General features: G+C 67.2%; 53 protein-coding genes, 1 tRNA gene and 1 pseudogene (1 of these 55 only partly in view). 23 read left to right on the forward strand and 32 right to left on the reverse strand.

Going from position 1 to position 56,571, the window contains the following annotated elements:
- Positions 1-336 (forward strand): transposase (locus tag OUA97_RS13600; protein ID WP_267232455.1); only part of this gene is annotated, 336 nt, incomplete at its 5' end.
- 8 nt (positions 337-344) lie between these two features.
- Here OUA97_RS13600 and OUA97_RS13605 read toward each other — a convergent pair.
- Positions 345-419: transfer RNA gene (locus tag OUA97_RS13605), tRNA-Lys, on the reverse strand.
- A 113-nt stretch (positions 420-532) separates the two neighbouring features.
- Here OUA97_RS13605 and OUA97_RS13610 point away from each other — a divergent pair.
- Positions 533-1,117, forward strand: a complete 585-nt coding sequence (locus tag OUA97_RS13610; protein WP_267232456.1) for a hypothetical protein — start codon at positions 533-535, stop codon at positions 1,115-1,117.
- Here the strand turns inward: OUA97_RS13610 and tgt are convergent.
- Positions 1,102-2,217 (reverse strand): tRNA guanosine(34) transglycosylase Tgt, encoded by a 1,116-nt coding sequence (tgt, locus tag OUA97_RS13615; RefSeq protein ID WP_267232458.1) that lies wholly within the window; start codon positions 2,215-2,217, stop codon positions 1,102-1,104. The genes OUA97_RS13610 and tgt overlap by 16 nt on opposite strands.
- Complete coding sequence (queA, locus tag OUA97_RS13620; protein WP_267232460.1) at positions 2,217-3,293, reverse strand: tRNA preQ1(34) S-adenosylmethionine ribosyltransferase-isomerase QueA; 1,077 nt, start codon at positions 3,291-3,293, stop codon at positions 2,217-2,219. Before queA ends, tgt begins: the two co-directional genes overlap by 1 nt.
- A gap of 63 nt (positions 3,294-3,356) precedes the next feature.
- Here queA and OUA97_RS13625 point away from each other — a divergent pair, with 63 nt between their 5' ends.
- Both OUA97_RS13625 and OUA97_RS13630 read left to right on the forward strand, forming a co-directional pair.
- On the forward strand, positions 3,357-4,298 hold the full coding sequence (locus OUA97_RS13625) for an endonuclease/exonuclease/phosphatase family protein (protein WP_267232462.1): 942 nt from the start codon (positions 3,357-3,359) through the stop codon (positions 4,296-4,298).
- Positions 4,299-4,301: 3 nt separating this feature from the next.
- Entirely contained in the window at positions 4,302-5,264 is a 963-nt protein-coding gene (locus tag OUA97_RS13630; protein ID WP_267232463.1) for an endonuclease/exonuclease/phosphatase family protein, read from the forward strand.
- On the opposite strand, the gene OUA97_RS13635 is transcribed toward OUA97_RS13630, so the two are convergent.
- From OUA97_RS13635 to gyrA, 6 genes are all read right to left on the reverse strand, one after another.
- Positions 5,256-5,738: a hypothetical protein gene (locus OUA97_RS13635; RefSeq protein ID WP_267232464.1), complete on the reverse strand. Its 483-nt coding sequence runs from the start codon at positions 5,736-5,738 to the stop codon at positions 5,256-5,258. The two genes, OUA97_RS13630 and OUA97_RS13635, sit on opposite strands and share 9 nt — an antisense overlap.
- A gap of 11 nt (positions 5,739-5,749) precedes the next feature.
- Positions 5,750-6,307 (reverse strand): phosphohydrolase, encoded by a 558-nt coding sequence (locus OUA97_RS13640; protein WP_267232465.1) that lies wholly within the window; start codon positions 6,305-6,307, stop codon positions 5,750-5,752.
- Entirely contained in the window at positions 6,304-6,768 is a 465-nt protein-coding gene (locus OUA97_RS13645) for a peptidylprolyl isomerase (RefSeq protein WP_267232467.1), read from the reverse strand. Before OUA97_RS13645 ends, OUA97_RS13640 begins: the two co-directional genes overlap by 4 nt.
- Entirely contained in the window at positions 6,768-7,628 is an 861-nt protein-coding gene (locus OUA97_RS13650; protein WP_267232469.1) for a peptidylprolyl isomerase, read from the reverse strand. Before OUA97_RS13650 ends, OUA97_RS13645 begins: the two co-directional genes overlap by 1 nt.
- 54 nt (positions 7,629-7,682) lie before the next feature.
- Positions 7,683-8,177 (reverse strand): pantetheine-phosphate adenylyltransferase, encoded by a 495-nt coding sequence (gene coaD, locus OUA97_RS13655; RefSeq protein ID WP_267232470.1) that lies wholly within the window; start codon positions 8,175-8,177, stop codon positions 7,683-7,685.
- Between the two features lie 125 nt (positions 8,178-8,302).
- A complete protein-coding gene (gene gyrA / locus OUA97_RS13660; protein WP_267232471.1) occupies positions 8,303-11,056 on the reverse strand; it encodes a DNA gyrase subunit A in 2,754 nt (917 codons plus the stop codon).
- 111 nt (positions 11,057-11,167) lie between these two features.
- Between gyrA and OUA97_RS13665 the strand changes: the two genes are divergently transcribed.
- Together OUA97_RS13665 and OUA97_RS13670 are read left to right on the forward strand one after the other, a co-directional pair.
- A complete protein-coding gene (locus tag OUA97_RS13665) occupies positions 11,168-11,695 on the forward strand; it encodes a superoxide dismutase family protein (protein ID WP_323690814.1) in 528 nt (175 codons plus the stop codon).
- A gap of 71 nt (positions 11,696-11,766) precedes the next feature.
- The gene (locus OUA97_RS13670; protein WP_267232472.1) at positions 11,767-13,584 is read left to right on the forward strand and encodes a DUF885 domain-containing protein; all 1,818 of its coding nucleotides are present in this window, start codon (positions 11,767-11,769) and stop codon (positions 13,582-13,584) included.
- Positions 13,585-13,651: 67 nt separating this feature from the next.
- On the opposite strand, the gene OUA97_RS13675 is transcribed toward OUA97_RS13670, so the two are convergent.
- The 9 genes from OUA97_RS13675 to flbT all read right to left on the reverse strand — a co-directional run bounded on the left by OUA97_RS13675 (position 13,652) and on the right by flbT (position 21,775).
- Positions 13,652-14,179, reverse strand: coding sequence for a single-stranded DNA-binding protein (locus OUA97_RS13675; RefSeq protein ID WP_267232473.1), 528 nt, complete (start codon positions 14,177-14,179; stop codon positions 13,652-13,654).
- A gap of 149 nt (positions 14,180-14,328) precedes the next feature.
- Positions 14,329-14,718 carry a hypothetical protein gene (locus OUA97_RS13680; protein ID WP_267232474.1) on the reverse strand — a complete coding sequence of 130 codons (390 nt, stop codon included), beginning with the start codon at positions 14,716-14,718 and terminating at the stop codon, positions 14,329-14,331.
- A 45-nt stretch (positions 14,719-14,763) separates the two neighbouring features.
- Positions 14,764-15,444, reverse strand: coding sequence for a hypothetical protein (locus tag OUA97_RS13685; protein ID WP_267232475.1), 681 nt, complete (start codon positions 15,442-15,444; stop codon positions 14,764-14,766).
- 48 nt (positions 15,445-15,492) lie between these two features.
- Entirely contained in the window at positions 15,493-18,306 is a 2,814-nt protein-coding gene (locus OUA97_RS13690; RefSeq protein ID WP_267232476.1) for a hypothetical protein, read from the reverse strand.
- 144 nt (positions 18,307-18,450) lie between these two features.
- Positions 18,451-19,284 carry a flagellin gene (locus tag OUA97_RS13695; protein ID WP_267232478.1) on the reverse strand — a complete coding sequence of 278 codons (834 nt, stop codon included), beginning with the start codon at positions 19,282-19,284 and terminating at the stop codon, positions 18,451-18,453.
- Between the two features lie 193 nt (positions 19,285-19,477).
- Entirely contained in the window at positions 19,478-19,753 is a 276-nt protein-coding gene (locus OUA97_RS13700) for a hypothetical protein (RefSeq protein ID WP_267232479.1), read from the reverse strand.
- A gap of 117 nt (positions 19,754-19,870) precedes the next feature.
- The gene (locus tag OUA97_RS13705) at positions 19,871-20,704 is read right to left on the reverse strand and encodes a flagellin (RefSeq protein ID WP_267232480.1); all 834 of its coding nucleotides are present in this window, start codon (positions 20,702-20,704) and stop codon (positions 19,871-19,873) included.
- 314 nt (positions 20,705-21,018) lie between these two features.
- Entirely contained in the window at positions 21,019-21,390 is a 372-nt protein-coding gene (gene flaF / locus OUA97_RS13710; protein WP_267232482.1) for a flagellar biosynthesis regulator FlaF, read from the reverse strand.
- The gene (gene flbT / locus OUA97_RS13715) at positions 21,350-21,775 is read right to left on the reverse strand and encodes a flagellar biosynthesis repressor FlbT (RefSeq protein ID WP_267232483.1); all 426 of its coding nucleotides are present in this window, start codon (positions 21,773-21,775) and stop codon (positions 21,350-21,352) included. The genes flaF and flbT overlap by 41 nt, the downstream gene beginning before the upstream one ends.
- A gap of 178 nt (positions 21,776-21,953) precedes the next feature.
- On the opposite strand from flbT, the gene OUA97_RS13720 reads away from it, so the two are divergent.
- The 5 genes from OUA97_RS13720 (at position 21,954) to OUA97_RS13740 (ending at position 27,963) form a co-directional block, all read left to right on the forward strand.
- The gene (locus OUA97_RS13720) at positions 21,954-23,744 is read left to right on the forward strand and encodes a tetratricopeptide repeat protein (RefSeq protein WP_267232484.1); all 1,791 of its coding nucleotides are present in this window, start codon (positions 21,954-21,956) and stop codon (positions 23,742-23,744) included.
- 8 nt (positions 23,745-23,752) lie between these two features.
- Positions 23,753-25,495, forward strand: coding sequence for a tetratricopeptide repeat protein (locus OUA97_RS13725; protein WP_267232523.1), 1,743 nt, complete (start codon positions 23,753-23,755; stop codon positions 25,493-25,495).
- A gap of 48 nt (positions 25,496-25,543) precedes the next feature.
- A complete protein-coding gene (locus OUA97_RS13730) occupies positions 25,544-26,086 on the forward strand; it encodes a hypothetical protein (RefSeq protein ID WP_267232485.1) in 543 nt (180 codons plus the stop codon).
- Between the two features lie 143 nt (positions 26,087-26,229).
- Positions 26,230-27,102, forward strand: a complete 873-nt coding sequence (locus OUA97_RS13735) for an AAA family ATPase (RefSeq protein WP_183769737.1) — start codon at positions 26,230-26,232, stop codon at positions 27,100-27,102.
- A 75-nt stretch (positions 27,103-27,177) separates the two neighbouring features.
- On the forward strand, positions 27,178-27,963 hold the full coding sequence (locus tag OUA97_RS13740; protein WP_267232486.1) for a hypothetical protein: 786 nt from the start codon (positions 27,178-27,180) through the stop codon (positions 27,961-27,963).
- Here the strand turns inward: OUA97_RS13740 and OUA97_RS13745 are convergent.
- The gene (locus OUA97_RS13745; RefSeq protein WP_267232487.1) at positions 27,960-28,334 is read right to left on the reverse strand and encodes a hypothetical protein; all 375 of its coding nucleotides are present in this window, start codon (positions 28,332-28,334) and stop codon (positions 27,960-27,962) included. The genes OUA97_RS13740 and OUA97_RS13745 overlap by 4 nt on opposite strands.
- A gap of 17 nt (positions 28,335-28,351) precedes the next feature.
- Positions 28,352-29,164, reverse strand: coding sequence for a universal stress protein (locus OUA97_RS13750; protein WP_267232489.1), 813 nt, complete (start codon positions 29,162-29,164; stop codon positions 28,352-28,354).
- Between the two features lie 118 nt (positions 29,165-29,282).
- Between OUA97_RS13750 and OUA97_RS13755 the strand changes: the two genes are divergently transcribed.
- The 4 genes from OUA97_RS13755 (at position 29,283) to OUA97_RS13770 (ending at position 32,815) form a co-directional block, all read left to right on the forward strand.
- Positions 29,283-29,933 carry a YfbR-like 5'-deoxynucleotidase gene (locus OUA97_RS13755; protein ID WP_416362430.1) on the forward strand — a complete coding sequence of 217 codons (651 nt, stop codon included), beginning with the start codon at positions 29,283-29,285 and terminating at the stop codon, positions 29,931-29,933.
- 4 nt (positions 29,934-29,937) lie between these two features.
- The gene (locus tag OUA97_RS13760; RefSeq protein WP_267232490.1) at positions 29,938-30,450 is read left to right on the forward strand and encodes a tyrosine phosphatase family protein; all 513 of its coding nucleotides are present in this window, start codon (positions 29,938-29,940) and stop codon (positions 30,448-30,450) included.
- Entirely contained in the window at positions 30,450-31,406 is a 957-nt protein-coding gene (locus tag OUA97_RS13765; protein WP_267232491.1) for an NUDIX hydrolase, read from the forward strand. The genes OUA97_RS13760 and OUA97_RS13765 overlap by 1 nt, the downstream gene beginning before the upstream one ends.
- 197 nt (positions 31,407-31,603) lie before the next feature.
- Positions 31,604-32,815 (forward strand): cytochrome P450, encoded by a 1,212-nt coding sequence (locus tag OUA97_RS13770; protein ID WP_267232492.1) that lies wholly within the window; start codon positions 31,604-31,606, stop codon positions 32,813-32,815.
- Between the two features lie 424 nt (positions 32,816-33,239).
- On the opposite strand, the gene OUA97_RS13775 is transcribed toward OUA97_RS13770, so the two are convergent.
- From OUA97_RS13775 to OUA97_RS13785, 3 genes are all read right to left on the reverse strand, one after another.
- Positions 33,240-35,675, reverse strand: a complete 2,436-nt coding sequence (locus OUA97_RS13775; RefSeq protein WP_267232493.1) for an SIR2 family protein — start codon at positions 35,673-35,675, stop codon at positions 33,240-33,242.
- 533 nt (positions 35,676-36,208) lie between these two features.
- Entirely contained in the window at positions 36,209-36,973 is a 765-nt protein-coding gene (locus OUA97_RS13780; RefSeq protein WP_267232494.1) for a LytR/AlgR family response regulator transcription factor, read from the reverse strand.
- Positions 36,961-38,073, reverse strand: a complete 1,113-nt coding sequence (locus tag OUA97_RS13785) for a sensor histidine kinase (RefSeq protein ID WP_267232495.1) — start codon at positions 38,071-38,073, stop codon at positions 36,961-36,963. The genes OUA97_RS13780 and OUA97_RS13785 overlap by 13 nt, the downstream gene beginning before the upstream one ends.
- 211 nt (positions 38,074-38,284) lie before the next feature.
- Between OUA97_RS13785 and OUA97_RS13790 the strand changes: the two genes are divergently transcribed.
- Positions 38,285-38,797 carry a DUF3617 domain-containing protein gene (locus OUA97_RS13790; RefSeq protein WP_267232497.1) on the forward strand — a complete coding sequence of 171 codons (513 nt, stop codon included), beginning with the start codon at positions 38,285-38,287 and terminating at the stop codon, positions 38,795-38,797.
- The gene (locus OUA97_RS13795) at positions 38,797-39,201 is read left to right on the forward strand and encodes a hypothetical protein (protein ID WP_267232498.1); all 405 of its coding nucleotides are present in this window, start codon (positions 38,797-38,799) and stop codon (positions 39,199-39,201) included. The genes OUA97_RS13790 and OUA97_RS13795 overlap by 1 nt, the downstream gene beginning before the upstream one ends.
- 181 nt (positions 39,202-39,382) lie before the next feature.
- Here OUA97_RS13795 and OUA97_RS23455 read toward each other — a convergent pair.
- Both OUA97_RS23455 and OUA97_RS13805 read right to left on the reverse strand, forming a co-directional pair.
- Positions 39,383-39,505 (reverse strand): annotated as a pseudogene (locus tag OUA97_RS23455) (PEPxxWA-CTERM sorting domain-containing protein); the annotation flags it as partial.
- A gap of 842 nt (positions 39,506-40,347) precedes the next feature.
- Complete coding sequence (locus OUA97_RS13805) at positions 40,348-41,856, reverse strand: arylsulfatase (RefSeq protein WP_267232500.1); 1,509 nt, start codon at positions 41,854-41,856, stop codon at positions 40,348-40,350.
- A gap of 388 nt (positions 41,857-42,244) precedes the next feature.
- Here OUA97_RS13805 and OUA97_RS13810 point away from each other — a divergent pair, with 388 nt between their 5' ends.
- Complete coding sequence (locus OUA97_RS13810) at positions 42,245-42,826, forward strand: hypothetical protein (RefSeq protein WP_267232501.1); 582 nt, start codon at positions 42,245-42,247, stop codon at positions 42,824-42,826.
- A gap of 296 nt (positions 42,827-43,122) precedes the next feature.
- On the opposite strand, the gene OUA97_RS13815 is transcribed toward OUA97_RS13810, so the two are convergent.
- Positions 43,123-43,596, reverse strand: a complete 474-nt coding sequence (locus OUA97_RS13815) for a GatB/YqeY domain-containing protein (RefSeq protein WP_267232503.1) — start codon at positions 43,594-43,596, stop codon at positions 43,123-43,125.
- 338 nt (positions 43,597-43,934) lie between these two features.
- Here OUA97_RS13815 and OUA97_RS13820 point away from each other — a divergent pair, with 338 nt between their 5' ends.
- Positions 43,935-46,262 (forward strand): Ig-like domain-containing protein, encoded by a 2,328-nt coding sequence (locus OUA97_RS13820; protein WP_267232504.1) that lies wholly within the window; start codon positions 43,935-43,937, stop codon positions 46,260-46,262.
- Positions 46,263-46,533: 271 nt separating this feature from the next.
- On the forward strand, positions 46,534-46,932 hold the full coding sequence (locus OUA97_RS13825) for an MAPEG family protein (RefSeq protein WP_267232505.1): 399 nt from the start codon (positions 46,534-46,536) through the stop codon (positions 46,930-46,932).
- Positions 46,933-47,103: 171 nt separating this feature from the next.
- Here the strand turns inward: OUA97_RS13825 and OUA97_RS13830 are convergent, their stop codons facing one another.
- A complete protein-coding gene (locus tag OUA97_RS13830; RefSeq protein WP_267232506.1) occupies positions 47,104-48,615 on the reverse strand; it encodes a pentapeptide repeat-containing protein in 1,512 nt (503 codons plus the stop codon).
- Between the two features lie 226 nt (positions 48,616-48,841).
- Here OUA97_RS13830 and OUA97_RS13835 point away from each other — a divergent pair, with 226 nt between their 5' ends.
- Positions 48,842-50,101: a glycosyltransferase family 87 protein gene (locus OUA97_RS13835; protein ID WP_267232507.1), complete on the forward strand. Its 1,260-nt coding sequence runs from the start codon at positions 48,842-48,844 to the stop codon at positions 50,099-50,101.
- A gap of 19 nt (positions 50,102-50,120) precedes the next feature.
- Here the strand turns inward: OUA97_RS13835 and OUA97_RS13840 are convergent, their stop codons facing one another.
- Positions 50,121-51,647, reverse strand: coding sequence for an AMP-binding protein (locus OUA97_RS13840; protein WP_267232508.1), 1,527 nt, complete (start codon positions 51,645-51,647; stop codon positions 50,121-50,123).
- 37 nt (positions 51,648-51,684) lie between these two features.
- Complete coding sequence (locus OUA97_RS13845; protein ID WP_267232509.1) at positions 51,685-52,662, reverse strand: NAD(P)H-dependent flavin oxidoreductase; 978 nt, start codon at positions 52,660-52,662, stop codon at positions 51,685-51,687.
- Between the two features lie 120 nt (positions 52,663-52,782).
- On the opposite strand from OUA97_RS13845, the gene OUA97_RS13850 reads away from it, so the two are divergent.
- The gene (locus OUA97_RS13850; RefSeq protein ID WP_267232510.1) at positions 52,783-53,655 is read left to right on the forward strand and encodes a LysR family transcriptional regulator; all 873 of its coding nucleotides are present in this window, start codon (positions 52,783-52,785) and stop codon (positions 53,653-53,655) included.
- Here the strand turns inward: OUA97_RS13850 and OUA97_RS13855 are convergent.
- Both OUA97_RS13855 and OUA97_RS13860 read right to left on the reverse strand, forming a co-directional pair.
- Complete coding sequence (locus OUA97_RS13855; protein ID WP_267232511.1) at positions 53,652-54,866, reverse strand: MFS transporter; 1,215 nt, start codon at positions 54,864-54,866, stop codon at positions 53,652-53,654. The genes OUA97_RS13850 and OUA97_RS13855 overlap by 4 nt on opposite strands.
- Positions 54,867-54,941: 75 nt before the next feature.
- Positions 54,942-55,583: a dihydrofolate reductase family protein gene (locus OUA97_RS13860; RefSeq protein WP_267232512.1), complete on the reverse strand. Its 642-nt coding sequence runs from the start codon at positions 55,581-55,583 to the stop codon at positions 54,942-54,944.
- Between the two features lie 101 nt (positions 55,584-55,684).
- On the opposite strand from OUA97_RS13860, the gene pncA reads away from it, so the two are divergent.
- Complete coding sequence (gene pncA / locus OUA97_RS13865; RefSeq protein WP_267232513.1) at positions 55,685-56,314, forward strand: bifunctional nicotinamidase/pyrazinamidase; 630 nt, start codon at positions 55,685-55,687, stop codon at positions 56,312-56,314.
- Positions 56,315-56,318: 4 nt separating this feature from the next.
- Here pncA and OUA97_RS13870 read toward each other — a convergent pair whose 3' ends face one another.
- On the reverse strand, positions 56,319-56,571 hold the final stretch of the coding sequence (locus OUA97_RS13870; protein WP_267232514.1) for an oxygenase MpaB family protein. Its footprint extends 644 nt past the window's final position; only the last 253 of its 897 coding nucleotides appear in the window; its start codon lies off the right edge, out of view; the stop codon is at positions 56,319-56,321.

Genomic DNA, 56,571 nt, shown 5'->3' on the forward strand with positions numbered 1-56,571 from the left:
GCCTCGGACAAGGCCGCCGTGGAGGCGCTGATCGACGGTCTGCCGCCGGCTCAGGACCTCGTCGCCGATCGGGGCTACGACGCCCAAGCCGTCATCGATCTGGTGCGCGCCCGCGGCGGAGAGGCTCACATCCCCACCCAGCGAGACCGCAAGGTCCAACGCTCCGTCGATCCGGCGATCTACCGACAGCGCAACCAGGTCGAGCGCTTCTTCTGCAAGCTCAAGCACTTCAGGCGGATCGCAACCCGCTTCGACAAGCTCGCCAGGAACTTCCTCGCTGCCGTCCTGCTCGCCTCAACCCGACTGTGGCTCAGAGCTTATGAGTCCACGACCTAGACAATGATTGGTAGGCCGGGTGAGGTTCGAACTCACGACCATTCGATTAAAAGTCGAATGCTCTACCACTGAGCTACCGGCCCACGTCGCCGCGGGCGGCGGCGAAGAGGCGCGGACCATATGCGGGCGGCCTGTCGGGAGCAAGAGCGCTGCAGCAGCTTTCCAACAGGTTCCACCGCCCCTAAGCATCGGGGCCATGCGCAACATCGTTTTCGCCCTGATTCCGACCCTGCTGCTTTGCGGCTGCGTCACGGCGCCGGCCGACGGATCGGACAAAATCCAGACCACGTCCGAGGCCAAACGCGAGAGTGTGCAGGGTGCGGTCTCGGCGCCCCTGCGCGACGTGAATCTGCTGCAGACCAAGATCCCAACGGTGCTGCTGGAAGCGATGGCCGATCCATATCAACGACCGCACGCCGCCACGTGTGAGGCTATCGCCGCGGCGATCCTGCCGCTGAACGGCGCCTTGGGGGCCGATCTCGACGAGCCCGCCGTCGACGAGGATGACCTGATGGATCGCGGCAAGGGCGCGGCCCTGGGCGCGGTCGCCGGCCTGGCCTCCGACGTGATTCCCTTCCGCGGGTGGGTACGTAAGCTCTCGGGGGCCGAGCAGCACGACAGCCTGGTGACCGCCGCCATCACCGCCGGCGGCGTGCGCCGCGCCTACCTGAAGGGCCTGGGCGAGGCGCGCGGCTGCCCGCCGCCAGCCACCCCGTCGCATATCCTGACCGGCACTCCGGTCAAGTCCCAGGAGCTGAAGCCTCGCTATCCCGTGCGCTGACGGGCCTTGAAATCGCGCCGGAACTGCTCGAACCGGCCTTCGGCGATCGCCGCCCGCATCGCCGCGGTCAGCGCTTGGAAGTGAGCGATGTTGTGCCAGGAGAGCAGCACCTGGCCGAGGATCTCCTCGGCCTTCACCAGGTGGTGCAGATAGGCCTTCGAGTAGTGTGACGAGGCCGGGCAATCGCTGGTCTCGTCCAGCGGCGTATCATCCTCGGCGAAGCGGGCGTTCTTGAGGTTCACCGGCCCTTCCCAGGTCCAGGCCTGTCCGTGCCGCCCCGAGCGAGTCGGCAGCACGCAGTCAAACATGTCGACCCCGCGGGCGACGGCCTCGACCAGGTCGATCGGCTTGCCAACGCCCATGAGGTAGCGCGGTCGGTCCGCCGGCAGCATGGCCGGCGCGTAGTCGAGCACCTCGCACATGGCTTCATGCCCCTCGCCGACCGCCAGTCCCCCCAGCGCGTAGCCGTCAAAGCCCGTCTCGATCAGGCGTTCAGCTGATTCCTTCCGAAGGTGCTCGAACGTCGAGCCCTGCTGGATGCCGAACAGCGCCTGCGCGTCGCGCGCCCCGAAGGCGTCTTTCGAGCGTTTACCCCAACGGGCCGAGAGCTGCATCGCCTGTCGCGCCCGACCCTCCTCCGCCGGCCAGGCCACGCACTCGTCGAGCTGCATGACGATGTCAGAGCCGAGCAAGTCCGCCTGAATCTCGATGGATCGCTCCGGGGTCAGGACGTGCTTGGAGCCGTCGATGTGGCTCTGAAAGGCCACGGACTCTTCGGTGACCTTGGCGATCTTCGACAGCGACATGACCTGAAAGCCGCCGGAGTCCGTGAGGATCGGCCGATCCCAGCGCATGAACCTGTGCAGGCCGCCCAGCCGCGCGATGCGTTCGGCCGTCGGCCGCAGCATCAGGTGGTAGGTGTTGCCCAGGATGATGTCAGCGCCGGTCGCGCGCACCTGATCGACGGTCAGAGCCTTCACCGTCGCGGCGGTGCCGACCGGCATGAAAGCCGGCGTACGGATGTCGCCGCGCGGCGTCTTGAGCACGCCGGTGCGCGCCGCACCGTCGGTCGCGGCGATCTCGAAGGGGAATGCGGCCACTAGTTGGCTCTCCAGAGCAGGCTGGCGTCGCCATAGGAGTAGAACCTGTAGCCGCTGGCGATCGCGTGGGCGTAGGCGCCGCGCATGGCGTCCAGCCCGGCAAAGGCGCTGACCAGCATGAACAGGGTCGACTTCGGCAGATGAAAGTTGGTCATCAAGCCGTCGGCGGCGCGGAAACGATAGCCGGGCGTGATGAAGATCGCGGTCTCGTCGGCGAAGGGGCGCACGATCCCGTCTTCGCCGGTCGCGCTCTCCACCAGACGCAGCGAAGTCGTACCGACGCAGACGACGCGGCCGCCTGCGGCCTTGGCGGCGTTCAGCGCGTCGGCGGTCCCCGCATCGACCTCGCCATACTCCGCGTGCATGCGGTGTTCCGACAGGTTTTCGGTCTTCACCGGCAGGAACGTGCCGGCGCCGACGTGAAGGGTCACGAACTGCAAGGTGACGCCCATCGCCTTCAGCGCGTCCAGCAGGCGCGGCGTGAAGTGAAGGCCCGCGGTCGGCGCGGCGACCGAGCCTTCTTCATCGGCGTAGACGGTCTGGTAGTCGGCCCTGTCCTGGGCGTCCTCGCCGCGTTTGGCGGCGATGTAGGGCGGCAGGGGCATGGCGCCGCGCTCGGCGATCGCCGCATCGAGGTCCGGCCCGGCCAGATCGAAGGCGAGGATCACCTCGCCCCCCTCGCCCTTCTCGATCACGGTGGCGTCGAGCACGCCCAGCAGGCAGGCCCGGTCGTCGGTGGAACCGAAGCGCACCCGATCGCCCGGCGCCAGTTTTTTGCCCGGCTTCATGAACGCCGCCCAACGCGACGGCGACAGGCGCTTATGCAGGGTCGCCTCGACTGCGACGTTCGAACCCTCGCGCACCCGCCGCCCCTTCAGCCGGGCCGGAATCACCCGCGTGTCGTTGAGCACCAGCACGTCGCCGGCGCGCAGCTGGCCCGGCAGGTCGGCGACGCTCAGGTCGCGCAGCGGCGCCCCGGGCGAAACCAGGAGCATGCGCGCGGCGTCGCGCGGGTTCGCCGGCCTGAGGGCGATGCGGTCGTCGGGAAGGTCGAAATCGAAGTCGGAAAGTTGCATGGACGCGCTTGAAGCGCACGGGCGGGCGCCCCCGTCAAGCGTCGCCGCGTGTAAGCTCGACACATGAGCTTTGTGCGATTCGTCCTCCGCGGCGTCGTCCTCCCGCTGGGCGCGGTTTCCGCCGCAGCCGCCATCGTCGCGCAAGGCGGGCGCCTCAGCGCTCACCTCGATGTCCTTACCCATTTCGCGCCGGTCTATCTGGCCGGCGGCGCCGTCACGCTCGTGGCGGCGATCTTCGCTCACCGGCGGCTGCTTCCAGCCCTGCTCGGCGCGACTGCGGTGATCGCCAGCCTGGCGTTGATGCTGCCTGAGTTCCTGCGCCCCCAGACTGCTGCGATCGCACCCGGCGCGCCCGGCCAGATCAAACTCATTCAGTTCAACATCGCCCGTGACAGCCAGGGCCTGGAACAGCGGCTCGCCTGGCTGGCGGCCGAGGATCCCGACGTCCTGGTCGTCGAGGATTCCCGCGCCATCTTCCAGACCGCGGTCACCCAGCGCCTCGGCCGGCAGATGGCCTGTGGCAAGACCTGCGAAGTTGCGATTTTCACGCGCACGCCAGCCACACGCATCGAGGCCCCTCGGCGCGGCCGCAAAGGCATGGGCCCGGCCATCACCATCGCGCACCTGGCCGGACCGCAGGGCGATTTTCCCGTCGTCGGCGTTCACTACGGCTGGCCGACGGACGTGGAAGGACACGCCGAGAACAGCGCCCGCATGTTGCAGCTGATGAAAGACCAGCCGCGTGAGCGCGCGATCCTGGTCGGCGACTTCAACTCCACGCCCTGGTCGTTTTCCAGACGGCGCGAAGACGCCGCATTGGGGATGGAGCGGCGCACCCACGCCCTGCCCACCTGGCCGGCTAACGGGCTGTTCGGCCTGGCGTTTCTGCCGATCGACCATGTCTACGCCGGATCGGCCTGGGCTACGGTATCGATCACCAGGGGCCCGCGGCTGGGCTCCGACCACTATCCCGTCGTGGCCGTGCTGGCCCCCAGGGCGAACTAGCCGATGCGTTCCCTTCGCCTGTTTTTCACCAGCCTGATGGCGCTGATCGCGCTCGCCTGCGCGGGATGGGCCCTGGCGGCTCAGGGGGGACGCTGGAGCGTCCGGCTGGATATCCTGACCCATTTCGCGCCGATGCTGCTGGCGCCTTCGCTGCTCCCAGCGATCTACGGTCTGCTGTTCGAACGCCACGGCGCGCGGTGGCTGCTGGCCGGTCTATCGGGCGTGGCGATCGCCGCAAGCGCTCTGCTGATCGCGCCGGAATACCTGCGCCCCGCCAGCTCGCCGGCGCCCGAGGGCGCGCCAGGCCAGATCAAGTTGATCCAGTTCAACGCCTTGGAACGCAACGATCGGCCGGGCGAAAGCATCCAGTGGCTGAAGGCCCAGAACCCCGACATCCTCGTGGTCGAGGAAGCCAGCCTGATCGCCCCTGCCCTGAAGCGCGCCTTCCGTGGCTATCATGTCAGCTGCGGCGACTGCAGCGTGATCATTCTCTCCAAGGCCAGGCCAGTGGCCCGGGACGTCCCGGTTCCCCCGTCCGCCGATGAGCTTCCGCCGCCGATCGCCGGAGCCACCTTCCGCGACACCCATGGCGAATTCAGCGTCTTCGGAACGCACTACGCGTGGCCGATCTACGGCGGCTGGCAGCAGGCGCAGGGCCGCCTGATCGCCGGCCTGCTGAACCGCTTCCCGAAGGAGCGGCTGATCCTGGTAGGCGACTTCAACTCCACGCCCTGGTCGTTCAGTCGCCGGCGCGAAGACACGATGTTCGGACTGGAACGAAGGACCCGGGCGCTGTTTTCCTGGCCCGCCGACCGCGGCCCCGCCGGCATAGGCCTGCCGTTCGCCCTGCTGCCGATCGATCATGTCTATGCCGGGCCCGGCTGGCGCACCGTCCGCGCCGAACGCGGGCCCCGGCTCGGCTCGGACCACTATCCGGTGATCGTCACTCTGGCGCCGTCATTTTAGCGCCAGCCGCGCCTTGCGCAGCGCCTCGCGAAGCTCGCTCCGGCGGCTCAGGAACATTCTCTCGCTTTCGTCACGGCGCAGTTCCAGCGCCCGCTTCTCCGCGCTGATCTCAGCCAGCTCGGCTGCATGGCGTGCGGCGGCGGCCTCCAGCTCGGCCTCGAGATCGGCCACCCGGCGCAGTTGCGCCGGCGTCGGTCCGCGAGGCTTTTTCGGCGGCGCGGGCTTCGGCGACGGCCTGGGCGCAACCGAGCGCTTGGGTATGAGCGGCGTCACCTTCGACGGCCGACGCAGCACCTGTCCCGGCTGCGCGCTGGCGGCCGTCACCAGTTCGGGATCGTCCGTCTCGCGCGCGCCGCCGGTCTGAAACAGGTCCTGGTGCGCGCCCCAGGCCGCCAGCGCCTTGGCCCGCGAGGTGGCGGCCACGACATAGTCCGTAAAGCCATCCGAGGTGACGAAGACCTTCAACCGCGCCACCGAAGCCTCCCTTAGCTCAGCGACGCGAGCTCCCGGGTCAGATTGTCCCGCGCCTGGGCGTCCAGCCATTCGGCGAAGGCCGGATCGGGGAAGATAACCTGTGCGTCGAGAAAGCGTTGCAGCACGCCGGCGCGGCCCTTTCGCCAGAGGTCGTCCGGCACGTGAGCGTACTCCTCCCGGACCGCCAGCGCGTAGGCGTCGTAACGGTCGGGCGGCGCACCGAGGATCGCCAGGTCGATGGAAACCAGCAGTTCGCCGAGGCGGTCTTCTTCTTCGACCTCATGACCGGCGGTCAGCATGATCAGCCGCGCGACTTCCTCGCGGGCGTGGATCGAGACGTCAAAGTCGCGCAGGTCCGCCTTGGCCATCTGCGCGCTCCTGGCCTCGTTGTCGGAGGCGGTCGGGTCATAGACGGCGTCATGCCACCAGATCGCATAGGTCAGTATCTGGCGCTCGGTGTCGGTCAGGTCGGGAACCTGATCGAGCAGCGCCAGGCACTGCTCGATATGGGCCCGAGTGTGGTAGCGGCGGTGCGGCTCCGCATACGCCGCTTCCAGATTCGGCGTCACGCGACGTCGGCGGCGACGCGCGAGGACACGATCTTGCCGGGCGCACGCGGCGGCTCGCCCTTCGGCAGCGCGTCGACCGCGTCCATGCCTTCGACCACTTCGCCCCAGACCGTGTACTGGCCGTCGAGGAAGGTGGCGTCGTCCAGGCAGATGAAGAACTGGCTGTTGGCCGAGTGCGGCGCCGAGGTCCGAGCCATCGAGCAGACGCCGCGGACGTGCGGCTCGCGCGAGAATTCAGCCTTCAGGTTCGGCTTGTCCGAGCCCGAGGTGCCGGTGCCGGTCGGGTCGCCGCCCTGGGCCATGAAGCCGTCGATGACGCGGTGGAAGACCACGCCGTCATAGAAGCCCTCGCGCGACAGTTCCTTGATGCGCTCGACGTGGCCCGGCGCCAGGTCGGGTCGGAGCTTGATCGTCACCGTGCCCGTGTCCAGGGTCAGGATAAGGGTGTTTTCCGCGTCCATCACTTCACCTCCGATGGGACTTTGATCTCGCAAACCGAGAAATTCTCACCCATTCGGGCGCGAACGCTTTCGATCTCGGCCTTGAACCAGGCGCTGTTGGGATCGATCACGCGCACCTTGGGGCGTTCAGACGCGGGGATATCGGCCAGGATGCGGACCTTGTCCATCTTGTCCTGAGGCGGAGCCACGGGCTCGCCGACCTTGATGGCGCGCACGACGTCCAGGCCCGCCACCACCCGGCCCCAGCCGGTGTAGCGCCGTTCCAGCGACGGATAGGTGTGACGCATCAGGAAGAACTGGCTGTTGGCGCTGTCCTCGCCCTGACCGCGCGCCATCGCCGCGACGCCCGGGCAATAGAGCGGCCAGGCCGAAATCTTCCCGTCTGCGGTCATCGCCATGAGCATCGGGCTCTGGCTCTTCACCGGCAGCGACTTGATGAAGCCGACCTGGGCGACGTTCTGATCGGCGGCCTGCACGAAGCCGGCGTCGGCCCCCAGGCGGAACAGGAATTCCTGCGTCAGATCGGGCTTGTCGCTGCCGCCGGTCCCGCGGTCCTCCGGGTCGCCGGTCTGGGCCATGAACTCGTCGATGACCCGGAAAAAGGTGCGGCCGTCATAGAACCCGGCCCGCGCCAGTTCCTTGACCCGTTGGACATGCGCCGGCGCGACCTCCGGCAGCATCTCGACGATGATCCGGCCCTTGTTGGTGTCGATGACCAGGAGGTCGTCAGGATTAGGCGTGCGCCAATCGCCGGCCGACGGGGCGGCGGGCGCAGCGGGAGACTTGGCGGCGGGCGCCTGGGCGGCGGCAGGCGCCGCCATCGCCAGGACGGCGGCGGTGAGCAACAGGGTTCGGATCATGGGGCCACTCGTAGCGGGCAAAGGATGAGATCGCCAGCCCGTCGGCGGATGAACTCAGCCGCGGCCGACCTTGGCCAACAGCGCGTCCTTGATGGTCGGGCTGACGAACTTGCTGATGTCGCCGCCCAACACCGCGATCTCCTTGACCAGCTTGGACGAGATCGCCTGGTGGCGCGGATCGGCCATCAGGAACACCGTCTCGACCTCGCGATCGAGCTGCTGGTTCATCGCGGTCATCTGGAATTCGTATTCGAAGTCGGCGACCGCGCGCAGGCCGCGGACGATCACTTGCGCCCCGATCTCGCGGGCGTAGTGCATCAGCAGACCTTCGAAGGGCCGGACGATGATCTCGGCCCGGTCATTGAGGTGCTGAGTGGCTTCCTTCAGGATCGCGACGCGTTCCTCGAGCTCGAAGAGGGGTCCCTTGCCAGCGTTGATCGCCACGCCGATGACGAGCTTGTCGACCAGCTTCACAGCCCGACCGATGATGTCGGTGTGGCCGTTGTGGATCGGGTCGAAGGTCCCCGGATAGAGCCCCACACGCGTCATTCGACGTCTCCCCCTATTGCGGTGCAGCAGGATTTCACCGGCGCGGGCGACGAAAGCAAGCCCAAATCTCGCCCGCAACCGCCAGCTGAACCGGCGGTTGCGGGCAAAGAAATCACACGGCCGACCTATTCCGCCACGTCATCTTCGGTCTCGGCATCGTCGCCGCCGCCTTGATCGGCCAGGCGTTCGACGGACACCACGTGCTCGTCCTTGCTGGTCCGGAAGATCGTCACGCCTGACGTATTGCGCCCGACCATGCGGACCTGGTTGACCGGCGTACGGATCAACTGGCCCTGGTCGGTGACCAGCAGGATCTCGTCGTCCTCTTCGACCGGGAAGGAGGCCGTCAGGCGGCCGCCCTTCTTGGTCAGGTCCTGCGCCAGCAGCCCCTGACCGCCGCGTCCGGTGCGGCGGAACTCGTAGGCCGAGGTGCGCTTGCCGAAGCCTTCGGTCGAGACCGTGAGGATCACTTCCTCGGCCGCGCCCAGTTCGACGAACCGCTCTTGGGGCAGATCGACGTCACCGCCCTCCGCCCCTTCGTCGTCAGCCGCAGGGCCCGCGTCCTCGACGTCCTCGCCGGTCGCCCGACGCAACGCATTGGCCTGTTTCACATAGGCCGCACGTTCAGCCGGGGTCGCCTCGACCGAGCGCAGGATCGCCATCGAGATGACGCTGTCGCTGTCGGCCAAGCGAATGCCGCGCACGCCGGTCGAATCGCGGCCGGCGAACACGCGCACCTCCTCGGTGGCGAAGCGGATGCAGCGGCCAAGCGCCGTGGTCAGCAGGATGTCGTTCTGCTGGGCGTTGCAAAGCCCGACGCCGATGATCGCATCGCCGTCATCCAGCTTCATGGCGATCTTGCCGTTGCGCTTGATACCCTGGAAGTCGCTGAGCTTGTTGCGGCGGACGTTCCCGGAGCGGGTCGCGAACATCACGTCGTACTGATCCCAGGCGGCCTCGTCCTCGGGCAGCGGCAGAATCGAAGTGATGCTCTCGCCCGGCTCGATCGGCAGCAGGTTCACAAAGGCCTTGCCGCGCGAGTTCGGATTGCCGACGGGCAAGCGCCAGACCTTGAGCTGATAGACCTTGCCGCCGGAAGAGAAGAACAGCATCGGCGTGTGGGTGCCGGCCGAGAACACGCGCGTGACCGCATCCTCGTCCTTGGTCGCCATCCCCGAGCGGCCCTTCCCGCCCCGATGCTGGGTACGATAGGTCGCCAGGGGCGTGCGTTTCACATAGCCGCCGTGAGTCACGGTGATGACCATGTCCTCACGGGCGATCAGGTCCTCGTCCTCGACGTCGGCGTCGCCGTCGACGATCTCGGTGCGGCGCGGCACGGCGAAGGCGGTCTTCACCTCGACCAGCTCGTCGCGGACGATGCCCATGACGTTGGCGCGGTCCGACAGGATGGTCAGATGGCCTTGGATGGTGTCGGCCAGTTCCCGCGCCTCGCCGAAGATCTCGTCGCGGCCGAGACCGGTCAGGCGCGAAAGGGTCAGGGCCAGGATGGCGCGGGCCTGCTCCTCGGTCAGGTGGATCTTGGAGCCCTCGATCACGACCGTGCGCGGATCGGCGATCAGCTCGACCAGGGGCATCATGTCGCCGGTCGGCCAGTCGCGAGCCACCAGGCGCTCGCGCGCCTCGGCCGGATCCTTGGACGAGCGGATGATGTGGATGAACTCGTCGATATTGGCCACGGCGATGGCCAAGCCGACCAGGACGTGGCCGCGGTCGCGCGCCTTGCCCAGCTCGAACTTCACCCGCCGGACGACCACTTCCTCACGGAAGTCGACGAAGGCGACGACCAGGTCGCGCAGATTCATTTCACGCGGGCGGCCACGGTCCAGGGCCAGCATGTTGACCGCGAACGAGGACTGCAGCGGCGTATAGCGATAGAGCTGGTTGAGGACGACGTCGGGCGAGGCCTCGCGCTTCATCTCGATGACGACGCGCATGCCGTCGCGGTCGGACTCGTCGCGGAGGTCGGCGATGCCCTCGATCTTCTTCTCGCGCACCAGTTCGGCGATGCGCTCCACCATCGCAGCCTTGTTCACCTGATACGGGATCTCGGTGACGACTATGGCCTCGCGATCCTTGCGGATCTCCTGGATGTCGGCCTTGCCGCGCACCACGACCGACCCGCGGCCGGTCATCAGCGCGTTTCGCGCGCCCGAACGGCCGATGATCTCGCCGCCGGTGGGGAAGTCCGGCCCCGGCACGATGTCCAGCAGCGTCTCCAGCGAGACCTCCGGATCGTCGACATAGGACAGGCAAGCGTCGATCACTTCGCCCAGGTTGTGCGGCGGGATGTTGGTCGCCATGCCGACGGCGATGCCGCCAGCGCCGTTCACCAGCAGGTTCGGGATCCGCGACGGCAGGACCACCGGCTCCTGCTCGGTGCCGTCGTAGTTCTCCTTGAAGTCGACGGTGTCCTTGTCGAGGTCGGCGACGACCGACATCGCCGCCTTGCTCATGCGGCTCTCAGTGTAGCGCATGGCCGCAGGCGGGTCGTTGTCGACCGAACCGAAGTTCCCCTGGCCGTCGATCAGCAGCAGGCCCATCGAGAACGGCTGCGCCATCCGGACCATGGTGAAGTAGATCGAGGCGTCGCCGTGCGGGTGATACTTACCCATCACGTCCCCGACCACCCGGGCCGACTTCACGTACGAACGGTCGGGCGTATGGCCCTGCTCGTTCATCGAGAACAGGATCCGGCGATGGACGGGCTTGAGGCCGTCGCGCGCGTCCGGCAGGGCGCGGGAGACGATCACGCTCATCGCGTAGTCGAGATAAGAGCGCTTCAGCTCGTCTTCGATGGCGATAGGGGCGATGCCCCCACGCCGATCACCGTCCGGCGGGGTATGGGTTTCGTCGGTCAAGGAGAGGATTTAGCCGTTTAGAATCGGACACAAAGCTAGGTTCTGTTGTTACCATCCCGGAGGCCGTAAGGCCAAATGTCCGTAGAGTTTCGAACCCAGGTGCTAGATCCCATGAAATATGCTCTCGCAGCCCTCGCCGCCACCCTTTTCGCCGGGACGGCGATCGCCGCAGACGCGCCGGCCAACCAACGGATCGAACTGAAGAATTCCACCGGCGCTTCGGTCGGCTCGGCTGTCCTGAGCAACGCCCCCAAAGGCGTCCTGATGCGCATCGAGCTCAAGGGCGTGGCTCCGGGCTGGCACGGACTCCACTTCCACGAGAAGGGCGACTGCTCGAAGTCCGACTTCACCTCGGCCGGCGGCCACGTTCACGGCGGCCCCACTATGGTGCACGGACTGCTGAACCCCGACGCCAACGAGGCCGGCGACCTGCCGAACGTCTTCGTAGCCGCCGACGGCACGGCGAACGCCGAGATATTCACGACCTTTGTTTCGCTGGGCGGCGTGGATGGGCGCGAGGACCTGACCGACAAGGACGGCTCGGCGATCGTCGTCCACGCCAACGCCGACGACCACAAGACCCAGCCAATCGGCGGCGCCGGCGCGCGCATCGCCTGCGGCGTGATCGCCGGCGGCTGACCGCCCGCCAAGCCTCGACTGCGCCGCCGCGGGCCGGGCCTGCGGCGGCTCTCTTTTCCGGATCATCGCCGATGCTGAACCGCCGCGACCTTTTGCTGGCGGGCGCCGCCGCCCTCGCCGCCTCCCCCGCCGCCGGGCAACCGGCGGACGGCCCGCGCCTGACCGCCCTGATGGACAAGGCGATGCAGGACGCGCTGAGCGCCTCGCCGCAGCTGATGACCCTGACCGGGCTGGACACCGGCGGCAATGCGCCCGCCAAGCACCGCCTCGATGACCGCTCGGTCGCCGGTCCGGCGAAGATGAAGGCGCTGTTCGCCCAGATGGCCGCCGATCTGCGTCAGTTCGATCCGGCGTCGCTGCGCGGCGGCGACCTGCTCAACTATCGCACGGCGGCGTACCTGGCCGACGTCACCCTACAGGGATACGACTTCCCCTATGGCGACCCGGGCGTCGGCGGCGCGGTCCCGTACATCGTCTCGCAGCTCAGCGGTAACTACCGCAGCATCCCGGGCTTCCTCGGCACGCAGCACACCATCTCCAGCGACGACGACGCCGAGGCCTATCTGGACCGGCTGGCGGCCTTCGGCCCCTCGCTCGACCAGGAATCAGAGCGCGTCCGCGCCGACTTCGCGCGCGGCGCGGCGCCGCCGGACTTCATCCTTCGCACTACGTCCGGGCAGATCGCCGCCATGCTCGCGCCGGCGCCCGATCGTTCCGAACTGGTGACGAACCTCACGCGCCGCACGACCGAGAAGGGTCTGGCCGGCGACTGGCAGGCGCGCGCGGCCAAGATCGTCGAGACCGCGGTCTACCCCGCCCTGCGCCGCCAGTTGGACCTGCAGCAGCAAGCCCTGCCGACCGCCTCGCATGACGCCGGATGCTGGCGCCTGCCGCAGGGCGAGGCGTACTACCGCTTCGCGGTCCGCTCGTTCACGACTACGGACATGAGCGGCGACGACATCCATCGCCTGGGACTGGAACGGGTCGCGGAGCTGACCGCACAGGCCGACGAGATCCTCAAGGCGCAGGGTCTGAGCCAGGGCTCCGTCGGCCAGCGCATCTCGGCCCTGCGGCGACGGCCGGACCAGCTCTACCCGAACACCGAGGCCGGCCGCGCCCGGTTGCTGGCCGACATGAACGGCATGGCCGAGACAATGCGCAAGCGGTTGCCGCAGTACTTCGGGGCCCTGCCCCAGGCGCCGGTCGAGATCGCCCGCGTCCCGACCACAATCGAAGCCGGGGCGCCGGGCGGATCCTATCAGCCGGGCTCGGTGGACGGCTCGCGGCCGGGGATCTTCTACATCAACCTGCGCGACACGGCCGAACAGCCGCGGTTGGATCTGCCGACTCTGGTCCACCATGAGGTGCTGCCAGGCCATCACCTGCAGATCGCGCTGGCCATGGAGGCTAAGGGTCTGCCGCTCATGCGGCGCATGCCGCTGTTCTCCGGCTATTCGGAAGGCTGGGCGCTCTACGCCGAACAGCTCTCCGACGAGATGGGCGCCTTCGACAACGATCCGCTGGGGCGGCTCGGTTACCTCGCCTCGCTGCTGTTCCGCGCAGCTCGACTGGTCGTGGACTCTGGTCTGCACCACAAGCGCTGGAGCCGCGAGCAGGCGATCGCCTACATGGTCGACACCCTCGGCGACAAGGAGACCAGCGTCACCCGCGAGGTCGAACGCTACTGCGTCCAGCCAGGCCAGGCGTCGAGCTACATGCTTGGCCACCAGGTCTGGGTGGAGGCGCGCGAAGCGGCAAAGGCCCGCATGGGCGGCGCCTTCGACATCCGCGCCTTCCACGACGCAGGCCTGCTCTACGGGGCGGTTCCGCTCTCGGTGCTGAGCGCCCACCTAGACGGCTGGGCCCGTAAAGGCGGACGCATCGCCTGAAGCCCCGTCGCCCGGAATCAAAAAGGGCCGGCCAAGCGGCCGGCCCTCTGATCTCTCGGCGTGACGCCTAGAAGGGGATTTCGTCGTCCAGGTCGGCCGAGAAGTCTTCCCGCGGCCCCGAGCTTTGGTTGCGCGAGCCGCCGCCGAAGCCGCCGCCGCCACCGCCGTAGCCGCCGCCGCTTCCGCCGCTTCCGCCGCCATAGTCGCCGCCGTAGTCCCCGCCGCCGCTGCGCTCGCCGTCACCACGTCCGTCCAGCATCGTCAGTTCGCCGCGGAACTTCTGCAGGACGATCTCGGTCGAGTACTTTTCCTGGCCCGACTGATCGGTCCACTTGCGGGTCTGGATCGCCCCCTCGATGTAGACCTTCGAACCCTTGCGCAGGTACTGCTCGGCCACCTTCACGAGGTTGTCGTTGAAGATCACCACGCGGTGCCACTCGGTCTTTTCCTTGCGCTCGCCGGAGCTGCGGTCGCGCCAGGTTTCCGAGGTCGCAATGCGCAGGTTGGCGACCCGATCGCCCGAATTCAGGCTGCGGATTTCGGGGTCGGCGCCGAGATTGCCGACCAGAATGACCTTGTTGACGCTGCCCGCCATGAGCTTGTCCCTTGCTTTCCGTGCTTGCGGGCTCTCGCCCAAGCGCGGGACGCTAGACGACGCCGCCGCACGGATCAATGTCGATGTTCGCTATACGTTCACGACGTTAACGCATAGTCCACAGCGTTTTCGTCGCGCCTCGCGCCGACTTAAGGAGCGGGCTGCTGCGGCATCGCACCCGGGATCGCCAGGCGTCCGTCGCCCGTCCGCACCAGCGCCAGGTAGGGATGCTCTTCCATGGAAGGCGCGGTGAAGATTCCGCGCCGCTCGACGAAGATGAAGCTGCCCTTGTAGGCGCCGGTCACCTCGCGGGCCGAACCGCCCATCCGCAGGAATCGGATGCGCATGCTTTCGAGCTCAGCCGCACAGTGCTCCAGGGTCGGAACGTCGGTCTTCAGCTTGTGGTACTTCAGCTCGCCATCGGAGGTCCTGGTAACGTTCCAACAGATCCCCTCGCCGCCGGGCGGCAAGGTGCGCTTGGAGCAGGCGGCCAGCGCGACCACGGAAAGACCAGCGACGAGGGCGAAGCGGAGCAGCATGAAATCAGCCTATAGTCGCGATTGCGGCGACGGCAGGGCGAGAGCCTAGCCGATAGTGGAGATCGAGCAGTTCTGCGCCTGTTCGGCCAGCGGACGGAAGCTGCGATTGTCGCCCGACACCTCCACCTTGCCCGGCACCAGGCGCAGGGTCTGCTGCATCCAGCGCCCGTAGGTCGCACCGCCGGGCCGCTCGCAGCGGCCGGCGAACAGCGTCTGGACGCAGGCGTTGAGGGTCAGGTCGTTGGGCAGCTTGCGCCATCCGCCGTCGACATAGCGCCAGCATCCGCCAGCAGGGGCGTTGGTCGCCGTCGGCGCCTGCGCCGGCGTCGTCGGGGCGGGATTGAGCGGGGTGACCGCCTCCGGCTGCGGCGGCAGCGGAGTCAGCATTGTTCCGGCCTGATCGGCCGCGGCCAGATTGCCGGCCTCGTCGATGCCGACGTCGAGGGCGCCCGTCGCCACCCCATTGCGCTTGGCGCAGTCGGCCAGGGTCATCTCGCCGGCATACTGGCCGGCGACGAAGCAGCGAAGAGGTTTGGCCGGGTCCAGACGGCCGTCGTCCGGCGCGCCGGTCTCCACGACCAGCCCGCCCTTGGAGGCGGGGGGCGCAGAAGGCTTCTCGTCCTTACCCTTGTTGACCATCACATTGGCGATGATCAGGCCGGCCAACAGGGCGAGCGCGCCGCCGACGAGGGCCAGAAGCGTGCGCCGATCTTTCAGGAACTCCATGCGCCCTCGCTAGACCGTGCGTGTGACGGTTTCAAGCGCGCGTCTGGATCAGCCGCCGGTCAGGCGGTTCAGTCCAGCCTGGTAGTTCGCCAGCTGGTTCTTGAGATAGGCCGGCACCTCGCCCGTCGCCTTCTTGGTTTCGCTGGCGGGCTTCATGCCCTGTTCCAGGTCCCGATAGGCGCCGCGCAACACCGACATGGCCATGGTCAGCTTGTCGATCGCCGCCTTGATGTCGTCCTTGGTCGACAACGACAGATCGCGAGCCATTTTCAGTCCGTACATGGCCGAGCCCCCGTCGCCGGGAACCATCTTCTCGTCCTGCATTACGGTGCTGCGCACGAAGCCTTCGTGCAGTCCCAGCGCCTCGAGCGCATCGAGGCCGCCCTTCCCGCCCAGGATTTCCAGACTGGAACGGCTGTTCTGAGGACGGATCTGCAGCTTGCGCACGTCCCCGTCGGAGACGACCTCGGCCTTCACGCCGAACGAGGTCGCCCGCTGGATCTTCTTGGCGAGAGTCTCGAGCGTGTCGTTCGCGTCGATGGTGATGGTCACGGCCGGACCGCCGATCCGTCGCCGAATCTGGAAGGTGTCTCCGGGCCTTGCGGCCGTCGCCGAGGTGACGAGCTGGGAGTCGGAGTACTCGACCTTGCCGCTGGGCAGGCCCAGCCGATCCAGGGCGCTGGCGCCGCTGGCGTCGACCGCGATCGAGCTCGGCGCGGTCATCTTCTCCGAGCCGGTGAAACGCTGCGACCAGGCGACCACGCCCGTCCCGATGTCCAGGCCGACCGCAAAACCGTCGACCTTGCCGACCGGGTTGGTCATGTCCGGGAGGTCGGTCTTGGTGGTGCCGGTCAGCCAGACCTTGCCATCGGCGACGGTCATCGCCGTGGCCCGGTCATCGCCGCTGCCGCCGTAGTAGGCGATGGCGTCGGCGCTGGACGAAAGGTCCGCCGAGATACGCGCGGCGAACGCATCGACGCTGCCTGAGGACGCACGGGTCGTGTTGGCCACGCCGAGCGTGGCGCCGGTCGAGCCGGCGATCACGATGTTGCCGCCGTCCATGGTGACGCCGGCGATCGAGCCGCCGCCCAGGGTGCCCAGGCTGCGGTTGGCCGAGAGCGCCGGCGCCTTCGGATCGGTCATGTCGTAGCGACGCAGCTTGACCTCGCCGCCCTCGATCGAGGCGACCACGACGTTGGTTCCGTCGACGACCAGGCCAGCGGGCTTGTCTTCGCCCGACGTCCCGAACTGGGTCGTGGACTTCAGGCGCCCTTCGGCGTCGAAGGCCCGCAGGTAGCTGTCCCAGTTGCCGCTGGTCGTCTGGCCCGGCATCGCGCCCTTGGTGCGGCCAAGCACATAGAGAGAACCGTCCGCGCCGAAGGCGACGCTGGTCGCCTCATCGTCGTCACGCGCGCCCATCCGCTGCGACCACACCTCGTCGCCGGCGGCGCTGAACACCGCGACGAAACTGTCGGGCTTGGTTTCGTCCACGCCGTTATCGGCCTTCAGAACCTTCGGGATCGTCTCCAGCGCGCCGGAACCGATCGGAACCCCGCTGGCGGCGAAGCCGCCGGTCACCGAGCCTGACACCGCGATCTGGCCATCCGGCCCCACCGCAAGGCCGAGGCCCGTGGCGTCGGCCGAAGCCCCGAGCGTGCGCGTATAGACGAGCTTGCCGGCCGAATCGAACTTCATCAGCGCGACGTCGCCGGCGCCCTTGATCGTCTGGCCATCGACCGTGTCGTTGACGTCGGCGAGCATGTAGAGCGCCCCATCAGGACCGGTCACGGTCTTGTGGACCTTCTCCACGCCCTCGGGCAGCGCCACGTTGAACACCCGCCCCTCGACCCAATTCACGTCCCCAGGACGGCGCACAGCGTCCGAGGTCGTGCCGGTCTCGAACTTGATCAGTTCTTCGGTCAGCTTCGGATCAGGCGTGACCGTGACCACCTTCCCGTCCTCGACCTTCGTGGTCTTGGCGGGCTTCGGATCTCCGGCGGTCTGGGTGATGTAGACGGCAGGCGACGTCGCCGGCGCGGAAAACGTCAGGATTTCAGTCGTATCGCCCTGAATTTTCAGCGCGAACTTATCGGGTTCGTTGCCCAGCTTGATCGTCCGGCCGTTGACCTCGGTGGTCTTTTCCGCGCCGGCGATCTTCTCGACCGCGAAGCGAGTGCTGAAGCCTGCACCGCTGAGCTTGGTGTTGATATACTTGACCACCTCGTTCATCGACCGGGTCGTCGAGCCCATCTCGGCAAGGTCGAAGTCGATGGTCTTCTCGACCTTGTTCGGCAACCGGATCTTGACGCTAAACTTCATGTCGCCCTGGAACGCCTCGACCGCGTCGGTCGCCGTTCCCTGGTGCAGGGGCGAGGTCATGTACTTCGGCACGGTCTTCGGCACGCCGACCGCCGTCTTGCCCTTGTCGGCGACATCGCCATAGGTCAGCCGCAGCTTCTCGAAATTCGCGTCGTCGATGTAGCCCGACACCTCGGCCATGCCGCGCGTGAACGAGGCCTGGATGCGCTTTAGCTCGGCCGCGGTGGTGTCCTTGCCGTCAGCCTTGCGGGCCAACGCTTCGAGCGTGGACAGCCCCTGGTGGATCGCAAAGAGCTTCCGATAGTCCTCGCTGGCGCCTTTGACGTCGAGCTGGGTCTGGTACTCGTCGATGAACTTGCGGCCCATCATGACGCTCTTGAGCATCTCATCGGCCTTCGGGGCCGCGGATAAGGTGCTCCAAGGGGGCGTCGGGGCCTTAGCCGTTGACGCGGCGACATTGGTCGACGTTCCGCCCACGGCGGCGCTCAGGCCGTTCCGGGCCTGATAGTAGCCTAGCAGCAGATTGGTATCGAGGCTGATCACCTAGACCACCGACTCAACGCAGTTTCCCAACTGCAGATTGCGCCACAAGGGCTGACGAGGGGTTAAGACGGCCCGCGCCCAGGCAAATAAAAGGCCCCGGAACCATCGGGCTCCGGGGCCTGGCGCTCCCCCCTTAGGCTGACGTCAGCCCTTGAACAGCTGCAGGATCACCTGCGGCTGCGAGTTGGCGATCGACAGCGCCTGAGCGCCCAGTTGCTGCTGCACCTGGAGGGCCTGCAACCGCGCGCTTTCCTTGGCGATGTCGGCGTCGACCAGGTTGCCGATCCCCGTCTCCAGCACGTCCTGGAGCTTTGAGACGAAGGTGACGTGTTTCTCGATCTGCTTGGCCTGGGCGCCCATCTCGGCCAGCGCCGCGGTAACCTTCCCGATCGCCAGGTCGAGCGACGAGAGGACCGACTTCGTCGCCGTGGTCGTGCCCGTCAGGTTGGTGCCGTCGAGGTTGATGATCGATCCGGAGATCGTGAAGTCCTGGGGCGTCAGCGCGATGTAGCTGTCGCCGTCAGAGTTCGCGAGGAAGTTGAGGTCAGCGGTCAGCGTGCCGTTGAGGACCGACACCCCGTCGAACTCCGCCGACGCCGAGAACTGGCTGATCGCCTGCAGCAGCGTCTGAAACTCGTCGTCGAAGGCCTTGCGGGTCGACGGCGAGGCAGAGTCTTCGGCGGCGCCGACGACCTTTTCCCGCATCTGGACGAGAATATCGCTGATCTGCTGCCCGGCGCTCAGCGCCACGTCGGTGATCGAGGTGGCGCGATCGAGGCTCATCTTCACGGCGCCGAGCGAGCTGAAGTCGGCCCGCTGCTTCTGCGCGATCGCGTAGACCGCCGCATTATCCTTGGCGTTCGCGACCCGCAGGCCGGTGTTGATTTTGTTCTGAACCTGCTCCAACTTTTCGTTGGTGCTGTTGAGGTTCTGGAGCGCGATCAGCGCCGACTTGTTCGTATTTACGCTCATCGCCATGGCGCCAATCTCCTTCAGAGAACCCATGATTGACGCGCGACTCGCACGCCGAAACTATGGTTAACGCTAGGAAGCGCATGGTTTCCGAAAGATTAACGACGACACGGCGATAGCCGCCCACCCGTTGCCCGGGCTGCGGTTGCGTCCTGTGGGCGGACGCGTCTCAAGGCCCGCCTGGCGGGCGCGACGAAACTCAGGCCTGCGTAGCGATAACCGCTCCGGCCACGTAGGCCTCGGCGTCACGCATGCGCAGCACCCCTTCGCGCGGCAGCTGCAACACCACCTCGCCCGTGCGGCGGTCGATGGTCTTGTAGACGAAGCTTCCGGCCTGCCCCTCCTCGATCACCAGCCGCAGGTCCGGCTCCACCGACGGCGGCGGCGCAGGCGTCGGCGCGACGACCGGCTTGGCGGCGATCTGGACGGGCTCGATCTCCGGGAGCGCCGCCACGACTGAGAGCTTGCTCTCCATGGTTCCATTCGCCGGAGACTTGCGCCCCTCGACGACCCCATCTGCGCGCTGACGGCGGAGAGGTCTCCCTCCCCGCCGCCGACGCTGGGCCCGACCGAGGCCGAGCCCCATTTCGCCTTATCGGAACAGGCCGAGCAGGCTGCTCGACGACTGGTTGGCGATGCTGAGAGCCTGCACGCCAAGCTGTTGCTTGGTCTGCAGCGCTTGCAGCCGCGCGCTTTCCTTCGCCAGGTCGGCGTCGACCAGGTTGCCGACCCCGGCGTCCAGGGTGTCCTGGAGCTTCATGACGTTGGTCATGTGGGTGTCGAGCGCCTTGGCGCCGGTGCCGAGCTTCGAGAGGGCCGAGGAGACGTCCTGGATGGCGTCCTCCACTTCCTTCACGTCCGCCGAGGTCACGCCGCTGGTCAGGGTGGCCAGGGTGGCGGCGATCTTGGTGTTCGACTTCGACAGCACAACGTGGGCGATGTCGATGGTCGCGGTGGCGTCGGCGTTGGCGATCGCCTTGATGCTCGAGCTGTTGACCGAGGTCGACGAGATCAGGTTGACGCCGTCGAAGGTGGCGTTGTTGGCGATCGTGTCGATCTGGTCGCGCAGCGCCTTGTACTCGTCGCTGAGCGCCGCCTTGGAGGCGGTCGACAGGCCCGCTTCGGTCGCCGCCAGGACCTTTTCCTTCATCTGGACGAGGATGTCCGAGATGGCGGTGCCGGCCGACATGGCGACGTCAGCCACCGACTGGCCGCGCTGCAGCGACGAGACGACGGAGTTGAGCGAAGCCGATTCGGCGCGTTGGTTCTGGGCGATAGCCCAGATGGCGCCGTTGTCCTTGGCCGACGAGATCTTCTGACCGGTGTTGATCCGGTTCTGAACGACGCCGAGGTCTTTGTTGGTGGTGTTGAGGTTCTGCAGGGCGATCATCGCGCCCTGGTTGGTATTAACCGAATTCATGGCCATACGCGTGGTTCCTTTTCTCGGAGACCGGCGTCGTTTTGACTACCGGAGGCATTTTGCCCGACCGACACGAAGCAAGTGCGGGGCCACCTCACGACCCACTCAAGACATTGATTATACTGGCAATTTCACATTTACCCGGGATAAACCACGCCCCAGGGAGCAAAAGCCGCAGCAACTCGGCATTTTTTGCCCAGATCGCCCGGCAATTATTGCCGACCGGCAGATATCGCCCACCTGGCGATTGCACCCGAAACGCAAAGCGCCGGCCACGTGGGCCGGCGCTGGAATCGAGAGCGATGTTAACCAGTAGCGATCTACGCCGCCGCAGGCGCGTCCGCACGCTGGGACAGAGCCTGCATCATCATCTTGTTTATCTCGATCAGGGTGTCGAAGTTGTCCTCGCCGCGCATTACTTCGCTGGAGTGACGCCCGACGAAAAGGCTGAGCGAAATTATGCCCGCGCGAATCTGCGCCGGCAGCTTGTTATCCGGCTCCGAGCAGTCCCGGGCCAGGGTCGACCACAGCCGCCGGTTCCAATCGATCGCGTCGATCCGCACCGCAAAATCCGTGACCGGAGCCTCGGATGCTACGATCAGCGCCCGCGTCACCTGGCCGAACAGCCGGTACTCGGCATCCTTAGGGGCCTCAGCCCGGCTCGCCGCCTGCTGGTAAGCTCGAAGCGACATTCCCCAACCTCTCGTCTTCGTACTCGATCAACTTCCGGCACAGCATGAGCGCCTTGTAGTACTCGCGCGCCATGGCGTGTTTTGAAATGGCGACGCATTCCGCCAGTATTTCCGGATTGCGGATGACGCCCATGAACTCGGTCAGGCGCTGCGCGAACTCGTCGTAGTAACGCGTGGCCCCGCCGTCATCGAGGTACATCATCATCATCGGGAAATAGATGCGACGGGCCGGCGTGGCCGCGTCCTCGGGCTGCATAATGTCCTTCTCGCGAAGGACCGACGCCTTGTTCTGCAGAACCAACGTCGTACGGCGATCGCCGTTCTGCACCACCGCCCCGTTGAGAACGAACTTCTCTCCGGGTTTCAGCGACAGCTTCAGCGGCATTCCTCAGTCTCCAATAGAGGCGCTTCGCCCAAGTCCGCCTGCGTCCAGCAGTTCGTTCAGGCTAGGCTAGATGCGAGGGGTTAACCGCTTCTTGCGGCGAAGTTCGAACCCCAAGTGTTAGCGGACCGTTAAGCATGATTTTTGAAGATCGCCCCATGCAGAATCCGGGGACGGTGCAATGAGTGGGACTTCGGATTCGAAAGGCGCCCAGCGTCGCCTCGTCAAGGGCTATGGCGGTCCAGCCGGCGACTCGGCCTCGAAGGAGGCGGTCGGACGGCTGCGCAGTGAACTGGGCGGCCTAAAGGCGACCCAGGCCGCCCTCCCCCATCTCAAGCGGGCTCTCGCCCTCATCTCCGCCAAGGACTACGCCGGCGCGCGAACAGCGGCCCAGAAAGCCGTAGAGCGGGATACGAACCTCATCCATGCATGGCACCTGCTGGCCATCGCCCGCGAGCACCTGAATGATTGGCCAGGCGCGCTCGAGGCCTACGAGCGGGGCTTGTCCATCGATCCGGCCAATCCGCCGATCGCCAACGACCTCGGGCGGCTCGCCTCAAAGATGGGCATGCTGCCCCAGGCCGAGGCGCTGTTCCGGCACTACCTCTCTTTCCGCCCCTTCGCCCCCGAGAGCACGAACAACCTCGCCGGGGTGCTGCGCGATCAGCTGCGCTACGACGAGGCGGTCGAAGTGCTGAAACCCGCGATCCAGGCGCACCCCGAGAAGGTCATGCTCTGGAACACCCTCGGCACGGTGCTGGAAGACCGGGGCGAGACTGAACAGGCTTCAGTTTTCTATGCTGAAGCTCTCAGGCTGAACCCGAGGGAAGCCAAGGCCCGCTACAACCTTTCCAACACGCTCTTCACCCTGGGCCAGCGTAGCGAGGCGATCGCCCAGTGCCGGCAGGCCATCGCCGAGTGCAAGACGCCCGAGGACCTGACCACCATGCGCTTCTCCCTCGCGGCCATGCTGCTGGCGGAGGGCGATCTGGGCGAAGGCTGGGACGAGTACACCGCCCGCCTCGAGCCCACCTACTGCGATCCGGTGCACTATCTGACGACCCGCCCGAAATGGGAGCCCGGCGCCGATATCTCTGGGCGCCACTTGCTGCTGATCGGCGAGCAAGGCCTGGGCGACGAGATCCTTTTCGCCAACCCGATCGACGACGTGCTGGAGGCGCTCGGCCCCGGCGGGCGGCTATCCCTTGCAGTCACCGATCGCCTGCTCCCGCTGTTCAAACGCGCGTACCCCACGGCGCAGCTCGGGACGCACCGTTCCATCAGCAGCGGCGGGCGCCATGTGCGGACCGTGCCTTTCATCGAGGACTGGGCGGACATCGACTTCTGGGCCCCGATGGGCGAAGCGACCCGTCAACTGCGCCGCAGCGCCGAGGCTTTTCCGGAGCGCCCGGGCGGCTTCATGAAGGCCGACCCCGACCGCGTGAGACATTGGCGCGCCGTGTTTGCGGACCTGCCAAGTCCCCGCATCGGCTTGCTCTGGACGTCAATGCTGATCGACACGGCCCGCTACCGCTACTTCGCGCCGTTCGAAGAGTGGGCCCCAATCCTGAAGACCCCGGGCGCGACCTTTATCAATCTCCAGTATGGCGACTGCAGCGCGGCGATTGCGCGGGCTCGCGACGAGTTCGGCGTCGAGATTCATCAGCCGCCGGAAATCGATCTCAAGAACGACCTCGACGACGTCGCGGCCCTGGCCTGCGCGCTGGACCTCACGATCGGCTTCTCCAACGCGACCTTCAACATCGCAGCGGCCTGCGGCGCCCCGTGCTGGCTGCTGACGTCGCCCGACACCTGGGCGCGCTTGGGGACAGATCGCTACCCCTGGTACAGTCAGGTGCGCGCCTTCTGGCCGGAAACCTCCGGCGACTGGCCACCGCTCATGGCCGCGGTCGCCCAGGCGCTCGCCGCCGAAATCCAAGCCGCGCCTGCGACCGCAGCGGCAGAGGCCTGACCGTGGCGATGTTCGATGAAGGCCCCGTCGGCGACGCCGCCGCCCCGGAAAAGCTCGCGCGCCTGAGCGCCGAAATCGCCAAGGCGACCGCGACCCGGGAGGCTCTGAAGTCCCTGCAGGTCGCGCTGGAGCACGCCAACGCCGATCGCTTCGTCGAAGCCTGCTCGGCCGCCGAGGAGGCGCTGACCCACGATCCGACCCTGGTGCTGGGATGGCACCTTCTGGGCATCGGGCGCGACAAGCTGAACCAGCGTGGTCCGGCGCTCGACGCCTATGAGCGGGCCCTGTCGTTATCCCCGGCCGACCCCGATATCGCCCACGACCTCGGCCGCCTCGCCTTCAAGCTGGACATGTTGCCCCAGGCCGAGGCGCTGTTTCGCCATTGCCTGAGCTTCAAAATCGGCGCGCGCGAGCCGTCGAACAATCTGGGCGCCCTGCTGCGACGTCAGATGCGCTTCGACGAGGCCATCGACGTCCTGCGCGTGGCGCTGACCGCCGAACCCGAGTCGGCCATGCTGTGGCTGACCCTGGGCACCATCGTCGGCGACCAGGGCGACATCGACCAGGCCGAGATATTCTACAGCGAAGCGCTGCGGCTTGAGCCCGACTACCCCAAGGCGCACTACAACCTCGCCAACATCCTCTTCACGCAGCGCCGCCACGACGAGGCCATCGCCCATTGCCGGCGCGCGATCGAGCTGTCCGACGTCCCGCAGGACAGCTCGATGATGCGGTTCGCGCTCTCGACCATGTTGCTCGCCCGCAGTGAACTGACGGAGGGCTGGAACTACTATGACGCGCGGCTCGAGCCGACCTACGCCGAGCCGATTCACTTCGTCGTCGATCGGCCGCGCTGGACGCCGGGGACTGACCTCGCCGGGCGTCATCTGATGCTGTTCGGAGAACAGGGCCTGGGCGACGAGATCCTGTTCGCCAACGTCATCGACGACGTGCTTGCCGAACTTGGCCCCGAAGGCCGCCTGACGGTCGCCGTCACCGACCGGCTGCTCCCGCTGTTCCAGCGCAGCTATCCAACCGTCCGCTTCGGGCCGCACGCCACCTTGAAGGGGGACGGTCGCGCCTTCCGCGGCGCGCAGTTCATCAAGGATTGGGACGAGATCGACTTCTGGGCGCCGCTCGGCGCGCTGTTAAAGACGCATCGGGCCACACTCGGACAATTCCCGAACCGCCCTGCGGGCTACATGAAGCCCGATCCCGCTCGGGCGCAGCACTGGCGCGAAGCGCTTTCCGCCCTGCCCGGCCTCAAGGTCGGCGTGCTGTGGACCAGCCTGGTGATCGACTCCAGTCGTCACCTCTACTTCGCCCCGTTTGACGACTGGCGCGAGGTCCTGCAGACGCCCGGGGTAACGTTCGTCAACCTGCAGTACGGCGATCAGTCCGGGGCCATCGCCCAAGCCCGCGAGGCCTTCGGAGTTGAAATCCACCAACCGGTCGGGATCGACCTGCGCAACGACCTGGACGATGTCGCCGCCCTGTCCGCTGCGCTCGACCTCGTGATCGGCTTCTCCAACGCCAGCTTCAACATCGCCGCAGCGAGCGGGGCGCCGGCCTGGCTGATCGCGGTCGAATCGGCCTGGACCCGTCTCGGGACGGATCGCTACCCCTGGTACAGTCAGGTGCGCGCCTACTCGCCGGACACGCCCGGCGATTGGGCCTCCGTCATGCGCCAGATCGCGTCCGACCTCACTGAGGCCGTCGAAGGGGGAACGCGAGCCGTTGCGACGGGTTGATCCGGCGACGCGCGTCCATCGCGGACGCTCGAAGCCAGGAGAGCGATCATGCCGGGCCTGCGGGAAGACGACGGCTACGACGATCAGGACAACGCCGAGACCTTTGACGAAGCCAACCTCGATGATCGTGAGCAGGTCGGCGAGATGCGGACCTTCGAGGAAATGCCCGATCTGTTCGACGCGACCCGCGCCTATGGCGATCGCGACGATGACGAGGGCCGTTCAGTGGATGCCGCCGATTTCGACGAGGAGGAGTTCGACGTCGACGCCCTGGAAGAGGACGATGAGCTCGACTATCGCGCCTCGGCCGACGATTTCGAGGAGGACGACGACAACAAGTTTGACGACGATCAGGTCGAACCCGATTCGATCGATGGTCTCGACGAAGTCGCCGACGCCGACCTTGTCGCCGGGGGCGAGGACGATTTCACCAATTTCCAGTCCAAGGCGCTCAGCGACGAGGATCTGCGGCGCATGGGCTATGCGGCCGCAGGCAAGCCCGATGCGCGCGCCGAACGGGCGCTGGAGATTGGCCTTGAGGACACCTTCCCCGCTTCCGATCCGGTCTCGGTCACCCGCCCCCGACGCTAGGGAAGCCCCGCGACCTTTTGCGACAAAGGCCGCGCAACACCGCTCAATCAGCTTGAATGTCCCGCTTGGGTCTTTAGTTTGGCCCCAGGTTGAAACATTTGTTCGAAAGCGGGCGCCATACTCGCCCGTCGCAAGGAGCGCGAATGAGCCAGCGTTTTGAAGGCACCGACAATTACGTCGCCACCGAGGACCTGAAGGTCGCCGTCAACGCCGCTGTTGCGCTGGAACGGCCCCTGCTGATCAAGGGCGAACCGGGCACCGGTAAGACCGTGCTCGCTTACGAGATCGCCAAGGCGCTCGACGCCGAGCTGATCACTTGGCACATCAAGTCGACCACCAAGGCCCAGCAGGGCCTCTACGAATACGACGCGGTCAGCCGCCTGCGCGACAGCCAGCTCGGCGATGAGCGCGTCAAGGACGTCCGCAACTACATCAAGAAGGGCAAGCTCTGGGAGGCCTTCACCTCCGACAAGCGCCCGATCCTGCTGATCGACGAGATCGACAAGGCCGACATCGAATTCCCCAACGACCTCCTGCAGGAGCTCGATCGGATGGAATTCTACGTCTACGAGACCAACGAGACGATCAAGGCGGTGGTCCGCCCGATCGTGATCATCACCTCGAACAATGAAAAGGAACTGCCGGACGCCTTCCTGCGCCGCTGTTTCTTCCACTACATCCGCTTCCCCGACGCCGACACGATGAACGAGATCGTCGAGGTCCACTATCCGGGCATCAAGCAGAAGCTCGTCGCCGAGGCGCTGCGCATTTTCTACGATATGCGCAAGGTTCCGGGCCTGAAGAAGAAGCCGTCGACCTCGGAACTGCTCGACTGGCTGAAGCTGCTGATGGTCGAGGACATCGACGAGAACGCGCTGAAGGAAAAGGATCCGACCAAGCTGATCCCGCCCCTGCACGGCGCGCTGCTGAAGAACGAGCAGGACGTTCACCTGTTCGAACGCCTCGCCTTCCTCGCCCGCCGCGAAGGCGCCGGGAGCCGCCCGGGCCAGCAATAGGCTTACGGCGAATTCACTCGACGTTTCAAAGCGCTCCGGTCACCGTCGCCACGACATGACCGGAGCGTTTTTCGTATGAAGGCTGCACTTCTACTCGTCGGATCGGCGCTCGCCCTGACGGGCTGCACCCGAGAGGCACCGCGCGCCGTGGCCAAGCTCGACTGCCCCGCCACGGAAGGCGAATTGACCCGGATCAGCATCGCCGAGGACGGCAAGTCGTGCGCCTACCGTTCGTCAGACGGCGCGGAGGTCAACCTTGAGCTGACACCCGTCGTCGGCACGCCACAGCAGACCTTGGCCAAGATCGAGGCCGACCTGCGCAGCACGCCCGGCCCAATGACTCCGGAAGCTGAAGCGGCTCAGGCCGAGACCGGCGCCAAGATCGCCGAGGTCGCCGCGGCGAAGGCGAATGTCGGGGCCATGGCCGCCGAGGTCGCCCGCGTCCACGCCGAGGCCGCCGCCGACGCCGGGGTCGCCCTCCCGGCGGCCCGCCTCGACGGCGCCGGTAGCAATCGTATCGACCTGCCGGGCATCCATGTGTCCGAGGAAGGCGACAGCGCCAATGTCCGCATAGGCCCGCTGCATGTCGACGCCGACGGCGACGACACCACGGTGAACATCTACCGCGACGTCAGGATGCGGGGTGAAGCACTGTCGCGCGAGAAGCGCGGCCTGCGAGCCACCTTCATCTATACGGGCAAAGATCTCCCGGCCGGCTATCGCTATGTCGGCTTTGAGGCGGGGGGGCCGAAGAACGGCCCGCTGGCCGTGGCCAAGGTCCGTTCCAAGCTCGACACCGAGTCCGGCGACAAGATCTATCACGACGTCCAGGAACTGGTTCGCCGCAACGGCGGCGTCTAGTCGGCCGCCTGAACCTCAACCACCTTGTAGGTCAGGGGCCGCCCATCCTCGTCGGTGACGGTGACGTATTCGCCGACAGCGAAGCGATGCTCGCCCAATCGATGCACCGGCTCGTCGTCGGAGGCGTCTTCGTCGTCATAGTCGAAGAACCAGCGGGAGCCACGACGCGCCAGGCGCCCGTCGGCGGCGTCCTCGTCGGGGGCGAAGCGCCGCACCACGCATTCCGACCGCGCCTTGGCGTAGGCGTCGGCGTCGAGCAAGCCGTCCGGCGTCAGCGGGGCAGTCAGGGCGTAGCCACGGTGATCATCGCCGCCGGCGAATTCAGTGCCGGGATTGCGGGCGAGCCGCATCACGATGCGCGACAAAGTCATGTCCTGAACCTCAAGCTCTAGTGGGAAAGGAAGAGTGACGGCTGCTCCGCCGACAGCAGGGTGCGGGTGGTGCCGCCGAAGATGAACTCCTGCAGCCGCGGATGGCCGAACGCGCCGGCGACCAGGATCCCCGCCCCGGCCTTGCTGGCTGCATAGAGCAGCAACGGCGCGGCGTCGCCGCTGTCGGGCAGGACGTCGACATCGGCCTTCACGCCGCGAGCGGCGTAATAGGCCTGCAACCTGTGCGGATCGAAGCTCCGCGAGGTCGCCTTCGGCGCGGCCAGGATCACGACGTGTTTTGATTTTTCCAGCAGCGGCATCGCCAGCCGGGCGGCGCGCGAGGCCTCCTTACCCCCGTCCCAGGCGACGGCGATCGGGCCGCCTACGGCGAAGCCGTCGCGGGCCACCAGCACCGGCCGTTGCTCGTCGGCCACCATCTGCTGGAAGGCCTCGGCCAGCGGGCCGCGACCGCGCGCGGAATCGTTGTTGAAGACGACCACGTCCGACAACCGGCTCTCGGCCGACAGGCCGGCCCATACCGGGGTCTGCAAGGCGGTGAACTGCGCCTTGGCGTAGGGCGTGGCGGCCATGGCGGCGCGCGCGTTCCTCTCGCCGGCGACCGCAGCTTCCTTCAGCGACTCCAGGGCGGTGGTCTGCACCCCGCCCAGGAATCCCTCGCCCATCCAGGGCATCACGTCGGCGACGTCGGCGGGGGTGTAGACGCCCGCCAGCTCGGCGCCGAACGGCTCGGCGAGTTTGGCCGCGGCGGCTATCACGGCCTTGTCGCCTTCTCCACCTGACAAGGGTGCCATGATCCTAGCCCAGCTCATCGCAGTTCCTTTCTCGACCCGGCCTGCCCGCCATCTGGAGCCTCAATCGCACGCCGCGCATTGATCTTTGGCAAGTCCTGGGTCAGTTCACGACCTTGACTATGGAAGGAACGCATCGGTGAGCAAAGGGCTGCGTACATCGCGCAAGGAACCGCGCGCCTGGCAGCGGATGCTTTCGGGGCGCAGACTCGACCTGCTGGACCCCTCGCCGATGGACATCGAGATCGAGGACATCGCCCACGGCCTGGCCCGGGTCGCGCGCTGGAACGGCCAGACCACCGGCGAGCACGCCTTCTCGGTGGCCCAGCACTCGGTGGTGGTCGAGGAGATCTGCGCGCACATCCAGCCCGACCTCGATCCGCGCTGGCGGCTGGCGGCCCTGCTGCACGACGCCTCGGAGTATGTGATCGGGGACATGATCAGCCCGTTCAAGGCGGCGCTGGGCGTGGATTATAAGAAATTCGAGGAGCGGCTGGAGACCGCGATCCACGTCCGCTTCGGCATCCCCGCCAAGGCCCCGGTCGCGATCAAGAAGCTGATCAAGCAGGCCGACCGCGCCTGCGCGTTCTTCGAGGCCACGCAGCTGGCCGGCTTCAGCCACAAGGAGGCGCTGGAGTTCTTCGGCGCCCCGCCGGCCGGCTATGCGCTGACCATCGATCCCCTGCCCCCGGCCCAGGCGCAAAGCCGTTACATTCAGCGTTACAATGTGCTGTCCGAGGCGGCGGGATTCGCCACCGCCTCGGCCGACGCCGCCTTCGACACCGAGTAGCGCCATGACCCTGATTGTCTGCGGACTGGCCGAGGTGCCCGCGATCATCGCGGCCCGCGCCCCCTCGCACATGATCACATTGCTGGACGCCGCCAGCATGATCGAGACCCCCGCCGGCCTGCCGCCGGACCAGCACCTGCGCCTGTCGGTCAACGACATCGCCGAGCCGGCCGAGGGCCTGATCCTGCCCAGCGCCGACCTCGTCCACCGACTGCTGGCCTTCGGCCGCGGCTGGAACGCCCGCACCCCGATGATCGTCCACTGCTGGGCCGGGATCAGCCGCTCCAGCGCCAGCGCCTTCATCCTGGCCTGCGACCGCAATCCGCAGGCCGACGAGCACCTGATCGCCATGCGCATGCGAAGGGCCGCCAAGCACGCCTATCCCAACCGCAAGATCGTCGCCCTGGCCGACGACATCCTTGGCCGCCGCGGGCGCATGGTCGACGCGGTCGAGGCGATGGGCGACTACGAGTACAGCGGCTACGGCGTGCCCTTCGACTTCTCGGCCGCCCACTGATGGAGCCCGCCGCCGTCGTCATCGGACTGTCGGCCGTGGTCGTCGCCGTGCGCGACGGCGACGCCGTGGTGCTGACCGTACGCCGCGACGGCCAGCTGGCCGGCCTGCCCTTCGGCCCCTTCGACCCCGACGCCCATCGCACCTTCGAGCTGGCCCTGCGCGCCTTCGTGACCGCCCAGACCCGCTTCGACCTCGGCTATGTCGAACAACTCTACACGTTCGGCGACCGCGGCCGCGACGCGCCGCTGGCCGACATGGGGCAAGGCTCTGGGCCCGAGCGGGTGATCTCGGTCGGCTATCTGGGCCTGACCCCGACCCCGGTCGAGACCACCGCCCCCGACACCGCCTGGGCCGACTGGGCGCGGTTCTTCCCCTACGAGGACTGGCGCGAGGGCCGTCCCGAAGCCCTTGACGTCCTCGAACCGGCGCTGCGCCGCTGGGCCGGCGGGCGGCTGGAGAAGCTGGCCCGCGCCCGGCTGCTGTTCGCTCTGGACGGCGCGCCCTGGAACGAGGAGCGGGTGCTGGAGCGCTACGAGCTGCTCTATGAGGCGGGCCTGGCCCCCGAAGCGGCCCGCGACCGCGCCGAGGCGCCGGGCGCGCCGTCGGAGGCCCTGGCTGCGGCCCTGGGCGAGCCGATGGCCTCGGACCACCGCCGGATCCTGGCCACCGCCCTCTCACGGCTGCGCGGCAAGCTGAAATACCGCCCCGTGGTGTTCGAGCTGATGCCCGAGGCCTTCACGCTCTCGGCCCTGCAGCGAGCGGTCGAGGCGATCGCCGGCGTGCCGCTGCACAAGCAGAACTTCCGCCGCGCCCTGGAGCGGGCCGAGCTGGTCGAGGGCCTGGGCCGGGTGGATTCGGAGACCGGCGGGCGCCCGGCCGAACTGTTCCGCTTCCGGCGCGAGGCGCTCAGCGCGCGGCCGGTCTCGGGCCTGGCCCTGCCGCTGCTGCGCGACTGACCTTTGCCGGCCCAATCGCGGGCCCAATCGCCGGCCCAATCGCGGGGACGCGCCCGGCGATGGCGATCCGAGCGGCGGCGACGCGGGCGCCCGCAAAAATAATGTAATCACTGTTCAGTTTCCCCTGCGGCGCCCCCTTGAAGCGCGCGGCGATCCGCTCACTATGCTTCGAAACAAAGGTATGGGGAGTAACGCCGATGACCGATCAACGCGCCTGGAGCATCGTTGAGACCTCCGCCTTCGATCCGATCGCGCGGGTCAGCCCGCACGCGCGGCTGAAGGACCTGCGCGAGCAGTGCCCGGTGCACCGCGACGAAGCGGTGAAGACCTGGTTCCTGACCCGCTACGGCGACGTGCGCGAGACGGTCAACGACCGCAGCCTGTGGCGCCATTGGAGCCGCTCGGAGGAAGGCGCCCTCCTGCGCCGGATGGATCGCGACGACGAGGGCGACCGCATCGACAGCATCCTGTCGCTGGACGAACCCGACCACAGCCGCGTGCGCCTGCCGCTGGCCAAGGCCTTCTACGCCCGCATCAACGCCATGAAGCCGCAGATCGAGGCGATCATCGACCGGGTGATCGACGAGGCCCCGGCCGACCGGCCGTTCGACCTGATCGCCGACCTCGGGGTGCCGATCCCGATCCTGGTGATCGCCGCCATCCTCGGGGTCGAGGAGGAGCGGTTCCGCGAATTCCGCGAATGGTCGGAAGCCTCGATCCTCGGCCTCAACCCGCTGCGCACGCCGGAGGAGACCGCGCGCATGGAGTGGGGCTCGGGCATGCTGACGGAGTACTTCACCGAGCTGATGGCCGCGCGCCGCGCGGCGCCCAAGGACGACCTGATCAGCGACATGGTCAAGCTGCAGGCCGAGGGCGTTCCGCTGTCGGACGGCGAGATCCGGGTCAATCTCTCGGCCCTGCTGATCGGCGGCAACCTGACCACCACCGACCTGATCGGCAACGGCGTCTGGCTGCTGCTCAAGCACCCCGAGGAGCTGGCCAAGCTGAAGGCCGATCCGAGCCTGGCCGCCGCCGCGGTCGAGGAGATCCTGCGCTACGAATCCCCGGTGGCGATCACCAACCGGGTGATCTCCGAGGAACGCGAGGTCGGCGGCTGTCCGATGCACGTCCACCAGTCGGTGATCACCTCGCTGCACGCGGCCAACCGCGATCCCGAGATCTTCGAGGACCCCGACCGCTTCGACATCACCCGCAAGCACGTGCCGCACGTCGCCTTCGGCGGCGGCAGCCACATCTGCATCGGCGCCCCGCTGGCGCGGATCGAGGCCAAGCAGGCGCTGGTGCGGCTGTTCGAACGCTTCCCCGACCTGCACCTGGCCGGCGACGAGCCGACCTGGCGGGCCCTGCCCTTCTTCCGGGGCATGGAGGCGTTGGTGGTGGCGGGGTGACGGGCGGCGCGCGAGCCCAACGGGTCGGGTTCGCGGCGCACCCGAGGTCTCAGGCCAATACCGGCCGGCATCGCCTCCAGGCTTGCGATGCTGGCCTTCATGGCATGTAGCGGCATGCGCCTACGGCAAGATCCAAGGGGTCTGATCCTCGTCGCCCCCTTGCTCATATCGTTTGGGTTGGGAGCCTACTTCGGCGCAGGAACGAAGCCGTCAACTCAGGTCGCGATTGCGCCACTTGAAGACATTTGGTCGGCGCCCAGAAGCGGACGTCGCCAGGCGTCCGCTTAGAGGAAGTCCGTTCGAGCCCGAAATCGACCCATTGCGGACGTTCGCAAACTCCGCTTATCGCGAGCTGTGTAGTCGCTTGTATCTCAGGACGTGAGCATGCGCCTGCGGTGGTGGCCTCGATTTCACCATCCGCACGTTACAGCGAGCGCCTCAGGTGATCCGAAGTCTCCTTCAATTCCAGATCGTGTTGGAAATATTCAGTAGCGATCTCGATGTGTGCCAAAAGTTCTTCCACCTCCCGGTCGGAGGGATAGCCTCCACGTTGGATTAGCAGGTCCGCGCCACGGAATAGGGTAACGTAGGCATGGACGCTCACGCGCGACCGCTTGCGCTCAATGGTAATCGCTCGGTTCAACGCATCATGTGCGTCGGCGTACACCGCATTGGCAGAGAGGCTGGGTTGTCCGATCTGCGCCAACAGCACCTTTCCAAGAGTAGTAAGCGGGTGCGGGTGTAGCTCGACAGCGACAGCGTGCCGCGCGTGCTGGACCGCCTCTTGCAAAAGATCGGCGTTGCACGCTCGGCGGAAAAGGGAAAGTTTGTAGAGAGCGATCTGTTCCCAGTATCGAGAGTTCCATTGCCAGTCGCGCTGGACAGAAGCATAAAATAGAGAGGCGTCATCACCTAAGAATTGACTTACAATGTCGTCGTAGTCGAAGAGGCGTCCCGCCAATCGAGCTTCGGGAGTCCGTCTTTTGATTGAATTTCGGCTAACCCGAGACGCTAATCCCTTCGCCAATTTTTGAAAGGCGACGAGTACGTCTTCCGTTGGAGCGATAGTTGCCGTCCTCTCTGCGAGAGCGGCATTCAGCGGGATGACGAAATCCTTACGCGCATCCGACCAGTCGAGGGGCAGCGGATGCGCTGCTTCGAACTGGTCGTTCCATCCACCGAACTCGGCGGTATTTTGGATGATCTCGTACCTTGCGCCACCGCGCATGCAGACCTGTGCAATGGCTGCCGCGAGATATCGCACACGCTCGTTGGGCCTCGCTGCATTGTAGGTCGATGTCGCGATGGCATCGAGAGGACGCATGTCGTTTTTGATCTTACAGCCCGCGACAGCGATTGGGTCGCATGATAGTTCGTGCGCAAATGCATCTGGCTGACTAGTGGCGAGATAGGAACCGGCGCTTCCGCGCAAAACGTAACTGCTGATGAGTTGGGCAGCCTCTGGCTTTGTGAGGTCCAGACCGTCGACTATTCGATAGGGGAGTTCTCCCATCGCGCGTGTGATGTGGCGTCGGCGATAGCTTCGCTCTGCCGCCAGAACAACGAAGTCGGTCTTTTCGGCGATATCGATGATCGCTTTTAACTGGCTCGCCTGTTCCGCCAGATCGTCGACGACGATGACCATTGGATCGTCAATCAGGTCCAGTGCTTCCGCAATTGTTTGAGGCTCGAGGCGGCTGATCGACTTGGCTGCCACGACGACGACCCCATTTCCGGCGAGATCGTAGGCGGCACGCCTGAGTACGGTGGATTTGCCAGTGCCAGCAGTCTCAAGCACTAGAAGCGCGCGCTCAGGCAACTTCTTGGCCAACATCGCCTCTACGATGGGACGGATGCGTGAGGTTAATGCTCGCCCGACGTCCCAATGACGCGCGAGGTCGCTCCAAGTCGGTGGGTGACCACTGGCGAACCGCACACCTTCGCCCTTGACCGGCGCTGATCCTGGCACCCGCTCAAAGTCTTCCGAGAAGGAAATGACAACCGAAGTAGGAGCAGTCACCGGGAAGAGATCGCGCGTAGATTTCGGTATGAGGTCGTAGGCACCGGGCCTATCAGGAACTAGGGCCTCCAAGTCTGCAAAAAACTCTACTGCAGTACCTTCGTAAAGCCGGAGCCCGTGGCGGTCGCACTCTAGCTGCGTCAGCTTGTCGGGGTACGGCTCGACTAGAAATGAGAGCCCTCTATCCGACCTCTGTGTGTCGGCGGTCCGCTTCGCTAGATAGAAAGTGACGTCAACCTCGTCGAGCGAGGTGCCGATGACGAAGAATGGCTCGGCCGGCATGACCTCTGCGAGCACACGCATCCAAGCGTTGTCGTCCGCCATCAAGCCTGCATATGCGGACCTATCAAACACATAGCTCCGCGCGGGCTCCCTAGTCGCACCGTGGAGATAGACCACGGGCACGGCCTCTAGGCTGCGGGTCTCACTGTAGACGTCCCGAAAATGATGGGGCTCGGGACGCTGCATATTTCCCGGGCGCGTATAGGCTTCGTCTAGGACATCATCGATGTTCAGGGTGAAGATGCGCTTCCACAAAAACCGCGGAATTGGCTGTGCGGACGGCCCGGACTTACAGCGAGAAAAGCGCTGAGTTAGCTCGACATCGATCTGGCTGGGCGTGAGAGCTGAGGCCGCCCTTTGCAGGCTGGTAGTTTCGCTGAGTTGGGTTACCTCGCACAGCCTGCGGCGGAGTGCATTGCCGCTGAGAAGACCAACACCATCACCGTTGGTGGAGTCGAGGCTAACGCCCGCGCCTAGCAATAGATTGTAGTCACCTGCGCGAACCGAGGCAGCGAGGGCGGCCTTCTCCAATGGCGTCAAGTTTTCAAAGCGCGGCACGACCACCTCCAATTGCTTAGGCAACGCTTAACTCGTGGTCGTGGGAGCGCGCAAACACGGTTTGGATCGACCTTGGTCCACCTCTCTCGATGAAAGGACCGTCTAGCGCAGCTCACGACATCGCAGAGATCAGCGTCCAGCACGTTGCTCATCTTGCGCTGCATAGCCGGGGATCGCACCAACTGCATTGTCCGTCCTCTCGTTCGGCCGAACAATTTGGCGGACATGTCCGCTTCAGGGTTGGTGCCCAACGTCCGCTCGCCACCCCTCGCAGACGAATGAGACGTCTGCTCACGGGCGTAGTGGCTAATGGCCGTTGTCGGGACTGAAGCCTGCGACCGAAATCGATCCATAGCGGACCTTGAAGTCGCTGGGACCTACAGCCAGCCGCTAGCCTGAAGAGCAATGACATCTGAGTAACCGGCGAAGGCGCTCGCCACCGTTCGACATATCCTTTGCGGCCCCCCGGCTTGAGGCGCGCTCGTCCGGAACGGGCGCGAGCATCCCGTGTTCGACTGATCGTCGGGGCAATCTCACCTATCCAGATTCAGGGCCGCGCTCACCCTGGCCGCATAGCTTGCGCCGACCTCGACCATCGCTCCGTCCTCGGTGTGCAGCCGCATCAGGTTGCGCCCATTCCGCTCGACCCTGCGAACGAGATCGACCCGGACAAACGCCGAGCGATGCACTCTTACGAGTTGCGCCGGATCCAGCCGACGTTCGAGCTCCCCCATCGTGCTTCGCATGATGTGGGTCCGGCTGGCCGTATGCAGCAGCGCATAGTCACGGGCGGCCTCGACCCGTCGAATCTGCGCCACATCGACGCGCAGGAAACCGTCGCGCTGCTTGATCCAGAACGCATCGTCGTAGGCCCGCGCGCCGCTCGCCGCAGCCGTCGTCCCCGCCGTCTCGACGCTGACCTCGGGATGGCTCGCTGCGTGCAGACGCCGCCGGGCTCGCCGAATGGCTTCCAGCACCCGATCGAAGCGAACGGGCTTGAGGATGTAGTCGGCCGCCTCGAGCTCGAATGCGTCGAGTGCGAAGTCGGTGAAGGCGGTGACGAAGACGATCTCCGGGCGGAACCGAGCGCCCGCGAGGGCGCGCGTCACGGCGATGCCGCTGCGTCCCGGCATCTGGATGTCGAGCAGGACCAAGTCCGGCTTCAACTCGGCGATGCGCTGCTGCGCCTCGTCGCCATCGCTCGCCGAGCCGACCAGCTCCACGCCAGGCGCGCCCTCCAGGCATGCGCGAAGCCTCTCCAGAGCCAGCGGCTCGTCGTCGACGATCAGGACGCGCACGCCAGCGCGCCTTCCTGCCCACGGGCGTCGATCACCAGCGGCATCACGATCTCGGCGGTGTAGCGGCCCTGGTCCGTCCAGGTCCGCAGGCACGCCCGCTCGCCGAACAACGCCTCCAGGCGGGCGCGGACGTTGGCCAGACCGACCCCGGCGCCGTTCGCCGCCGGATAGACCTGCGCGACCGCGGCGTCATCGGCGACGGTCAGCACCAGGCGTCCGCCCGCGGCGCGCGCGCGGATCGAGATCGTGACGGCGCGCTTGGCCTGCGCGACGCCATGCTTGATCGCGTTTTCGGCCAGCGGCTGCAGAATGAAGTGCGGCGCCATTGCGCGCCGCAGAGGATCGGGGAACTCAATCTCGACCGCCAGCCGATCGCCGAACCGTACGGCTTCGATGTCGAGATAGGAGCCGGTCATGTCGAGCTCCTCCTCAAGAGGCACGAGGTCGCCTGGGGCGAGCGCCAGGGTCGCCCGAAAGAACTCCGACAGCCGGATGACGACGGCCTCGGCCTCCACCTTGCGGTCCGCGCCGATCAGAGCGGTCACGGCGTTCAGCGCATTGAAGAGAAAGTGTGGGTTGATCTGGAGGCGCAGGGCCGCAAGTTGGGCGCTCTGGGCCGCGGCCTGCGCGGCCGCCAGCCGGCGTTCCTGATCGCGCAGGCGCGTCGAGGCGGCGCTCAACTCCACCGCCGCGACATACAGGCCATAGATCCAGACGTAGATCAGGATGTTGAAGACGAAGCCGTCGATCAGGGCCGGGAGCTGATTGGGCGCTCGGAATATCCTCGCGCTGAGCACGAAGGCCTGATGGTCGACCGCGGAGTGAACGAGGGCGGCCGCGAGCGCGGCGATGGCCATGACGCCCAGGCGCGCGCGGGCGGGACGGTCGCCGAGCGCGCGGGCGAGAACGTAAAGCCCCACCGAGAAGACGAAGCCGCAGGCGATGATCGCCAGGTAGGCGCTGGTTTCCCAGAGCGTGACGCGGCCGGTCCTCAAGGCCGGCGCCTGGAAGACGACGAGGGTGAACAGCCAGAAGACCAAGGTCAGCCCCATGGCCGCCGGCCACCGGCTCCAATTGATCTCGCGTGGTGAGTCAGGCATGGGCCGCTTCCTTCCGGGCCGAGCCTACACTGTTTGACACGCTCATCGCCCCTGGCTCGTCGCAAAGAACGCAGGGCTTATCGCATCACCTGCCCGCGCTAGCGCGACGCCCGCCCGCTCATCGCAGAAATGCACGCGTTGATCGCGCCGGCTTTGCCCTCCGTGGGGACGGCCGCCATGGCGCACATTCCTTCATCCAGACTGAGCCGCCATGCGCCCGATCCTGATCCTCCCCCTCGCCGCCCTCGCCCTGGCCGCCTGCAGCCAGCCGGCTCCGGCGGCCTCCGCCGGCGAGCCGCCCGCCCCGCCCCGCGCCGCAGCGACGAGCGGGGTTCCCCCCCTCGACGCAGACGGCCTGCCCCGGTTTCGCCCGGGCCTCTATGAAGTCGTGCAGGTGTCTGACGGGGAGCCTCCAGAGACCACCCGCCAATGCCTCGGCGCCGGCGCGCCGGATGAATGGCGCGACATCCTCACCCGCAAGCCCGGCCCGGAATGCAAGATTTCGCGTTCGAGCGGAGCGGCGGGCCTTCAGGTCGCCACCGAGTGTCGGCAGAATGGAAACACCAACCGGCTGCACCTGACGGTGGCCGGTAGCGAGACGGCCTACAGGATGACCCTGAAGATCGCCGTTACGACGCCGAACGGCGAGACTTCAAGCATGGAATCCACCGCGCAGGCCCGCTGGCTGGGCGCCTGCTCGGAAAGCATCGAGGAGGACGGGTGATGGCGCTGGCGTCCATTCTCTTCCTCGCAGCGACCGCGACCGCGCCGCTGGAGGCTCCCGCACTGACCTGTCCGCAGATCGCCGCCCGCATCGCCCAACTCAATGCGCAGATCGAAAAGGAGGACGCCCTCGCCGCGCGACGCGCCAGCCAGGGACGTCTGGCCAGAGGGCTGCTGAGCGGGCTGGCCAGCGGCGCGCTTGGCGCAGCCAGCGCCGAGCTGGCCGGGCGCGCGGGCGGTCTGGGCGCGCTCGCCGCGCAGCAGGCCCTCTCGACCGCGTCGCAGTCGGCCGCCCAGGCGCTGACGGAGTCCGGTCCAGGTCCTCAAGCGCCCCCCGAAAAGACCTCCCCGGCCCGTATTGAGCTCGAGCAACTCGCCGAGAAGTCCGCGGCCCTGGGCTGCTAGTCGTAGAGCCTGGCGGGACGAGAGCCGATCGCCTCGTCTCGCCAGGAGCCCGCCATGCGCCTCTCCGCTATCGCGCCGCCGCCAAAAGTTCGCCGCCGCCCGCAACGCTGCACGCAAAAGCCCCGCTCCTCGGGAGGAGCGGGGCTGGCGCCGCAGTTCAGGACGGCTTTCAGGCGTCGGCTCAGACCGCCAGCGCCTGATGCGCCCCGCCCCTCCGCCGAGCGGACCTCAGCATCGCGCCGGCCGCGCCGAAGCCGGTGATCATCAGCGCCCAGGTCGAAGCTTCCGGCACCCCGCTGGCGACGCCGAGATCGCCGTAGATCCGCATTTCATTCAGGCCATAGGCGTAGTCGCCGAAGGGATAGGGCCGGGTCGCGGCGACCGAGCGCGGACGGAACTGGATGTATCGGTATCCGCCGCTCCTAGCTGCGAAGGCCTGGCCGTCGATCTCGGCGTCATGCTCGGCCGTCATCGCGCCGTTGACCAGGCGTACGATGCCGCCGCCGAGGGTGAACCCGTTGGCGCCGTCGCCGACCAGCTCTGAACCGGCCAGGATCTCGAAGTCGCCCACGCCCCGGTCGAAATGGTGGGCGTTGTGGGTGTTGAACAGCTCGAAGCTCAGGTTGGAATAGACGTCGCCCAGGTCGATGGTGATGTAGGCGAGCGGATTGGTGTCGCGGTGCAGCCAGAAGCTGCCGTCCATGGCCGCCTCCGGCGCGATGGCCCCGGTCTGCTGGTTGAAGATGTTCGACGCACTCCAGGCTGAACCAAGGCTTTCCGTCGCCCCGACGATGTTGCCGCCGCCCATGACGATCTGAGCGGCGTGAGCGGCGTTGGCCGAAGCGAGGACGGCCGTCGCTGCGACGGCCAGGCTAAGCTTTCTCATATTTGGAACCCCATTTCAGAGACGGGCAATGGGGCGCAGCCGGCCGCGACCGACATCCCGTTTGCGACAAGACACCCGCGGACTGCGACGAGCCCGCAGGCGCCTGCGCCGCCGAAGGAAAAGAAGCGGTGGCTTACGAGCCCCGCCGCCGGGCGAACAGCTAGCGACCCGGCCGCGCCATTAGGTGATCATGGCCCTTGCACGGGAAGCAGACCGCGTTCGAGGTCCGCTTTGCTGACGTTCGACGGCTGGCAGCGTGGTCAGGACCTGGGCATCAGGGCTTCCACGACCTGGTCGATGCTGAAGCTGGCCGACTTGGCCCGGGGCGGGAAGGTCTTGAAGCTCTCCAGCCACTGGTGCACGACCGCCTGGGCGGCATACTGGAACGGCACGTTCTCGACGAACCAGTCATTGTACTTGAAGCTTTCCTCGCCCCGCTCGAACGGGTCGGCCCGCAGGTCGAACAGTCTGGGGACGCGCAGCGGGATCAGCGGCTCGCGCCACACCTCCAGCCCCTTGGCCCTCTGCTCGCTGAAGATCAGCTTGAAGCGGCCGGCACGGATCGCCATCAGGTCACCGTCGTCGCTCCAGTACAGGAAGCCGGGCCGGGGTCCTTCCTTCTCCTCGTCGGACAGGAAAGGCAGCAGGTTCACGCCGTCCAGGTGGACCTTGAAGGTCTTGTCCCCGATCTGGTGACCCGCCTTAACCTTCTCGACCAGGCCCGGCTCGCCGTTGGCCGCCGCGAAGGTCGGGATGAAGTCGAGCAGGGCCGCGACCTCGTTGATCACCCGGCCGGGCTGGATGACGCCGGGCCAGCGGATGACGCACGGAATGCGCCAGCCGCCTTCCCAGTTGGTGTCCTTCTCGCCCCTGAACGGCGTCGCGCCGCCGTCGGGCCAAGACAGCACCTCAGCGCCGTTGTCCGTGGTGAAGACCACGATGGTGTCGTCAGCGACGCCCAGCGCGTCAAGCTTGTCGAGCAGTTGGCCGACATAGCCGTCCAGCTCGACCATGCCGTCCGGATAGAGGCCAAGCCCCGTGACCCCGACCGACGCCGGCTTCAGGTGGGTGAAAACGTGCATCCGGGTGGGATTGAAGTAGCAGAACCAGGGCTCGCCGCCCCGGGTCTTGCGGTCCATGAAGTTCAGCGCGGCGTCCAGGAACTCCTCGTCCACCGTCTCCATCCGCTTGCGGGTCAGGGGGCCGGTATTCTCGATCACCTGCTTGCCGACCCGGCCGAACTGCTCGTCGACGGTGGCGTCGTCGGTGTCGGAGGCCGTGCACTTCATCACCCCGCGCGGGCCGAAGCGTTTCCGGAAGTCAGGGTCCTTCGGGTAATTCGGGTACTCCGGCTCCTCCTCGGCGTTGAGGTGGTACAGATTGCCGAAGAACTCGTCGAAGCCGTGCACGGTCGGCAGGTGTTCGTTGCGGTCGCCCAAGTGGTTCTTGCCGAACTGACCGGTGGCGTAGCCATAACCCTTGAGCACCTCCGCAATCGTCGGGTCCTCGGCGCTCAGGCCCAGCGTCGCACCTGGCATGCCGACCTTGGTCAGGCCGGTGCGGATCGGGGACTGTCCGGTGATGAAGGACGCGCGACCGGCGGTGCAGCTCTGCTGTCCATAGAAATCCGTGAAGCGCGCGCCGTCGCGCGCGATCCGGTCGATGTTGGGCGTCTCATAGCCCATGACCCCGCCGTGATAGCAGCTAGGATTAAACCAGCCGATGTCGTCGGCCATGATGAAAAGGATGTTGGGTTTCCCATTTGGCATAGCCGCCTCCGCACGAACACCGCTCCTATCTGCGGCGACCGGCTGAGGACGGGTATCAGGTGTTCGCCCGAGGAAGGTTGCGCTGGTTCCCGCATGTCCGCTTCCCACCCCGAAGCAACGTCCAACGGGTCAGCTCTTCGGCACGCAGCTCCGGCGGCGACTGGATCGCCGACTAGCGCCACCAGACATTGGCGCAAAGGCGCCGAGCGGACATTCGCGAAGGTCTGCTTTCGGGCTGGTCGCGATCGACCTGCTCCGCCCCGTCGCGATCATCCGCCAGGTTCGCTCTCAGGTGGATCGCCGCCCATGCTCAGGTATCGACGCGCATGACTTTGCAATTGCCGAGGGGTGTAACACGTGCAGGGACACATCCTCCGAGGAGACCTCCATGCGTGCTGTTCTGCTTACGCTCGCCGCCATCAGCAGCTTGGCCGTTGCAGCGCCATCTCTCGCCCAGACCTTGAAGGTGAACCGAGACATCAGCATCGACGTCACCGACTTTAGCGGCGATCCGAAAATCCTGCCCGACATGGTGGACAAGATCGAGTCCCTGAACGGCGGACGAGTGGCTGCGATAACCTTTGACAACGTCGCTGGCGCGCCGGGCTACGCCGCCATCGTCTTGAATGGATCGGACGTCAGGTTTTGGCGGCTCGAAAGTCCGACCAGTGACGTTGTTGAGCTAGTCGGTGCGTCCATTCCGTCGTGGATGTTGAACTGGAAGGCCCAGCGGCGCGCGAACGCCGTCAAGGTCGCCAAGGTTTCGCTGGCCGACGCGATCCGCACGGCTGAAGCCTCAAAGAGGGGCGCGCCGGCGGTCGTGGCCGGCATTGCGAGAAGCGCGGCTAACCCCACCTCGGACGTCCAGGCCTACATGATCGGAATCCTGAAAGACGGCCGGCTGGAGCGCGTCGCCGTGAATTCGCAATCGGGAAGGCCGATCGAGAACCCCGAGGCCCTAGACTGGTGAGGCAAGAGGAGTAGGTCGGAGGACGTCCGCAGCTTGCCCGGACGGGCGACGCGCCGCCGGCCCGGGGGGGATTTCCACCCGTCGCAGACTTGCCCGGGTCCGCCCTGCCCGGTCGCTGGCGACGTCCGCGTCGGGCAACGATACTCGAAGCCCAGAGATGTCGGCTCGGCACCGCTACCGAACATTGGGCCCCGCGCGGCAAGGGGGCATTCGCAGATCGGGGATGAAGGTCAGCTTCCAACCCCATTGCGGGCGATGGCGCGGCTCAGCTCCTGACGGCGGGGGTGTCCTTCATTTCAACCCCTGGCCAACACGCTGGCTGCCTTGCCGTCATACTGACCGCCGAAGCTAGTCTTCAGGTGAGCCATGATGGCCCCGACGTTGGCGTCGGGGTTCTTGGCCCGGAAATCGTTGATGGCCTCGCGCAGTTCCGCTTCTGTCATCTGCTTAGGGCCGTACGAGGAGAGGATCGCCAGCTCGGCTTCAGCAGCCTTGGTTCGCTGGTTCACCTTCGACGCATCGATACCGGCTTCAATGAGGCGCGCGCGCTCGCTCGCGAGGTTCTCCAGCGTCAGTTTCGTATTCTTGAGGAACTTCGCGACGGTTGCGGCAACCTTTTCATCCGTGACGTCCGTCACGCCGCGCTTGAACTCTTCGGTCGTGATCTGCGTAGCTTCGCCGATCAGAGTGGTGAGCAGGTCAGCCTTCAGACGGTCGTTCAACTTGCGTGCCGCCAGTTGGTCAGCTTTGAGCTCGTCAAGCAAAGCCATATCGCTGTCCTTTCAATGCGCTCTGTCCGGTAGTTCTGTCATTCACGCCGTTCAAGCGCGGTCGCGCCGCCGGGATAGCGTAGCAGCCTCCCCGCAATATCCATGCGTCAAATCCGGGCGTCCGCGGAGTGGCAGGAAGCAGGCTCGCCCGATGCGCCGCCTCTCGTCCGGCGGGTTGTTCGAACGCCCCCGTTGCGACCATTGGGAAAACCTGCGGGGGCCGGTGAAGCACCGCGTCCAGAGAGTCTTAACAAGCTCTGTAGAAAATCGTCCGGAAAGCTGAGCGCTTGAGCGACCGGCAGTCAGATCCCGGATCCTCGGGGCAGTGAGAGTTTAGTATGACGAACATCGCCAACGTCGCCGCGGTCACCGCCAGCGGCAGTTACAAGGCCGGCGCCACGGTGACGTTGGCCGTCGACTTCGACGACGCGGTGCTCGTGGACACTACAGGGGGCGTGCCGACACTGTCGCTGAGCAGCGGCGGGGCGGCCACCTACCTAAGCGGCAGCGGCTCCTCGACCCTGACCTTCACCTATACGGTCGGCGCCGGCGAAACGAGCGCCGACCTGGACTACGCGTCGACCTCGGCGCTTGCGCTGAACGGCGCGGCGATCACCGACGCCGCGACTCACACAGCCGTCGTCCTGACGCTGGCCACGCCCGGCGCGGCCGGCTCGCTAGGCGCCAACGCCAACATCGTCATCGACACCGCCGCGCCCACGGTCACCGGCGCTACCGTGGTCTTTTCGGCGGACACCGGGCTCTCCGACACCGACCTGATCACGAACACGCCTTCGCAGTCGGTCAGCGGGAAGCTGACCGGCCCTCTGGGGACAGGGGAAACGGTTCTTGTGTCCTTCGACAACGGCCAGTCCTGGACAACGGCCACGGCGTCCGGGAGCACGTGGAACCTCCCGACGCCCGTCACCCTCGCAGGCAGCGACACGCTGAAGGTGCGGGTCGACGACGCCGCAGGCAATCAGGGCTCGGCGGCGTCCTTCGCCTATGTGCTCGACACCACCCAGCCGACGACGAGCATCTCGTCGCTCGCCTTTTCGGCTGACACGGGGACCTCCGGCTCCGACTTCATCACCAACACCGCCGCGCAGACGATCAGCGGCACGCTGTCAGCCAATCTCGCGGCGGGCGAGGAAGTTCAGGTCTCGACAGACAACGGCGCCTCCTGGGCCGCCGCCACCGCGACGGTGGGGTCGAACACATGGTTGCTCAGCGGCGTCACCCTCGCCCAAAGCAGCACGCTGCAGGCGCGGGTCGTCGATACGGCCGGCAATGAGGGGACGCGCCTCGCCCAGGCCTATGTGTACGATACGGTCGCGCCGACCGGCGTCAGCAGCCTGTCCTTTTCGAGCGACAGCGGCGCTTCCTCGACCGATTTCGTCACCAACGTTTCAGCGCAAACCATCAGCGGTGTTCTCAGCGGCGGGCTGGCGGCTGGAGACCGCGTATTGGGCTCGCTGGACGACGGCGACACCTGGGTCGACATCACCTCCAAGGTGAGCGGCACGACCTTGAGCTGGAACGGCGTCACGCTCGCCGGCAGCGGCGTCCTGAAGGTTCAGGTCGTCGATGTCGCAGGCAACGCCAGCACCGCTTTCACAGGCTATGTGCTCGACACGTCCGCCGCCGCGCCTTCCGCGCCGGACCTGAGCGCGGCGTCCGACACCGGCGCGTCGAGCACCGACAACATCACCAGCGACGCCACGCCCACCTTCACCGGCACGAGCGAGGCGAACGCGGCCGTTTCGTTGTTCGACACCGACGGAACGACCGTGCTGGGGACGGCGACCGCCGACGGCTCGGGAAACTGGTCGATCACGTCGAGCACCCTGGCGGCCGGCCAACACACGATCTCGGCCGCGATCACGGATCTTGCGGGAAACACGTCGCCCGCCGGGGCGGGTCTGCAGATCACCATCGAGGCGTCGACGCCTCCCGAACCGCCGCCGCCGTCGGTCGTCACCGTCGTGACACCGTCCGGCTCCCTGATCACCGGCGACGGCGTGGCCAATCTCATCGAATGGAGCGGAAGCGGCGCCGATACGATCGCCGGCGGCGCGGGGAACGACACCCTGATCGCGGGGCAGAACAACGACGTCCTGCAGGGCAATACCGGCGCCGACAGCATCTCCGCGGGGGCCGGCGCAGACATCGTCAGCGGCGGTCAAGGGGGTGACTTCCTGAACGGCAACCAGGGGAACGATCTGCTGTTCGGAGACCTCGGCGACGACGCCGTCTTCGGCGGCAAGGGCGACGATTTCGTCCACGGCAACGCGGGCGACGACGTGCTGCTGGGCGACCTCGGCGACGATACCGTTCTGGGCGGCCAGGGCGACGACCTCCTCCTCGGCGGCGACGGGGCCGACTACCTCTCCGGAGACAAGGGCGACGATGTCCTGATCGGCGGGGCGGACGCCGATATCTTCAGTTTCGTGAACGGGGCGGGCCGCGACGTCATTGCGGACTTCAGCCACGCGCAGGGCGATCACATCCGGCTGTCGGTCGCACAGGCGGCCGATTTCCAGGCCCTGTTCGGCAAGATGGCTATGGTGGGCGCCGATACGGTGATCAGCCTGGATGGCCTGACGATCGTCCTTGCCGGCGTCCCGATGAGCAGCCTCAACTCTGGCGACTTTCTGTTTTCCTAGCTCCGGCGACAGGGCGGCCCTTGCGCGACACGTTCCAGTGAACACCGCTGGGACGTCGCCGGCGGCGTAGCTCCGTCGTCTCAGCTGCGCCAACAGGAGACAAAGGGCCTCCGGCCTGGAAGCGGACGTAGCCGTCCGTCAGCCGCCAGCGCCGGCAAGGGCGCCGACAGCCTATGGTGAAGCCGGTCGTGCGCGGCCGGCGATTTCGCTATCCTCATCGGCACGCGCCTGCGGACGGGCTTTCAAGTTCGCGCTCTTGAGGGACTAGGCGATGAACCTTGAATATGGAGCGCTGACGGGCGCGATGGTGTTGGGCCTCGTGCATCTCACAGCGGCCTCGTTCGCCTATAAGGCGCAAGTCGGCAACGCCTATACGGTCGGCCCTCGCGACGCGGATCTGCCCCGGACCGGAATTGCGGGCCGCCTGGACCGGGCGCAGCGCAACTTCCTGGAAACGTTCCCGATCTTTGTGGCGGCGGTGCTGCTGCTGGGCCTGCGGGAGCGAACTGGGGGCTGGCTCAGTGAAGCCGGCGCGGCCCTCTATCTCTCGGGAAGGATCCTATTTCTGCCCCTATATGCGGCTGGCGTTCCATGGCTCCGCACGTTGAGCTGGAACGCCGCGACGCTGGGCCTGGTCATGGTGATCGCCGCACTGATCTGGCCGCTGTAACAGCCCCGGACGGGCGCGTGCACGCCGGCTCAGCCTGCCAGCCAAATGCCCCCCGAGGGCCCGGAGCTCGAATCCGTGACGCGTCTCGTCGAGGGCGCCGGACACGGTCTTGGCCTGGGCGGGGGAAACCGCCGCAGCCAGCGCAGCCGCCCGATCCGACGGTTTCGGCGCTCAGACCACCGCCAGCGTTCGATCCGGCCCGCGTCGATCGCCGTTGGCCGTGCTTTCCCACCGGTCTTCGCGGGCTCGCGCTTCAGTTCGTGCGTCTCGCATCTGCGCATTGATGGATTTGAGGGTCTCGAGCGCCAGCGACGCCGTCTGATCGACGGCCTGGTCTGCCCCCTCCCCCCCGGTGATCAGGCCAGCCCCTTGCCGATCAGGTTGACTGGAAGCCTCGACAAGCCGCCCAGTCGCGGCCGGTGTCGCGTTGGAGGCCGGGCCACCTGGCATGGGCAAGCTGATCCCGCGAAGCGCCAGGTGACGGCCATAGGTCTCCAAGGACCAATCGCCAACGCCGGCGACGCCGGCCAGCGAGACTGCGCTCCTGCCCTGAGCCATGGCGTTGAACGTGGCTCCGGCAAACGAAGCGGCGCTGGTGTCGATCCCCTGAAACCGGACAAGTTCGAACTTGGCGCCATCGAACTTGGTCCCAATCATCGATGGCCCGGCGCCTTGAACGTCCCGGTGGTCGGGCATGGTCCAGATCGTGGGGTCGCCGTTGAATTGGGCGCCGGAGAAGTCGAAGCCGCTGAAGTCGATGCCGTCGAGATTGACGTTATTGAAGCTGGCCGTCCTGGCCTCACGCACCAGTCCCGTCAGATCAGCGACGCTCAGGTTCGTGAACGAAAGGCCGACGCCGTTCAGCGAGCTGCCGGCGAACCGCGTCCCCGCGAGCGTCGTCGAGTTGATGCCTAGGTACTTCAAGGACGAATTGGTGAGCGCCGCGCCGCTCAGATCGCTTTCCGCGAAACTGAGCTTTCGGCCGGAGACGCCGTCGAAATTGGCGCCTTGAAGGTTCGAGGTGCGGAAGGCGAACACGTCGGCGTGCAGGTTCGAGAAGTCGGCGCCGACCGCCGAGGCCTGCCTGAACGCGACGCCTTGGAAATAGGCGTCTCGGAAGCTCGCCCCGTCCAGCCTGACGTTATTGGAGATCTGATACCGGTCGACATCCCAGACGGCGATGTGCTGCTTGTCTTCCTTCCCGATGAAGACGCGGTCGAAGTTCGCCTGCGAGAAATCCGCGCCGTCGAACGTCGTGTTGACCAGGGTCGCGCCGCTGAGATCCGCGCCGATCGCTGACACATTGTCGAGCTTGGCGTCCTTGAGCGTCGCGCCGGCGAGCTTGGCGCCGTCCAACCTGGCGCCGCTGAGGTCGAAACCGGAGAGATCGAGGCCCGAAAGATCCGCGCCGCTCAGGTCGGCGCCGCGCAGATCGACGTTCCGAAAATCGAACTGCCGCAGATCCTGGCCGCGCAGATCAGCGGCGCCAAGCGGCGGGGCGCTCTGCTCAACGACGAGGGCCGCCAGGGTGCTATCGGCCAGGGGCTCGGCGGCCGGCGCCGGAGGAGCGGCGGACGCCGCAGGGGCCGATGGCGCCGGCTCCGTCGTCGAGGTCGCATCGCGAACCTCGAGAGGCGGAACAACCGATGGCGAGACGGCAGCTGCAGCGGAGATCGTCGTCACGAGGCTACCCACCGTTCATCAGGGATCGACACTCTCGGACCTGGCATTTTGCCGGGCCGTATAATTCTAGGTTGTGCGACACCCATTAACGCACCCTAAATTTCCACCACCCCCGCGCGCATTCACGCCATCGCAACCCATGCGGCAACAGTATCCCCGACGCCTCGCGGTCGAGCTATGGCGATCCGTCGGGCGCCGCCCGGGGCCTGTTCAGGGGGACGAAGCTGTGGCTCGCACGACGTTCGGGGAGAGTATTGGCCGCAGCCGGCCGCTGTTCCTCGTCCTGATCCTGGTCGGTTGCCTGGTCGCGGGCACATCGGCCGTGCGCTTCCAGGCGCCTGAGCTGCTCGGAAAGCAGAAGGTGCTGACCGATTTCGACGCCTTCCATATCGCGGGCCGATTGGCGCTCGAGGGCCGAGTGTCGGAGGCCTATCACGCGGTTTCGATGGTGGCCGCCCAAGAGGAGATGACCGGCACCGTCAGCTTCATGCCCTGGACCTATCCGCCCCCCTTCACGCTAGCGATGGAAGGCCTGGCGACCTTGCCGATCGGCGTGGCGTTCCTGTTGTTCGCGACGGCGAGCTGCGCCTTCTACCTCTGGGTGCTGCGACGGATCGCCGGGCCCTGGCTGCCGGGGGTGGCGGCCGCCGTCGCCCCGGCGATCATCCTCAACCTGGGCACCGGGCAGAACGGTTTCCTGATCGCGGGCCTGATCGGCGCGTTCCTGCTGGCGTTTCGCGACAACCGGCGGCTGGCCGGGCTGCCGCTCGGGCTGCTCATCATCAAGCCGCATCTCGCCGTGGCCGTCGGCCTGCTCGTGCTGATGCGCCGCCGATGGTCGGTGGCGGTCATCGCCGGGGTGGTCGCACTCGCCCTGCTGGCGATCTCCACGGCGGTCTACGGCCTGTCGATCTGGACCGATTTCCGCGACGCCGTGGGCGAGGCCGGCCGCTACCTCGCGGCAGGGTATTATCCGCTTTTCCGCATGAACTCGGTCTATGCCGCCGCCCATGGTCTCGGCGCCGCCCCGGCGGCGGCCATGGCGCTCCAGGCGGTGAGCGCGATCGTGTCGCTGGGGATCCTGGGCCTGGCCTGCGTCAAGGGCGTGGCGTTCAACCGCCTGGCCGCCCTGGCCTGCGCGGCGAGCGTCTGCGTGAGCCCGTACGGCTACGACTATGACCTGACGGTGCTCGGGGTGGGGATCGCCTTCATTTTCCCCGAGCTCGTCCAGCGCAGCGGAAATCGACAGTTCCTGGCCTGGTTCGCCCTGGCGTGGCTGGCTTGCGGATACGGCATGGCCTGGGCGATTGCGGCCAGCGACGTCAGCTCCAGCGTCGAACTCGGTGAAGGCACGGCGGGATTGTCCCTCATCGCGCCGCTGCTCTGGCTGGTGTTCTGGCTGACCTATCGCATCCTCACCCGACCGCAGGCGGACGAGGCGGCTGGGAGCGAGCCCGCGCGCCCTTCACTCCAGGCGGCGGAATAGCCCGCGCCGCCCGCGCCCGTCAGGACGCCGGGGGCGAGGCGAATTTCCGCAGCAGGTCCTGCTTGAACAGCTTGCCGGTGTCGTGGCGAGGAAGCTGGGCCTCGAAAACCAGGCGCTTAGGGGTCTTCACCGGGCCGAGCCGGGTCCGCACGAAGCCGAGCAGGTCCTCGGCGGTCGCGGCGTCGGGCGGCACGCCAGGCGCCAGTTCGACCACCGCCATGGCCGCCTGGCCAAGATCTTCGCTGGGGGCCCCGATGACCGCGGCGTCGCGCACGGCGGGGTGCTCGAGCAGCACGGCCTCGATCTCCTGCGGATAGATGTTCACGCCGCCGGAGATGATCGTGAAGTGCCGCCGGTCGGTCAGGTAGAGGTAGCCGTCGGCGTCGAGGTAGCCGATGTCGCCGTAGGTCCGCCAGCCTTGCGGGCTCTGCGCGCCGGCGGTCTTGGCCGGATCGCGCCAGTACTCGAAGCGGTTGTCGCCCGAGAAGTAGACGTCGCCGACCGCTCCGGCCGGCAGTTCGGCGCCGTCCGGTCCCAGCACGTGCGCGTTCGCCGCGCGGCCGACCGAGCCCGGGTGCGCCAGCCACTCCTGGGAGCTGATGCGTACGAAGCCGACGCCCTCGCTGCCGGAATAGTATTCGTCCAGGATCGGGCCCCACCAATCGATCATCGCCCGCTTCACGTGCTGCGGGCATGGGGCTGCGCCATGTATGGCGCACCGCTGCGAGGAGAGGTCGGCCTGCTGGCGGCCGGACGCCGGAAGCCGGAGCATCCGGTGGAACATGGTCGGCACCCACAGACCGTGGGTGCACCGGTGAGCCTGCAGGTCGACGAGCGCCTCCCCTGCATCGAAACGCTCGGGCAGGACGACCGTCGCGCCGCTGTGCAGGGCGGCGGTGACGTAGCGATGCGGGGCGGCGTGATAGAGCGGGCTGGGCGAATAGAGGACCGAGCCCTCGCCCAGCCCGTAGCCACGGGCCACGCCCACCGAGGTGGGGTCAGCGGCGTCGAAGGCCCGGTCCGGCAGCGGCTTGCGCACCCCCTTGGGGCGGCCGGTGGTGCCCGAACTGTAGAGCATGACCGCGCCGCAGGACGGCTGGTCGGGCACAGTCGCCGGCTGCCCGGCGGTCAGGGCCGCCCAGTCCGCCACGCCGTCCAGCGCCAGATCAAGACCGAACACTGGAGCGGCGAGCCCGTTCAGGGGCGCCTCCGCCGTCAGCGCGAAGCAGCCCGCCGAGATCACCAGCGCCTGGGCCTGGGAGTCGGCGACGATGTAGGTCAGGTCGTCCGCCGACAGCTTGGTCGACAACAACACATAGTAGACGCCGATGCGTTGGGCGCCGAGGACGGCGGCCAGCCATTCCGGACGGTTGGTGATCGAAAGCGCGATGCAGTCGCCGCGCTGTAGACCGATCGCGCGCATCGCATGCGCCGCGCGATTGGCGGCCGCGTCCAGTTCGGCGAAGCTCAGCGCCTGGCCCGAGCCAGGAAAGATCGCCGCGACGGCGTCGGGCCTGGCCCGCGCGACCTTGCTCAAATGCGACACGTGGCGCCCTCCCTGCCCCGCCGCACGGGCCCCGTCTTCATGCAAACGCCCGCGTGTTCAGCCCGGCCAGGGCGGCGCGGTACTCGGCCTCGAGCCTGTCGACGATCTCGGCGACGCTGGAGACCTGCTTGATCGAGCCGCAGCCATGGCCGGCTCCGCGGATGTCGCGCCAGACCTTCACCTCGCCGTCGGCGCCGCGCTTGTACTTGGCGGTGGCCTCGCTGGGGGTCGGCAGGTTGTTCACGTCCAGGCCGGCGTTGGTCAGGGTGACCTTCAGGTAGTTGCCGTAGATGCCGGTGAAAATGTTCGTGTAGATGATGTCGTCGGCGTCGCTCTGCAGGATTTCGGCCTTGTGCTCCGGCGAGGTGGCCGACTCCGTCGCGGCCAGGAACCGGGTGCCCAGATAGGCCATGTCCGCGCCCATCGCCTGGGCGGCCAGGACGTCCGAACCGGTGCTCATCGCGCCCGACAGCAGAATGGTCCCATCGAAGAATTCGCGCACCTGATTGACCAGGGCGAAGGGACTGCGGTCGCCGCCCTGCCCGCCGGCCCCGGCCGCCACCAGGATCAGTCCGTCGACCCCGGCCTGCGCGGCCTTGCGCGCATGGCGCAGGTTGGTCACGTCGTGGAACACCAGCCCCTGGTAACCGTGGACCTCCTGGATGATCTCGGCCGGCGGCGCGCGCAGGCTGGTAGTGATCAGCGGGACCTGTTCGCGCACGATGGTGGCGAGGTCGGCCTGCCAGCGGTCGTTGAGCGGGCTCATGACCTGGTTGACCGCGAAGGGCGCGACCGGCGCGTCGCCGCCGTCGGCCTCGGCCGCGGCGAGCCGCTCGCGGATTTCGGCGATCCAGTCGGCCAGTTCGGACTGCGGACGGGCGTTGAGCGCGGGAAACGACCCGATGACGCCGGCCTTGCACTGGGCCACCACCAGGTCGCGGCTGGAGGCGATGAACATCGGCGCGCCGACCACCGGAAGGCGAAGCTTGTCCTTGAACTGAACGGGAATTCCCACGCCGGCCTCTTTTCAGATTTGCTTGTTTCGCTGGCCGCGGACTGTGTGGCGTCGGTCGGCAGTGGACAAACGAGAACGCCGCGGGGCAGATGAGCCAAATTCATCTGAAGCCCGGCATCCATGCCCCCGCCTTTCCACCTGATCCTGACCATCGAAGCGGTGACCCGGCTGGGCAGCTTCAAGCTGGCGGCCGACGAGCTGCTGATCACCGCCTCGGCCGTCAGCCACCGGGTGCGCAAGCTGGAGGCCCTGCTCGGCCACCGGCTGTTCGAGCGGCTGGGCCAGGGCATCCGGCCGACCGAGGGCGCGCTGCGCCTGTCTGCGATCGTCGGCCGGGCCAAGGGCGAGGTCGACCGGGCCTGGCGCGAACTGGCGGCCGACACGGCGCAGGCCAGCGTGCGGGTGTCGTGCCTGGCCGCCTTCGCCGGCAACTACCTGCTGGACGACGTCGCCGACCTGCAACAGCGGTTTCCGCAGGTCGAGCTCAACCTCGCCACCGCCTTCTTCAAGGGCTCGCCCCGCGAGCTGCTGAACGACGTGGTGATCAGCTGCGGGCCCGATCCCGGCCCGGAGTGGATGACGCGGCCGTTGCTGCCGCTGGAGATGCGGGCCGTGATCGCGCCGGGGTCGGCGGCTGGCTTCATCATCGGGAACCGGCTGAAGGGCCCGCTGCTGAGCTACGGCGGCGACACCACGAGCTGGCCGAGGATCGCCGCGATCCTGGGGCTGGAGCTTCACGGCGAGGCGAAGGTCATCACCCTGGACTCGGTCGAAGCGGCCTGCACGGCGGCCGAACGCGGGGTCGGGGTCGCGCTGGCCCCGGTCGCCACCGCCCAGCGACTGGCGCAGGCGGGCCGCGTGGAGCTGCTGGGGCCGCCGATCCGCTCGGGCCTGACCTACTGGATCGCGGTCAAGCGCGACCTGCACGACTCGCCGATGGTCGAGCGGTTCCGCCGTTGGCTGACGGCGCGGCTGAGCGAGACCGCCGACTAGGTCTTTGCCTGCACCGGACGGGCGAGCGCCGCGCCGCCCTGACGAATGGCCAGGGCAAGCGCGGCGAGGATAGCCAGGGCGGCGGCGATCACCGCGGCCGGCCAGCCGAGCAGCGAGACGATGGGACCGCCGGCCGCCGCCCCGAGGCTGCCGCCGACGAAGTAGATGACCATGTATGTGCTGTTCATCTGCGCCGGCCGCAGCGGGTCCATGCTGAGCACCCGGCGCTGGTTGGCGACCTGGGCGGCGAAGAGGCCGGCGTCGAACAGCGCCAGGGCGGCCAGCAACAGCGGCGCAGAGCCGAGGGCGGGCCACATCGCCACGGTGCAGACCAGCGCCGTCAGCAGGCCCGCCAGGACGATCGGGCGGCTTCCGAAGCGGTCAGCCATGCGTCCCGCGGCAGGGGTTACGAGCATGCCGGCGATCCCGGCCAGGGAGTAGAGGCCGACCACCGTCGGCGACAACCCGTGCGGCGGCAGGGAGAGCGCCAGCGAGACCCCGACCCAGATCAGGCTGAAGGCGAAGAACCAGAGCCCGCCGGCCACGGCCGCGCCCAGGAGATCCGGCCGCGCGCGCAGCAGGCCGGGCGTCGACAGCAACCCCGACAACCAAGATCCAGGCGCGCGGATGACGCCGCGCGGCAGCACCGCGCGGCCGACCCCGGCGCAGGCCAGGCAGGCGGCCGCCACGAGCAACAGCATGGCGCGCCAGCCGACGAGGTCGGTGAGGCCGCCGCCGAGCATGCGGCCGAGCAGGATCCCCGCCGAGATGCCGGCGGTGACGACGCCCAGGGCGCGCCCCTGACGGTCGGCCGGCGAGTGCTTGGCGGCCAAGGTGCTCATCTGCGCGCCGGTGCTCGCGCAGATCCCCGAAAGCAGCAGGCCTGCTCCGAACACGAAGACCGAGGTCGCCACGGCGGCCAGGCCCAGCGCGCCGGCCAGGGCCGCGAGCTGGGCGGAAACCAGCTTGTGGGGCCGCACCCGGTCGACCAGCGGCACCAGCAGCGCCAGCCCCAGCAGGTAACCGACGATCGGCAGCCCCGCCGCGGCGCTGGTCGAGGCCAGCGACGCCCCCAGGTCCGCGGCGATGACGCCGAGTTCGGGCTGCACGGTGTAGCTTGTCGAGGTCGCCACGGCGGCCGCGAGCGCCAGGAACAGCGTCGTCCCGGCGGCCAGATGTTGTTGCGGAGTATCGATCGTTGATTGGGTCATGGCCGCAGAATTGGCGACCGCGAGCCCGACGTCTGGCGCAATCCGGACCCGAACCGAAAGCTTGGTCGGGAGCGTCTAACGCGCCAGGACGACGTGGGTAGCGTGCTCGCCGGGCTGGTGCGCGGAGACGCGGAAGCCGAGGGCCAGCAGGTCGATGCCGGCGAGCAGCGCCTCGCCCTGGCCGAGCACGACCGGCGACAGGGCCAGGTGCATTTCGTCGATTGCGCCGGCGCGAAGGTACTGACGCACCGTCTCGACCCCGCCGCCGATCTTGACGTCGAGGTCGCCGGCCGCCGCCCTCGCCTGCTCCAGCGCCGCCTCGATCCCGTCGGTGACGAAAATGAAGGTCGTGCCGCCGGCCATCTCGATGGGGTCGCGCCTGTGGTGGGTGAGGACGAAGGTCGGGGCGTGATAGGGCGGATCATCGCCCCACCAGCCCGTCCAGGCCTCGTCCGGCCAAGGCCCGCGGACCGGACCGAACATGTTGCGTCCCAGGATGAAGGCGCCGAAGCCGCGCATGGCGCGGTCGGCATAGGCCTGGTCGACGCCCTCGGAGCCGCCCGGCTGGCCGATCATCGACTGGAAGAAGCGGGTCCCGAACAGCCATCGGTGCAATTCCTCCCCGCGCCGGCCGAGGGGATGGTCCAGGCTCTGGCCGGGGCCGGCGCCGAAGCCGTCGAGCGAGATTGAAAAGCCCCCTACGCGCACTCGCGACATCGCCGCCTCCGCCGTTTCGCCGTCCGCCGACATGGCCGGGCCATCCTAGGACGCTGGACGGCGGCGTGTCCCGACAGGCCGCCCGACGCTATGCTGGCCCCATGAGCATCCAGAGACTGCAAACTGCGCCAGGCGACGTCCTGGTCGTCATCGACCCGCAGGTCGACTTCTGCCCCGGCGGGGCGCTGGCGGTGGCCGGCGGCGATGAGATCATGCCGCTGATCAATCAGATCGCGGCGCGGTTCGAGCATGTGGTGATCACCCAGGACTGGCATCCGCGCGACCAGATCTCGTTCGCGTCCAACCATCCGGGGGGCGCGCCGTTCAGCGTCATCGAGGTCGCCTATGGGCCCCAGACCCTGTGGCCGGACCATTGCGTGCAGGGCAGTCCCGGCGCGCAGCTGCATCCGGCGCTCGACACGCCGCACGCCGAGCTGATCCTGCGCAAAGGGTTCCACCCGGCCGTCGACAGCTATTCGGCGTTCTTCGAGAACGACAAGGTTACGGCGACCGGCCTCTCCGGTTATCTGCGCCAGCGCGGGTTCAAGCGTTGCGTCTTCGTCGGCCTGGCGCTGGACTTCTGCGTCCGCTACTCGGCCGAGGATGCGATCGCCGAGGGCTTCGAGGCGGTGGTGATCCCGCAGGCGAGCCGGGCCATCGACCTGGACGGATCGGCGGCCGCGGCGATGGCCTCGTTCGCGGCGCTGGGCGTCGCCCTCGCCGCGCCCTGAAGCTTCAGGGCCGCCGGCCCATGCGCGCATAGGCCTGGCGCGGGATCGGCCCCGGCGCCAGCCGCGCGGCGCGGCCGAGCGCCGACAGGATGACCCTGGCCGCGGCCAGGCGCGACGGATGGGGCGTTAGCCCCAGCTGGGCGCCGAGGCCCGGCGGCAGCAGGTCGATGCTGGCCTCGACCACCAGCGGCTGCAGGGCGCGGCCGAGCGCGCCCATCGGCGAGGTGCGGCGCACGATGCCGAGGAACTCGTCGATG

This window comes from Phenylobacterium sp. 58.2.17 (genome assembly GCF_026411515.1).
Lineage (GTDB): Bacteria > Pseudomonadota > Alphaproteobacteria > Caulobacterales > Caulobacteraceae > Phenylobacterium.

Coding starts and splice junctions, on each gene's coding strand:
- OUA97_RS13670 (WP_267232472.1), top strand. CDS start 11,767: ATGCTGAACCGCCGCGACCTTTTGCTGGCGGGCGCCGCCGCCCTCGCC.
- queA (WP_267232460.1), bottom strand. CDS start 3,293: ATGCAACTTTCCGACTTCGATTTCGACCTTCCCGACGACCGCATCGCC.
- OUA97_RS13745 (WP_267232487.1), bottom strand. CDS start 28,334: ATGACTTTGTCGCGCATCGTGATGCGGCTCGCCCGCAATCCCGGCACT.
- OUA97_RS13855 (WP_267232511.1), bottom strand. CDS start 54,866: ATGACCCAATCAACGATCGATACTCCGCAACAACATCTGGCCGCCGGG.
- pncA (WP_267232513.1), top strand. CDS start 55,685: ATGAGCATCCAGAGACTGCAAACTGCGCCAGGCGACGTCCTGGTCGTC.
- OUA97_RS13785 (WP_267232495.1), bottom strand. CDS start 38,073: ATGCCTGACTCACCACGCGAGATCAATTGGAGCCGGTGGCCGGCGGCC.
- OUA97_RS13815 (WP_267232503.1), bottom strand. CDS start 43,596: ATGGCTTTGCTTGACGAGCTCAAAGCTGACCAACTGGCGGCACGCAAG.
- OUA97_RS13860 (WP_267232512.1), bottom strand. CDS start 55,583: ATGTCGCGAGTGCGCGTAGGGGGCTTTTCAATCTCGCTCGACGGCTTC.
- OUA97_RS13610 (WP_267232456.1), top strand. CDS start 533: ATGCGCAACATCGTTTTCGCCCTGATTCCGACCCTGCTGCTTTGCGGC.
- OUA97_RS13850 (WP_267232510.1), top strand. CDS start 52,783: ATGCCCCCGCCTTTCCACCTGATCCTGACCATCGAAGCGGTGACCCGG.
- OUA97_RS13695 (WP_267232478.1), bottom strand. CDS start 19,284: ATGGCGATGAGCGTAAATACGAACAAGTCGGCGCTGATCGCGCTCCAG.
- OUA97_RS13680 (WP_267232474.1), bottom strand. CDS start 14,718: ATGCTGCTCCGCTTCGCCCTCGTCGCTGGTCTTTCCGTGGTCGCGCTG.
- OUA97_RS13730 (WP_267232485.1), top strand. CDS start 25,544: ATGCCGGGCCTGCGGGAAGACGACGGCTACGACGATCAGGACAACGCC.
- OUA97_RS13650 (WP_267232469.1), bottom strand. CDS start 7,628: ATGATCCGAACCCTGTTGCTCACCGCCGCCGTCCTGGCGATGGCGGCG.
- OUA97_RS13685 (WP_267232475.1), bottom strand. CDS start 15,444: ATGGAGTTCCTGAAAGATCGGCGCACGCTTCTGGCCCTCGTCGGCGGC.
- OUA97_RS13645 (WP_267232467.1), bottom strand. CDS start 6,768: ATGGACGCGGAAAACACCCTTATCCTGACCCTGGACACGGGCACGGTG.
- OUA97_RS13705 (WP_267232480.1), bottom strand. CDS start 20,704: ATGGCCATGAATTCGGTTAATACCAACCAGGGCGCGATGATCGCCCTG.
- OUA97_RS13805 (WP_267232500.1), bottom strand. CDS start 41,856: ATGCCAAATGGGAAACCCAACATCCTTTTCATCATGGCCGACGACATC.
- flaF (WP_267232482.1), bottom strand. CDS start 21,390: ATGTCGCTTCGAGCTTACCAGCAGGCGGCGAGCCGGGCTGAGGCCCCT.
- flbT (WP_267232483.1), bottom strand. CDS start 21,775: ATGCCGCTGAAGCTGTCGCTGAAACCCGGAGAGAAGTTCGTTCTCAAC.
- OUA97_RS13725 (WP_267232523.1), top strand. CDS start 23,753: ATGTTCGATGAAGGCCCCGTCGGCGACGCCGCCGCCCCGGAAAAGCTC.
- OUA97_RS13675 (WP_267232473.1), bottom strand. CDS start 14,179: ATGGCGGGCAGCGTCAACAAGGTCATTCTGGTCGGCAATCTCGGCGCC.
- OUA97_RS13790 (WP_267232497.1), top strand. CDS start 38,285: ATGCGCCCGATCCTGATCCTCCCCCTCGCCGCCCTCGCCCTGGCCGCC.
- OUA97_RS13665 (WP_323690814.1), top strand. CDS start 11,168: ATGAAATATGCTCTCGCAGCCCTCGCCGCCACCCTTTTCGCCGGGACG.
- OUA97_RS13720 (WP_267232484.1), top strand. CDS start 21,954: ATGAGTGGGACTTCGGATTCGAAAGGCGCCCAGCGTCGCCTCGTCAAG.
- OUA97_RS13820 (WP_267232504.1), top strand. CDS start 43,935: ATGACGAACATCGCCAACGTCGCCGCGGTCACCGCCAGCGGCAGTTAC.
- OUA97_RS13765 (WP_267232491.1), top strand. CDS start 30,450: ATGGAGCCCGCCGCCGTCGTCATCGGACTGTCGGCCGTGGTCGTCGCC.
- OUA97_RS13760 (WP_267232490.1), top strand. CDS start 29,938: ATGACCCTGATTGTCTGCGGACTGGCCGAGGTGCCCGCGATCATCGCG.
- OUA97_RS13735 (WP_183769737.1), top strand. CDS start 26,230: ATGAGCCAGCGTTTTGAAGGCACCGACAATTACGTCGCCACCGAGGAC.
- OUA97_RS13625 (WP_267232462.1), top strand. CDS start 3,357: ATGAGCTTTGTGCGATTCGTCCTCCGCGGCGTCGTCCTCCCGCTGGGC.
- OUA97_RS13750 (WP_267232489.1), bottom strand. CDS start 29,164: ATGAGCTGGGCTAGGATCATGGCACCCTTGTCAGGTGGAGAAGGCGAC.
- coaD (WP_267232470.1), bottom strand. CDS start 8,177: ATGACGCGTGTGGGGCTCTATCCGGGGACCTTCGACCCGATCCACAAC.
- OUA97_RS13770 (WP_267232492.1), top strand. CDS start 31,604: ATGACCGATCAACGCGCCTGGAGCATCGTTGAGACCTCCGCCTTCGAT.
- OUA97_RS13740 (WP_267232486.1), top strand. CDS start 27,178: ATGAAGGCTGCACTTCTACTCGTCGGATCGGCGCTCGCCCTGACGGGC.
- OUA97_RS13810 (WP_267232501.1), top strand. CDS start 42,245: ATGCGTGCTGTTCTGCTTACGCTCGCCGCCATCAGCAGCTTGGCCGTT.
- OUA97_RS13700 (WP_267232479.1), bottom strand. CDS start 19,753: ATGGAGAGCAAGCTCTCAGTCGTGGCGGCGCTCCCGGAGATCGAGCCC.
- OUA97_RS13825 (WP_267232505.1), top strand. CDS start 46,534: ATGAACCTTGAATATGGAGCGCTGACGGGCGCGATGGTGTTGGGCCTC.
- OUA97_RS13795 (WP_267232498.1), top strand. CDS start 38,797: ATGGCGCTGGCGTCCATTCTCTTCCTCGCAGCGACCGCGACCGCGCCG.
- OUA97_RS13630 (WP_267232463.1), top strand. CDS start 4,302: ATGCGTTCCCTTCGCCTGTTTTTCACCAGCCTGATGGCGCTGATCGCG.